36 protein-coding genes, 1 other RNA gene and 1 pseudogene (1 of these 38 cut by a window edge) are annotated in these 43,986 nt (G+C 62.7%); 25 read left to right on the top strand and 13 right to left on the bottom strand.

Features of this window, described 5'->3' with window-relative positions; genetic code table 11:
- The 7 genes from BPSG_RS08715 to leuA all read left to right on the top strand — a co-directional run.
- On the top strand, positions 1–227 hold a 227-nt coding region (locus BPSG_RS08715; RefSeq protein ID WP_034879083.1), incomplete at its 5' end, for a hypothetical protein.
- A 35-nt stretch (positions 228–262) separates the two neighbouring features.
- Positions 263–865 (top strand): recombination mediator RecR, encoded by a 603-nt coding sequence (recR, locus tag BPSG_RS05545; protein ID WP_026644140.1) that lies wholly within the window; start codon positions 263–265, stop codon positions 863–865.
- 132 nt (positions 866–997) lie between these two features.
- Positions 998–1,759, top strand: a complete 762-nt coding sequence (locus tag BPSG_RS08780; protein WP_022858112.1) for an aspartate kinase — start codon at positions 998–1,000, stop codon at positions 1,757–1,759.
- Between the two features lie 60 nt (positions 1,760–1,819).
- Positions 1,820–2,386 (top strand): ACT domain-containing protein, encoded by a 567-nt coding sequence (locus BPSG_RS08775; protein ID WP_026644141.1) that lies wholly within the window; start codon positions 1,820–1,822, stop codon positions 2,384–2,386.
- 54 nt (positions 2,387–2,440) lie between these two features.
- Entirely contained in the window at positions 2,441–3,511 is a 1,071-nt protein-coding gene (locus BPSG_RS05530) for an aspartate-semialdehyde dehydrogenase (protein WP_026644142.1), read from the top strand.
- Positions 3,512–3,796: 285 nt separating this feature from the next.
- On the top strand, positions 3,797–4,417 hold the full coding sequence (locus BPSG_RS05525) for a DUF5701 family protein (RefSeq protein ID WP_022858109.1): 621 nt from the start codon (positions 3,797–3,799) through the stop codon (positions 4,415–4,417).
- 204 nt (positions 4,418–4,621) lie between these two features.
- Positions 4,622–6,535, top strand: a complete 1,914-nt coding sequence (gene leuA / locus BPSG_RS05520) for a 2-isopropylmalate synthase (protein WP_026644143.1) — start codon at positions 4,622–4,624, stop codon at positions 6,533–6,535.
- A gap of 91 nt (positions 6,536–6,626) precedes the next feature.
- Here leuA and BPSG_RS05515 read toward each other — a convergent pair whose 3' ends face one another.
- Positions 6,627–8,966, bottom strand: coding sequence for a transglycosylase domain-containing protein (locus BPSG_RS05515; RefSeq protein WP_080699288.1), 2,340 nt, complete (start codon positions 8,964–8,966; stop codon positions 6,627–6,629).
- A gap of 216 nt (positions 8,967–9,182) precedes the next feature.
- Between BPSG_RS05515 and BPSG_RS05510 the strand changes: the two genes are divergently transcribed.
- The 6 genes from BPSG_RS05510 to BPSG_RS05490 all read left to right on the top strand — a co-directional run bounded on the left by BPSG_RS05510 (position 9,183) and on the right by BPSG_RS05490 (position 16,542).
- Positions 9,183–10,325, top strand: coding sequence for an inositol-3-phosphate synthase (locus BPSG_RS05510; RefSeq protein WP_026644144.1), 1,143 nt, complete (start codon positions 9,183–9,185; stop codon positions 10,323–10,325).
- A gap of 43 nt (positions 10,326–10,368) precedes the next feature.
- Positions 10,369–10,465, top strand: an RNA gene (ffs, locus tag BPSG_RS08450) — signal recognition particle sRNA small type.
- Positions 10,466–10,534: 69 nt separating this feature from the next.
- On the top strand, positions 10,535–11,686 hold the full coding sequence (locus tag BPSG_RS05505) for a phosphatase PAP2 family protein (protein WP_080699287.1): 1,152 nt from the start codon (positions 10,535–10,537) through the stop codon (positions 11,684–11,686).
- Between the two features lie 109 nt (positions 11,687–11,795).
- A complete protein-coding gene (topA, locus tag BPSG_RS05500; RefSeq protein WP_026644146.1) occupies positions 11,796–14,741 on the top strand; it encodes a type I DNA topoisomerase in 2,946 nt (981 codons plus the stop codon).
- A gap of 13 nt (positions 14,742–14,754) precedes the next feature.
- Positions 14,755–15,381 (top strand): dTMP kinase, encoded by a 627-nt coding sequence (tmk, locus tag BPSG_RS05495; protein WP_026644147.1) that lies wholly within the window; start codon positions 14,755–14,757, stop codon positions 15,379–15,381.
- Between the two features lie 6 nt (positions 15,382–15,387).
- Complete coding sequence (locus BPSG_RS05490) at positions 15,388–16,542, top strand: DNA polymerase III subunit delta' (protein WP_026644148.1); 1,155 nt, start codon at positions 15,388–15,390, stop codon at positions 16,540–16,542.
- An 86-nt stretch (positions 16,543–16,628) separates the two neighbouring features.
- Here BPSG_RS05490 and BPSG_RS05485 read toward each other — a convergent pair whose 3' ends face one another.
- The gene (locus tag BPSG_RS05485) at positions 16,629–16,892 is read right to left on the bottom strand and encodes an HPr family phosphocarrier protein (protein ID WP_022858101.1); all 264 of its coding nucleotides are present in this window, start codon (positions 16,890–16,892) and stop codon (positions 16,629–16,631) included.
- Positions 16,893–17,150: 258 nt separating this feature from the next.
- Between BPSG_RS05485 and ptsP the strand changes: the two genes are divergently transcribed.
- From ptsP to BPSG_RS05465, 4 genes are all read left to right on the top strand, one after another.
- Positions 17,151–18,818, top strand: coding sequence for a phosphoenolpyruvate--protein phosphotransferase (ptsP, locus tag BPSG_RS05480; protein WP_026644149.1), 1,668 nt, complete (start codon positions 17,151–17,153; stop codon positions 18,816–18,818).
- A gap of 79 nt (positions 18,819–18,897) precedes the next feature.
- Positions 18,898–19,452, top strand: a complete 555-nt coding sequence (locus tag BPSG_RS05475) for a YbhB/YbcL family Raf kinase inhibitor-like protein (protein WP_033502384.1) — start codon at positions 18,898–18,900, stop codon at positions 19,450–19,452.
- Between the two features lie 186 nt (positions 19,453–19,638).
- The gene (locus tag BPSG_RS05470) at positions 19,639–21,252 is read left to right on the top strand and encodes a C69 family dipeptidase (protein ID WP_026644150.1); all 1,614 of its coding nucleotides are present in this window, start codon (positions 19,639–19,641) and stop codon (positions 21,250–21,252) included.
- Positions 21,253–21,522: 270 nt separating this feature from the next.
- Entirely contained in the window at positions 21,523–23,040 is a 1,518-nt protein-coding gene (locus BPSG_RS05465; RefSeq protein WP_026644151.1) for a formate--tetrahydrofolate ligase, read from the top strand.
- 331 nt (positions 23,041–23,371) lie between these two features.
- On the opposite strand, the pseudogene BPSG_RS05460 reads toward BPSG_RS05465, so the two are convergent.
- Positions 23,372–23,734 (bottom strand): annotated as a pseudogene (locus BPSG_RS05460) (transposase); the annotation flags it as partial.
- A gap of 201 nt (positions 23,735–23,935) precedes the next feature.
- Between BPSG_RS05460 and istA the strand changes: the two are divergent.
- Entirely contained in the window at positions 23,936–25,405 is a 1,470-nt protein-coding gene (istA, locus tag BPSG_RS05455; protein WP_026644278.1) for an IS21 family transposase, read from the top strand.
- Positions 25,405–26,181, top strand: a complete 777-nt coding sequence (gene istB, locus BPSG_RS05450) for an IS21-like element helper ATPase IstB (RefSeq protein ID WP_033502426.1) — start codon at positions 25,405–25,407, stop codon at positions 26,179–26,181. Before istA ends, istB begins: the two co-directional genes overlap by 1 nt.
- A 186-nt stretch (positions 26,182–26,367) precedes the next feature.
- Here the strand turns inward: istB and BPSG_RS05445 are convergent, their stop codons facing one another.
- The 5 genes from BPSG_RS05445 to BPSG_RS05425 all read right to left on the bottom strand — a co-directional run bounded on the left by BPSG_RS05445 (position 26,368) and on the right by BPSG_RS05425 (position 32,162).
- Positions 26,368–26,580, bottom strand: a complete 213-nt coding sequence (locus tag BPSG_RS05445) for a hypothetical protein (protein ID WP_004218199.1) — start codon at positions 26,578–26,580, stop codon at positions 26,368–26,370.
- Between the two features lie 158 nt (positions 26,581–26,738).
- Positions 26,739–28,745, bottom strand: a complete 2,007-nt coding sequence (locus tag BPSG_RS05440; RefSeq protein WP_193345761.1) for an ABC transporter ATP-binding protein — start codon at positions 28,743–28,745, stop codon at positions 26,739–26,741.
- Positions 28,746–28,813: 68 nt separating this feature from the next.
- The gene (locus tag BPSG_RS05435; protein ID WP_026643605.1) at positions 28,814–30,787 is read right to left on the bottom strand and encodes an ABC transporter ATP-binding protein; all 1,974 of its coding nucleotides are present in this window, start codon (positions 30,785–30,787) and stop codon (positions 28,814–28,816) included.
- Entirely contained in the window at positions 30,784–31,335 is a 552-nt protein-coding gene (locus BPSG_RS05430; RefSeq protein WP_026643606.1) for a MarR family winged helix-turn-helix transcriptional regulator, read from the bottom strand. Before BPSG_RS05430 ends, BPSG_RS05435 begins: the two co-directional genes overlap by 4 nt.
- A 260-nt stretch (positions 31,336–31,595) precedes the next feature.
- Positions 31,596–32,162 (bottom strand): NADPH-dependent FMN reductase, encoded by a 567-nt coding sequence (locus tag BPSG_RS05425; protein WP_026643607.1) that lies wholly within the window; start codon positions 32,160–32,162, stop codon positions 31,596–31,598.
- 256 nt (positions 32,163–32,418) lie between these two features.
- Here BPSG_RS05425 and BPSG_RS05420 point away from each other — a divergent pair, with 256 nt between their 5' ends.
- Positions 32,419–32,802: a very short patch repair endonuclease gene (locus BPSG_RS05420; RefSeq protein ID WP_026643608.1), complete on the top strand. Its 384-nt coding sequence runs from the start codon at positions 32,419–32,421 to the stop codon at positions 32,800–32,802.
- Between the two features lie 763 nt (positions 32,803–33,565).
- On the opposite strand, the gene BPSG_RS05415 is transcribed toward BPSG_RS05420, so the two are convergent.
- Positions 33,566–33,853 carry a hypothetical protein gene (locus BPSG_RS05415; protein ID WP_026643609.1) on the bottom strand — a complete coding sequence of 96 codons (288 nt, stop codon included), beginning with the start codon at positions 33,851–33,853 and terminating at the stop codon, positions 33,566–33,568.
- A gap of 101 nt (positions 33,854–33,954) precedes the next feature.
- Between BPSG_RS05415 and BPSG_RS05410 the strand changes: the two genes are divergently transcribed.
- Positions 33,955–34,188 carry a hypothetical protein gene (locus tag BPSG_RS05410; protein WP_026643610.1) on the top strand — a complete coding sequence of 78 codons (234 nt, stop codon included), beginning with the start codon at positions 33,955–33,957 and terminating at the stop codon, positions 34,186–34,188.
- Positions 34,189–34,631: 443 nt separating this feature from the next.
- Here BPSG_RS05410 and BPSG_RS05405 read toward each other — a convergent pair whose 3' ends face one another.
- Positions 34,632–34,919, bottom strand: a complete 288-nt coding sequence (locus BPSG_RS05405; protein WP_026643611.1) for a hypothetical protein — start codon at positions 34,917–34,919, stop codon at positions 34,632–34,634.
- Positions 34,920–34,967: 48 nt separating this feature from the next.
- Here BPSG_RS05405 and BPSG_RS05400 point away from each other — a divergent pair, with 48 nt between their 5' ends.
- Complete coding sequence (locus BPSG_RS05400; protein ID WP_026643612.1) at positions 34,968–35,375, top strand: hypothetical protein; 408 nt, start codon at positions 34,968–34,970, stop codon at positions 35,373–35,375.
- Between the two features lie 26 nt (positions 35,376–35,401).
- Here BPSG_RS05400 and BPSG_RS08705 read toward each other — a convergent pair whose 3' ends face one another.
- Positions 35,402–35,689: a hypothetical protein gene (locus tag BPSG_RS08705; RefSeq protein WP_026643613.1), complete on the bottom strand. Its 288-nt coding sequence runs from the start codon at positions 35,687–35,689 to the stop codon at positions 35,402–35,404.
- A 315-nt stretch (positions 35,690–36,004) separates the two neighbouring features.
- Between BPSG_RS08705 and BPSG_RS08445 the strand changes: the two genes are divergently transcribed.
- The 3 genes from BPSG_RS08445 to BPSG_RS05375 all read left to right on the top strand — a co-directional run bounded on the left by BPSG_RS08445 (position 36,005) and on the right by BPSG_RS05375 (position 37,484).
- Entirely contained in the window at positions 36,005–36,784 is a 780-nt protein-coding gene (locus BPSG_RS08445) for a 3'-5' exonuclease (RefSeq protein ID WP_157928613.1), read from the top strand.
- 35 nt (positions 36,785–36,819) lie between these two features.
- The gene (locus BPSG_RS05380) at positions 36,820–37,095 is read left to right on the top strand and encodes a hypothetical protein (protein WP_026643616.1); all 276 of its coding nucleotides are present in this window, start codon (positions 36,820–36,822) and stop codon (positions 37,093–37,095) included.
- A gap of 206 nt (positions 37,096–37,301) precedes the next feature.
- Entirely contained in the window at positions 37,302–37,484 is a 183-nt protein-coding gene (locus BPSG_RS05375; RefSeq protein ID WP_026643617.1) for a hypothetical protein, read from the top strand.
- A 154-nt stretch (positions 37,485–37,638) separates the two neighbouring features.
- On the opposite strand, the gene BPSG_RS08770 is transcribed toward BPSG_RS05375, so the two are convergent.
- On the bottom strand, positions 37,639–42,705 hold the full coding sequence (locus BPSG_RS08770; RefSeq protein WP_033502332.1) for a type ISP restriction/modification enzyme: 5,067 nt from the start codon (positions 42,703–42,705) through the stop codon (positions 37,639–37,641).
- Positions 42,706–42,841: 136 nt separating this feature from the next.
- On the bottom strand, positions 42,842–43,986 hold the 3' portion of the coding sequence (locus BPSG_RS05365) for a glutamate-cysteine ligase family protein (RefSeq protein ID WP_026643618.1). It continues 127 nt past the right edge of the window; 1,145 of the gene's 1,272 nt are visible here — the last part of the coding sequence; its start codon lies beyond the right edge, outside the window; it ends in the stop codon at positions 42,842–42,844.

The raw sequence follows: 43,986 nt of genomic DNA, 5'->3' as shown, positions 1-43,986 counted from the left end.
CCGCGGCCGCCGCGCCCGCGCAGCCCGAGCCTGTGCGGCCTGCGCCGCAAGTGGATCCGGACGAGGACGAGTATTCGATGACCGACGAATCCATCAGCACGTCGATGATAATGGATCTGGACGCCGTCAAGGAATTATTCGACGTCAAGTCTGTTGAGGATTTCAGCGCCGATGACCCGAAGAACCCGCGCAACCTGCAGGCGCAGAAACACCATGACGAGCACTGACCGGCGCATACGATTAGGAGGATCAGGAGACGGCAATGGCCTTGGCTTATGACGGCGCGATCCAGCGCCTTATCGACTCGTTCGCGAGCCTGCCCGGCATTGGGCCCAAAGGCGCGCAGCGCATCGCGTTCTACCTGCTTGGCGCGCCCGACGACGAGGCGCAGCGCCTCACCGAGGCCATCGCCGAGGTCAAGGCGAAAGTGAAGTTCTGCGAGATCTGCGGCAACGTGTGCGAGACGAGCCCGTGCACGGTGTGCGCCGACCCGCGCAGGGACCACACGGTGATCTGCGTCGTCGAAGAGCCGAAAGACGTGATGAGCATCGAGCGCACGCGCGAATACCGCGGCCTCTACCATGTGCTCGGTGGTGCGATCAACCCGATGGCCAACATCGGCCCCAACGACCTCAACATCGCCCAACTGCTCAACCGCCTGCAGACCGACGAGGTCAGGGAGATCATTGTGGCGCTCAACCCGAACATCGAAGGCGAAGCCACCACAACGTACCTGAGCCGGCTGCTCACCCCGCTCGACGTGAAGGTCACGCGGCTCGCGAGCGGCCTGCCGGTGGGCGGCGACCTGGAATACGCCGATGAGATCACGCTCTCGCGCGCGCTGCAGGGGCGCCAATCCGTGTAACGTGACGCGATTTTCCGCATTATGGTCGGCGCCATGGAATCGCATGCACGGTTCCATATAATAATCACGCTTCCCGCGTACACTAAAACGCGTACCGAGGGACGGTTCACCAGACAAGAAGATTGGATAGCAGTGGCTCTTATCGTGCAGAAATACGGCGGTTCGTCTGTCGCCGACCCCGATTCGATCAAGCGTGTGGCACGGCGCATCATCGAAACCAAGAACGCCGGCAACGACGTGGCGGTAGTGGTTTCGGCGATGGGAGACACCACCGACGACCTCATCGACCAGGCGCTGAGCATCGATTCCGACCCGCCGGCGCGCGAAATGGACATGCTCATGACCGCGGGCGAGCGCATCTCGATGAGCCTGCTGGCCATGGCGATCCACGCGGCGGGCTCGCACGCCTATTCGTTCACCGGCTCGCAGGCCGGGTTCATGACCGACGCGCAGTTCGGCGCCGCGCATATCCGCGCCGTCAAGCCGGACCGTGTGCGCCGCGCGCTCGACAAGGGCAGTGTGGCGATTGTGGCCGGATTCCAAGGCGAGAACGAGCGCGGCGACGCCACGACGCTCGGCCGCGGCGGCTCCGACACCTCGGCGGTCGCGCTGGCTGTGGCGCTCGGCGCCGACGTCTGCGAGATCTACACCGACGTGGACGGCGTGTTCACCGCCGACCCGCGCATTGTGCCCACGGCCCGCCGCATCCCGGTGATCGGCTACGACGAGATTCTCGAAATGTCGTCGTGCGGTTCCAAGGTGCTCGCGCTGCGCTGCGTGGAATACGCCCAGCGCTTCAAGATGCCCCTGCACGTGCGCAGCTCCTTCTCCCACCGCAGCGGCACGCTCGTGGTGCCCGAAGGCGTGGACCCGCACACCCTGCCCAATCTCTGAGGGCCCCCGGATTTTCAACCAACTTTTGTACAGAACCAAGCAGAACCTACGGAGAGCAACATGAACGAGAACGAAGACAAGTCGATGGGCGATCTGTTCCCAGACCTGGGCCAGGAGACGCCGATCATCTCCGGCGTGGCGCACGACAGCAGCGAATCGCTCGCCACCGTGCGCGGCGTGACCGACGAGCCGGGCATGGCGGCGCGCGTGTTCACCCGCCTCGCGCAGATCGGCGTGAACATCGACATGATTGTACAGGCGGGCGCCTCGACCGGCACCGCCGACATCTCGTTCACCGTGCCGGGCGCCGACGCGGCGCGCGTGCGCGAGGTGCTGCTGCAGGAGCAGGACGCGCTTGGCTACGATTCGTTCGACGTCAATCCGAACGTGGGCAAGGTGGCTGTGGTCGGCGTCGGCATGAAGACGCATTCCGGCCTTGCCGCGCGCTTCTTCGAGGCGCTGAGCGACAAGGGCATCAACGTGCTGATGATCTCCACGTCGGAGATCCGCATCGCAGCGCTTGTGCCGCTCGACCAGCTCAATGAGGCGGTCAAGGCGCTGCACACCGCCTACGGCCTCGACGCGGATCAGGTGGAAGCGGTCGTCTACGGCGGCACGGGCCGCTGAACCAACAGCACAGTACACGGCACAACAGGGCAAACACGGTAAAGGAGTCCGGCAATGGTACAAATCAACGAACGCGGCGTCAATGTGGCGGTGCTCGGCGCGACCGGCCAGGTGGGCATGGTCATGCGCCGCGTGCTCGACGAGCGCGACTTCCCGATCAAGGACCTGCGTTTCCTCGCTTCGGCGCGTTCCGCGGGCCAGACGCTCAACTGGCGCGGCCACGACATCACCGTCGAAGACGTGGCCACGGCAGACCTGAGCGGCATCGACATCGCGATCTTCTCCGCGGGCGGCGGCACCTCGAAGCAGTGGGCGCCCAAGTTTGCCGAAGCCGGCGCCATCGTGATCGACAACTCCTCGCAGTGGCGTCTGCATGACGACGTGCCGCTCGTGGTGGCCGAAGTGAACCCGGACGACCTCGACGAGATCCCTGCCGGCATCGTGGCCAACCCGAACTGCACGACGATGGCGATCATGCCGGTATTGAAGCCGCTCGCCGACGCCTTCGGCCTCAAGCGCCTCATCGTCAGCTCGTACCAGGCGGTTTCCGGTGCGGGCCGCGCCGGCGTGGAGCAGCTCATGAACGAAGCGAAGGCCGCGGTCGAACAGGGCGCCGACAAGCTCGTGTTCGGCGGCGACGCGATCGACTTCCCGGAGCCGACGAAGGTCGCGCGCACGATCGCGTTCAACGAGGTGCCGATGATCGGCGACATCGTCGACGACGGCTCCGAAGAGACCGACGAAGAGCAGAAGCTGCGCAACGAAAGCCGCAAGATCCTGCACCTGCCCGACCTCAAGGCCTCGTGCACATGCGTGCGTGTGGGTGTGTTCACCTCGCATGGCATGAGCGTGAACGCCGAATTCGAGCAGGACGTGACGCCGGACCAGGCGCGCGAAGTGCTCGGTGAGGCGCCGGCCGTGGAGCTTGTGGACATTCCGACCGCGCAGCTCGCCGCAGGCAAGACGCCGAGCTTCGTGGGCCGCATCCGCCAGGACCAGGCCGTCGACGGCAACAAGGGCCTCGCGTTCTTTGTGACGAACGACAACCTGCGCAAGGGCGCCGCGCTTAACGCGGTCGAGCTCGCCGAGGTCGTGGCGCAGAAGCATTTCGCCGACCAGCTGTGACTTCCACGGCCTGAGTAGGCCGGATAGCCCCCTGCACAAGGCGCACGCCATCGTGGCGTGCGCCTTGTGCTATGTACGGTGGCGTTTGCGTGGCGCGTTCCCGCCATATGCACCAGCGCTGCATGCTAAGGAGTCTGGTTCCGTGGTGCGTTGGTGCGATGCGCACCGACGCACATCGCCAGGTGACTGGTTTGCGTCGTGCGTTGGTGCAGGATGCGACGGGGCTGGTCGCTAAGGGGGTTTGCGTCGTGCGTTGGTGCAGGGGCGGCGGCTATGCTGGGAACCATGTCATTGGCATCGATTGAAGCGACCAAACAACTGGACCGCATTGTGGCACTCGGCTACCCCGACGTGGCGGACATGAGCTCGGATTCGTTCCGCGCGCTCGCCCGCCCGCTCATCAGCGCGCTCGAAGACAGCGACCTCGGCACCGACATCCTGCTGGTTCCCACGCGCGAGCTCGTCACGCCCGAATCGCTGATCGCCCGCACGAGCATCAACCGCATGGCCGGCTTCACCACCATGCCGCCGCGCGACATCGCGAGCTTCCTGCCGACCGACGGCTTCGAGCCGCCGGAGGGTCCGTTCTACCTGGTCGTCGACCCGCACACGGGCACATGCTATGTGAACCGCGAGCCCGACGTGGCGCGCAAGCTCATCGAATCCGACGAGCGCATCCCGCTCACACTCGAAGAGGGGCTCGCCGTGGCCACGCAACACCCTGAATGGCTGCTCGAGAAGAACGGCTTCAATCTGCTCGGCTCGCGCAGCGCCGACGGGCGCGTGCCGAGCATCTGGATGAGCCAGAACGCGCCGCGCTTGGGCTCCGTGTGGCCGAATTCGCGGCACACGTGGCTCGGCAACGCGTACTGCGTGGCGCGCCGCGGTGTCAATCTGATCGGCTGACTGGGCGCCGCGCCGGCTTATACACGATAGTTGTAAATAAGATGCGGGGAAATGCCAGTATTCGGACGTTTCGTCGCCGGTTCTTCGCTACGCTGTATAACGTAGCGGTTGTGCGTGCTCGCGCGCACTCGCTATATGAACTATCATATTGATTATTTATATAGGGAACAACTATATCTACAATAACAGTAAAAAGGAGGAGTGATGGGTCAGGATCAATCGTCTGTGTTTGATCTCGCCGCAGTGGCTGCGGCATCCAACGGAGGGAACAACGACCCGCTGCTGCCTCCGGCGCGTTTTATCGGTGCCCCGCAGAAGCCGAGCGATATGCCCTATACGAAGTACGTGGCATACGACAAGCAGGTGCCGTTCGACTACCCGGAGCGCACGTGGCCGGGCAAGCGACTGCAGCGCGCACCGCGCTGGTGCTCCGTCGACCTTCGCGACGGCAACCAGGCGTTGGTGAACCCGATGGACTCCGAGCGCAAGCTGCGTTTCTGGAACATGCTTGTGGAGATGGGCTTCAAAGAGATCGAAGTCGGCTTCCCGAGCGCCTCAGAAACCGATTATGACTTCATCCGCATGCTCATCGAGCGTGAGCTGATCCCCGACGACGTGACGATCGTGGTGCTCACGCAGGCCCGCGAGCACCTGATTCGCAAGACCTATGAGTGCCTCAAGGGCTGCAAGCGCGCGATCGTGCACTTCTACAACTCGGTCTCGGTGCTGCAGCGCGAAGTGGTGTTCCGCAAGGACCGCGCCGGCATCAAGAAGCTCGCGACCGACGCCGCGGCGCTGTGCAAGGAGCTCGAGGGCGACGCCGAGGGCATCGACCTGTATTACGAGTATTCGCCCGAATCGTTCACCGGCACCGAACCGGAGTACGCGGTGGAGGTGTGCAACGCGGTGATCGGCGTAATCAAGCCGACGCCCGAGCACCCGATGATCATCAACCTGCCGGCCACGGTGGAGATGACCACGCCGAACGTGTTCGCCGACCAGGTGGAGTACGTCTCCAACAACCTCGACGACCGCGACGCCGTGGTGCTCTCGCTCCACCCGCACAACGACGAAGGCATGGGCGTGGCCGCGGCCGAGCTCGGCATCCTCGCCGGCGCGGACCGCATCGAAGGCTGCCTGCTCGGCAACGGCGAGCGCACCGGCAACGTGGACCTGGTGACGATCGGGCTCAACCTGCTCACGCAGGGCATCGACCCGCAGCTCGACCTGTCAGACATGCCCACGATCCGCCGCACGGTGGAGTACTGCAACCAGATCAAGATCTCGGAGCGCCACCCGTACGCGGGCAACTTCGTGTTCACCGCGTTCTCCGGCTCGCATCAGGACGCCATCAAGAAGGGCCTCGAAGCCCGTGAGCTGGCCGCGGAAATGGCCGGCAGCGAACTCGAGAACTTCGTGTGGCTCGTGCCGTACCTGCCAATCGACCCGAAGGACATCGGCCGGTCGTACGAGGCGATCATCCGCGTGAACTCGCAGTCGGGCAAGGGCGGCATGGCGTATCTGCTCAAGGCGAACCACAACCTCGACCTGCCGAAGAAACTGCAGGTGGAGTTCGAGCGCGTGGTGCAACAGCACGCCGACGAGACGAAGAAGGAAGTCAAGGACGAAGACATCTGGCGTCTGTTCAAGGACGAGTACCTGCCGGTCGAAGACGGCGGCGCCGTGGCGAGCGGCGACGCGCTGAGCGACAGCGGCGACGCCTCGCTCGAACAGTGGGGCCGCCTCAAGCTGCTCAAGGTCAGTGTGTCGTCCGGCGAAGACGGCTCCGACACCGTGCTGCACGCCACCGTGCTCGACCGCGGCATCAACGTGGGACACGAGCCCGAGGTGACGCGCGAGATCACCGGCACCGGCAACGGCCCAATCGCCGCGTTCCTCGACGCGCTGAAGTCCTTCGGTGTGGAGGCCTCCGTGCTCGATTACGCCGAGCACACGATGTCCGTCGGCACCGACGCGCTCGCCGCGTCGTACGTGGAATGCGAAGTCGGCATGGAAGACGAGGAGAAGTGCACCGTCTGGGGCGTCGGCATCGATTCGTCGATCATCACGAGCTCGCTCAAGGCGATCATCTCCGCGATTAACCGCTCCGGTCGCTGATCAGCGGGGACGCCGCGCATACATAAGTACTGCCCGCAGCAGAGGGATCTGCTGCGGGCAGTACTTATGTGAGGCTGTGCCGGCACGGAGACTATGGTTTGTTCTGCTGCGTGTTGGCGCCGGATTCACCGCCGCCCGGCGTCTCGGCCGGAGATTCGCTCGGCTGGGGCGCCGGCGTGCTTTGGCTCGGCTTTGGCTCCTGCTCGGGCGTATTGCCGCCGCTCGGCTCGGTGGGTGTCGTCTGTTCGGGCGTCTGCTGCTGCTCCGTCGAAGGCGACGGTGAATTCGACGGCGACAAGCTGCTCTCGCTCGGCGTGGGCTGCGTCTGCTGCAGGTTGTTGTAGCTGTTGCCGGACCCGCGCTTGCTGCCGCCCAGACCCCAATCGCCGTCCGGTCCGCCGATCACGCCGTTGTCAATGGCGTCGGGGAACTGCTCGACCGGCATGTCGGCGACCGCCGTCGACATGAATTCGGAGAACAGATGCGACGGATAACCGGTGGACGAGACGCCATAGCCGGCGAACTGCGGCACCACCTGGTTCTCGCCGTTCGGGCCCGGGTTCCAGATGGCCCACACGTTCATCAGCTGCGGTGTATAGCCCACGAACGAAGCCGCGGTCTCGTCGTTCGCCGTGCCCGACTTGCCGGCGACGGGGCGGCCGAGCGCGCTCGCCACGCCTGCGGCCGTGCCATACTGCGTGGTGCCGAGCATCGCGTGCTGCACGAGGGCGCAGTCGTTCTCGTCGAACACCTTGGTGGTGTCGAGTTTCGGCTGGTACATGTCTTTGTCGCCCTTGAGCACGCGGTCCACCACGTGCAGCGTGTTCTTCGTGCCGTTGTTGGCAATCGTCGAGTGGCCCTGTGCTAGATCCCACACGGTGAGCGAGTTGATGCCCAGGATGTTGTAGAGCGTGTCGGTCTGGATGTCTCCGCTGATGCCCGCGTCATGCGCGATCTGCGCGTACCGTTCCGGCGTCAGATGCTCGTTGACGTTCATGAACACCGTGTTCACCGAGTTCGCGGTGGCCTGATTGAGGTTGATGTTGCCCCAGCTGATGCCGAGCGCGTTCGGCACTTCGGCGAAGGTGCCGGGCGTGGTTTCGAATTCCTCGGGCGAATTGCCGTTGAACAGCGTCGCAAAGCTCACGTCGCTCTGCGCGGCGCCGATGAGGCCGAAGGGCTTCATGGTGGAACCGGGCTGGAACGTGGACTGCGTGGTGTTGTTGAGCTGCTGCTTGAGGTAGTCGGAGCCGGCGTACATCGCCTTGACCGAACCGGTTTTCTGGTCGACGGCTATGCCGCCCACCTGCAGTGTTTCCGGCATGCCCTCGGGGCGTTCGTCGCCCACCTCCTGGATGCGGTCCTGCAACGCCTTGTCAATCGTGGTCACCACCTTGTAGCCGCCCGTTTCGAGCTCGTCCTTGGTGAAGGCATTGGCGTTGATCAGCTCCGATTCCACGGTGGAGAGCAGGTAGCCGTTCGGCCCCGCGAAGTCGTTGCTGAGCGTGTACTCCTTGACCTGCGGGAACTGGGCGGCGGCCGCTTCGGCGTCGGTGATGTAGCCGTCCTCCTTCATGATGCGGATCACGCGGTCGAAGCGTTTCTTCGCCTGCTCGGGGTTCTCCTGCGGATCCCACGAGCTCGGCGCGGGGATGATGCCGGCGATCATGGCCGCTTCGGGCACGGTGAGGTCCTTGGCGTCCTTGCCGAAGTACGCCTGCGCCGCGGCCTGGATGCCGTACGCGCCACGCCCCAGGTAGATCGTGTTCATGTAATTGCACAGCACCTGGTCTTTGTCTTGCGAATTCGCGATCTTCATGGCCAGGATCGCCTCGCGGATCTTGCCCGCGTACGACGTGGTCTCGCCGAGGTAATACCGCTCCGCGTATTGCTGCGTGATCGTCGAGCCACCTTGGCGTGACCCGGTGGTCAGGTTGTTGTAGAGCGCGCGGGCCATGCCCATGATGTCGATGCCCTTGTTCGTGTGGAACGAACGGTCCTCCGACGCCACGATCGCATTGCCCACATACTCGGGCAGCACGGAACAGTCGATGATCTCGCGGTTCTGCGACGAGATCGAGCCGATCGGCGTGGTGCCGTCGCTGTAATAGATGTTCGTCTTTTCGGCGATCGCCACTTTTTCAGGCTGGGGGATGTCGGTTGTGGCATACAGGTAGATGAACAGGCCGATGCCGGCGAGCAGCAGGCCGCCGATCACGCCGAGCAGGATCTTCCACCACAACCCTTTCTTGTGGTTCTTCGGCTGCTTGTGGCCTTTGGACTGGTTGCGGCTGCCACTGGGCCGTTTGCCGCTCGAACGCGTGGCGCTGCGGCGCGTGGAGGGGCCGGCCTGCCTGGTGGAACCTGAGGCGGCGGTGCGCGGCTTGGCGCCATTCTGGCGTGAGCTTGCGGTGCGAGTTTGTGAAGCCATGAGCACCACGGTAATCGTTCCACCTGAAAAAAGGCGGGTTCGCCAATGGAAAATACGCGGCCGTGCACACGACCGCGACCTTTGTGCAGATGTGCGCAATTTGTTGTTTTCCAGCGCTTCCGCTATCGTCGAACCGCCCCGTGATGGCAATTGCGGGGGTGTAAAGGTATGCTTGAAGGTTGTATGAACGCACGCAACTTGGAGGAGTCGTTTCAGATGAGCATTCGCGTGGCTATCGTCGGTGTGGGCAATTGTGCCTCGTCGCTGGTGCAAGGTGTGACCTACTATAAAGACGCCAAAGACGAAGACAAGATCCCGGGCCTGATGCACAACAATTTCGGCGGGTACCGTGTCCGCGACATCGAGTTCGTCACGGCATTCGACGTGGACGCCGAAAAGGTGGGCAAGGATCTGTCTGAGGCGATTGGCGCTTCGCAGAACAACACGATTAAATTCGCGGACGTGCCGGAACTGGGCGTCGAAGTACTGCGCGGACCCACGTACGACGGTCTGGGCGAATACTACCGTGAGATGATCGAGGAATCCGACGCAGAGCCCGTGGATGTAGCCCAGGTGCTGCGCGACAAGAAGGTCGACGTCCTGATCTCGTACCTGCCGGTCGGCTCGGAAGAAGCGGACAAGGCGTATGCGCAGGCCGCGATGGACGCCGGCTGCGCGTTCGTCAACTGCCTGCCCGTGTTCATCGCGTCCGACCCGGAGTGGGCGCAGAAGTTCCGCGATGCCGGCGTGCCGATCGTTGGCGACGACATCAAGTCGCAGGTCGGCGCCACGATCACGCACCGCGTGATGGCCCGCCTGTTCGAGGACCGCGGTGTGCGCCTCGACCGCACCTACCAGCTCAACGTGGGCGGCAACATGGACTTCATGAACATGCTGCAGCGTTCGCGCCTTGAGTCGAAGAAGATTTCGAAGACCCGCGCCGTCACCTCCGTGGTGCCGCACGAGATGGATCCGTACAACGTGCACATCGGCCCGTCCGATTACGTGGCCTGGCTCGACGACCGCAAGTTCGCGTTCGTGCGCCTCGAAGGCACCACGTTCGGCGATGTGCCGCTCAATCTGGAATACAAGCTCGAAGTGTGGGATTCCCCGAACTCCGCCGGCATCGTGATCGACGCGCTGCGCGCCGCCAAAATCGCGCTCGACCGCGGCCTGGCCGGCCCGATCCTCGCGCCGTCGTCGTACTTCATGAAGTCCCCGGCCGTGCAGCATGAGGACAATGAGGCACGCCAGCTCGTTGAGGAGTTCATCGCCGGCACGGTCGAAGCGACCGAGGACCAGCTCAACGCCGACGTCGCCAAGGCGAAGGCCGACGGCAAGGACGTCTGGAAGGCCTGACGCCACAGCCGGTTCCGCTTGGTCCCGGCATGGTGTACACTAGTCAAAGCCTCCGCGTGGCACTACGTCACCCAATCCCCCCAGGGCAGGAATGCAGCAAGGGTAAGTGGCCTCTGGTGGGTGCGCGGAGGTTTTTCCATACCCTCTTCCAATTCGCGCACGCATTGGCGTCGGTGCCAAGGTTCACTCGTGCTCGTACAGTCGTAGCCATGACACAACACGAATCCGCCCCAGAAGACGAGCCGCGCGCCAACGGCTCCGCGAACGTCTCCGTCGGCAGTGCCCCCAGCGATAGTGTTGCCGCCGGCGATGCCACTACCCCCGCCGCGCAGTGGGCCCCACTCGAGGAACGCCGCGAGCCGCAGCCGACCGGTGCACCCACTGCCGCGCCTACCGCGGAAGACCCGCTGTCGGCGCAGATCGACGCCTCGCTCGCGCAGCCCGACCCGCTCGCCCTGCGCCCGCGCACATCGAGCGTCGTGCTGTGCGTGGTGTTCGGCGTGGTGTTCCTAGGCGTCGCCGCAGCGGTCTACTGGCTCGGTGTGCACACGGTGGACGGTCAGAGCTACGAAGACCTGGCCATCATGAACTTCGCCAACACGATGCCCGCATGGCTCAGCTTCGGCAATCTCAAATCGGGGCTCGTCATCGGCGTGAGCCTCGCGTTCGGCGCCGCGGCCATGCTCGTGGCGGCGGCACGCAAACGCTGGTGGCTGCTCGGCCAGCTCGCCGTGTTCGCGGCCGTCGCGTTCGCCGCGGCGAAGCTGCTCAAACCGCTTTTGCCGCGCCCGCTGCTCGTGCATGTGGAGTCGTCGGTCAACAATTCCGCCCCTTCGGGCCACACGATGCTCGCCGCGGCGGCCGGGCTCATGCTGCTCGCCGCGGTGCCGCGCGCATGGCGTGCGTGCGCGGCGGTGCTGTCCGCCGTGTTCACGTCGATCGTGGGCGTGAGCGTGATCTACGACCGCTGGCACCGGCCGGTGGACGTGGTGATGTCGGTGTGCATCGCCGGCGCGTGCATGATGTTCGCGCTCGCCTGCACGCGCGCCTCGGGCATGGACCGCACGGGCAGCCGTGCGTCGTCGCCGAGCGTGCAGATCGCCGCCACCGCGCTCATCACATTGGGATTGTGCGCGATCGCATACGGCACCTATGTGCTGTGGCAGATGTTCCCCGGACTGCAGTACGCGTCGGCGTGGGCGGCTCCGGGCGCCCGTGCCGCGGCCGCCGCGATGGTCGTCGGGTTCGCCGGGCTCGTCAACGGCATGGTGTTGATGATGCGGCAGATCACCGCGGCCCCGCTCACGCGCCTCGGCCTGATTGGCGAACCTCCCGCACCGCCGCGCAAGGGCGCCGCGTGACCGTCCGCCACGGCCGTGTTTTCAGCTGTGCGCCACACCTCGGCCGCACGCTGTGCACACGGCATGAGTAATATGACGTCTCGAAACGCGTAAGTGTAAGGAGAAGAGCATGACTACCGGTAGCAAGCTCGTCATCGTCGAGTCTCCCGCCAAGGCAAAGAAGATCGGCGGGTATCTGGGTGAGGGCTACACCGTGCTGGCGTCAGTGGGCCATATCCGCGACCTTGCGCAGCCCAGCCAGATCCCCGCCGACCAGAAGGCGCAGTACGGCAAGTTCGGTGTGGACGTGAACGACGGCTTCAAACCCTATTACATTGTGGGCGCCGACAAAAAGAAGACGGTCTCCGAACTGCGGTCCGCGCTCAAACACGCGAGCGAACTCTATCTGGCGACTGATGAGGACCGCGAAGGCGAGGCGATCGCATGGCACCTCGTGCAGACGCTCAAACCGAAGGTGCCGGTCAAGCGCATGGTGTTCCACGAGATCACGCCCGAGGCGATCCGCGCGTCGCTCGAACACACGCGCCAAGTGGACGACCACATGGTCGACGCACAGGAGACGCGCCGCATCCTCGACCGCCTGTACGGCTATGAGCTTTCGCCGGTGCTGTGGCGCAAGGTGGGGCCGGGCCTGTCCGCCGGCCGCGTGCAGTCGGTGGCCACGCGCCTGATCGTGGAGCGCGAGCGCGAGCGCATGGCGTTCGTGCGCGCCCCATACTGGGATGTGGTGGCCCAACTGCAGGCCCCCGATGCGCTCGGCGAACTCACCGGCTTCGACGCGCGCCTGACCACGCTCGACGGCCGTCGCGTGGCCGGCTCGAAGGACTTCACCGCCGCGGGCACGCTGACCGACGCGGCTGCGCACGACGATGTGCGCCAGCTGACCGAGGCCGATGCGACGGCGCTCGCCGACACGTTGCGCGACGCCGACTTCCTCGTCTCGTCGGTCGAGAAGAAGCCGTACCGCCGCCGTCCGCAGCCGCCGTTCACCACGTCGACGATGCAGCAGGCCGCCGGCAACCGCCTCGGCATGTCGTCGCGCCAGACGATGCGCGCGGCGCAGAGTCTGTACGAAAACGGCTATATCACATATATGCGTACCGATTCGGTCACATTGAGCCACGAGGCGATCGCCGCCGCGCGCGAGTCGGTGGCGCAGCAGTTCGGCGAGCAGTATCTGGCGCCGCAGCCCAAGCAGTACGCCACAAAGACGGCTGGCGCGCAGGAAGCGCACGAATGCATCCGCCCGGCGGGTTCGCGGTTCCGCGCGCCCGACGAGCTCGCGAGTACGCTGCCGCCGGACCAGCTCAAGCTCTATACACTCATCTGGCAGCGCACGCTCGCCTCGCAGATGGCCGACGCGACCGGCTTCACGGCCGTCGCGCGCTTCACCGCGCCTTCGCCGGACTTCGGCGAGGCGGTGTTCCAGGCGTCCGGCACCGTGATCGAGTTCCCCGGCTTCCTGCGCGTGCTCGGATCGGCGCGTGCGAAGGCGAGCGACGAGGCGTCGCTGCCGCCGATGAGCGAAGGCCAGGTGCTCACCGCCACCGGTGTGCAGGCCGACGGACATGAGACGCAGCCGCCGGCACGCTACACCGAGGCGTCGCTCGTCAAGACGCTTGAGGCGAAAGAGATCGGCCGTCCGTCCACGTACGCGAGCATCATCTCCACGATCATGGACCGCGGGTATGTGTATGAGCGCGGCCGCGCGCTGATCCCGTCGTGGCTCGCGTTCGCCGTCACCAAGCTGTTGGAGACGCGCTTCCCGACGTACGTGGACTACCAGTTCACCGCGGACATGGAAAACGGGCTCGACCAGATCGCGCACGGCAAGGAGACCGGGCGCGAATGGCTCACCGCGTTCTATTTCGGCACGGGGCGCGATGCCGCGCACACCGCGCACGACGTGCATGAGGGCCTGCAGCAGCAGGTCGCGCAGCTCGGCGAGATCGATGCGCGCGCGATCAACACGATCGAGATCGGCGACGGACTGGCCGTGCGCGTGGGGCGCTATGGCCCGTATCTGGAGGATTGTGCGCATCTGGACGCCGAGGGCAACCCCAAGCGCGCCACGATCCCCGACACGCTGGCCCCCGATGAGCTGACTGTGGCCGAGGCGCGCAAGCTGATCGACAGCAATGCGGGCGGCCCGCGCGTGCTCGGCACCGACCCGGCCACCGGCGGCACGGTGGAAGTGCGCAACGGGCGTTACGGCCCGTATGTGGCGCTTGTGCTGCCCGGCCAGGAGCAGGCCGCGCACGAGCACGATGCGAAGAAATCCAAGAAGGCGGAGGGCGAGCGCCCCAAGATGGCGTCGCTGTTCAAGTCGATGAGCCCTGAGACGGTCACGCTCGCGGACGCGCTGCGCCTGCTGAGCCTGCCGCGCGAGGTGTATGCGGCCGACGAGACGAACGCGAAGACCGGCGAGATCGAACATGTGACGGTGAACGCGAACAACGGCCGCTACGGCCCGTACCTGACGCGCGCCGTGGAGGGAGGGGCGAGCGAGACCCGTTCGCTCGAGAACGAGGACGCGATCTTCACCGTGACCGAACAGCAGGCGCGCGACCTGTTCGCGCAGCCCAAGTACGGCCGTGGGCGTGGGCGTGCGGCCAAGCCGCCGCTGCGCGAACTGGGCAACGACCCGGCCACGAACAAGCCGGTGACGATCAAAGAGGGCTTCTACGGCGCGTACATCACCGACGGCGAGACGAACCGGTCGCTGCCCAAGCAGTACGACCCCAAGACGATCTCGGCCGAGGACGCGTTCCGTCTGCTTGCCGAAAAGCGCGCCCACGGCCCCACCAAGCGCCGTGGGCGCAAGTCCGCCACGAAGGCGAAGGCCAAGGCCAAATCCACTGCCACATCGACCGGTTCCGCGCAGAAGGCGCGCGAGGAGCGCCGCCGCAAGGTGCGCGAACTCGCCGACAAGGGGTGGGCGAACTCGCGCATCGCCAAGGAGCTCGGCACCACCGCGGCCACCGTGAAGAGCGACGTCGAGTACATGACCGAACACGACGGCTACAGCCGCCCGCCGGTCGTGCCGAACCGCTGACGGGTGCAAACGCATGACCACGCAGACCCCACGCGGACTGTTCATCTCGTTCGAAGGCGTCGACGGCGCCGGCAAAACCACGCAGGTCGAACGTCTCGCCGAGTTCTGGCGTGCGCGCGGTCGTGAGGTCGTCGTCACGCGCGAACCGGGCGGCACCGAGCTCGGCACGCGGATTCGCCAGCTGCTGCTGCACGGGGCGGAGCCGATCGCGCCGCGCACCGAGGCGCTGCTGTTCGCCGCGGACCGCGCGCAGCATGTGGCGCAGGTCGTGCGCCCCGCGCTCGACCGCGGCGCGATCGTCATCACCGACCGCTACCTCGATTCGTCGCTCGCCTACCAGTCGGGCGGCCGCGAACTGACCGCCGACGACGTGCGCGCGTTGAGCCTGTGGGCCACTGGCGGCCTGCTGCCGGCGCGTACGTATCTACTTGACATCGACCCGGCGGTCTCGCTCGGCCGGCTCGAACACGAGCAGGACCGCATGGAGTCGGCCGGCGCGGCATTCGCCCGCCGCACGCGCGCCGCGTTCCTCACTCTCGCCGAGCGCGAACCGGAGCGGTTCCTTGTGCTCGACGCGCGCGAGCCAATCGGGCGCATCGCCGAGGTGATTTGCCAAGACAGTGCGAATCTGGTTGGGTGAATCCGTATGAGTGTATGGGATTCCATTGTGGGCCAGCCGCGCGTGGTGGAGCAGCTGCGCGCCGTCAGTAGCGGCGACGGGAGCGCGCTGGCGCAGTCGTGGCTCATCTGCGGGCCGCCCGGGTCGGGCCGGTCGCATGTGGCGCGCGCGTTCGCCGCGGCGCTCGAAAGCCCCGACCATGGGCTTTCCGAAACGCCGACGCGCGTGACCGAGCAGGTGTTCGCCGGAACGCACCCTGACGTGACGACGCTCACGACCGACAAAGTGACGATCGGCATCGACGACGTGCGCAGCCTCATCGGCACGGCCGAGCAGACGCCAAGCACGGTGCCGTGGCGCATCATCATTATCGAAGACGTGGACCGCATGCTCGAACGCACCACGAACGTGCTGCTCAAGGAGATCGAGGAGCCGAGCCCGCGCACCATCTGGCTGCTGTGTGCGCCGAGCGCGCAGGATGTGCTGCCCACGATCCGCTCGCGCACGCGCATCGTCAATCTGGGCGTGCCCGGCGACGCGGATGTGGCCGCGTATCTGGAACGCAGCTGCGGCGCGGACCGGGCCACGGCGGCGCGTGTGGCGCGCCTCGCCGAAGGGCATATCGGCATCGCCGCGCTCTATGCGCGCGATTCACAGGTGCTTGCCGACCGTGACGAACTCGTGGTGGGTGTGCTCGGCCTGGCGCGCGCCTCGCAGGCGGTGCTGCTCGCCGACACGCTCATCGCGAGCGCGAAGGCGCAGGCGCAGGCGGACGTGGACCGGCAGGCCGAGCGCGCGCAGCAGGAGTTCCGGCGCATCAACGGGCTGGGGGAGGACGACCGCGTGCCGCCGGGCCTGCGCGGCATGTACAACGCGCTGACGAAGAAGGACGAGCTCAAACGGCAGGCCACGCGCCGCCAGCGCGACGTGCTCGACCGCGCGCTCAACTCGGTGGCGAGCGTCTACCGCGATGTGGCGGTGCTGCAGAACGACGCTGAAGGCTCGGTGGGGCTCGTGAACGTGGAGAACCGCAAGGCGATCGTGGACCTGTCGGTCGCGTTGCGCCGCGAACAGGTGATTGAACGGCTCGACCGCATCGCCGTGGCGCGCCGCCGCCTGATCGGCAACGTCAACCCGCAGTTGGTGTTCGAAGCCCTGTTCTGCGAGCTGTTGCCGCAGTGACCGGCGCGCATAAAGGCGCATACGAAGAGGCCCGCGGTGCGCCAGTGCGCATCGCGGGCCTTGGTGTAGGCGGTGTGTGCCGCGGATCAGACAGCGAGCAGCGTGTTGATGAGCTCGTCGGCCACAGCTTCGGCATTGTCGCCTTCCACGGTGATCTCCACCGTGTCGCCCTGCTTGACGCCCAGACCCATCACCGAGAGGATCGAATCGGCCTGCACCGGTGCGCCGTCGCCCTTCGCGATGGTCACGGTGCAGCCGCTCGCGCCGGCGGCCTGCGCGAACTGTGCGGCCGGGCGGGCGTGGATGCCCACGGGATCGTTGATCACAGTACTACGAGTAGCGGTTGCCATAGTGTGCTCCTTCTGATAAGCAAAAACATGCAGCGGATATACCGCAGACAGTGCACACGTTACCATGCCCACCTTGGGCGGACACACGGTCAGCTGAGACCGGAAAAACGACCACACACAGCTGTGCGCGAGTAAAATTGCTGACGATTGATTCACTGGATTCCCGTGCCGTCGCGCCGGGGCCGCGCGCTGGCGTGCGTGGGGCCCCGGTGTGTGCGACGCGCGTAGGGGAATGGGTGGGATGGAAGGAGTCCCTAAATGATTCTCAAAGGTGTGGGCATTGGCCGTGGTGTGGCCGTGGGCCCGGTGCTTCGTATGGCTGAGCCGCTGCCGGAGCCGAAGGACGAGCCGCGCGCCGCGTCGGTGAGCGCCGAAGCGGAGAACGCGCGCGTCACCAAGGCGCTGGCCGCGGTGAACGCCGACCTCAACCGCCGCGCGCAGGAAGCCGCGAACGGCGATGAAGGCACCAAGCAGGCCGCCGAGATCCTGCAGGCCGTGGCCATGTTCGCCTCCGATCCCGCGCTCGCCGCGAACATCGCAAAAATGGTCGACGAAGGCAAGACCGGCGAACGTGCCGTGCTCGATGGCTTCGGCCAGGTCGAGGAGATGTTCCGCCAGATCGGCGGCTACCAGGGTGAACGCGCCGCCGACCTGCACGACGTGGGCCAGCGCGTGATCGCCGAGCTCATGGGGCGCCCGGCCCCCGGCGTGCCGCAGAGCGAGACACCGTTCGTGCTCGTGGCCAAGGACCTTTCGCCCGCAGACACCGCGAGCCTCGACCTGGACAAGACGCTCGCGATCATCACGTCGGAAGGCGGCCCCACCTCGCACACGGCCATCCTGTGCCGTGCGCGCGGCATCGTGGCCGTCGTCTCGGCCGCCGAAGCCGTGGACCTGGCCGACGGCGAGACCGTGATCGTCAACGCCGCCAAGAGCGAAGTGACGACCGACCCGACCGACGAGCAGCTCGCCGCCGCACACGACGCGAAGCTGCGCGCCGACAAGGCCAAGGAACTGCGCGGCCAGCCCGGCCAGCTCAAGGACGGCCACCGCATTCCGCTGCTCGCGAATGTCGGCAAGCCGTCGGACGCCAAGACCGCGCTCGAATACGGCGCGGAAGGCGTCGGCCTGTTCCGCACCGAGTTTCTGTTCATCGGCAACGAAGAGCCGCCGACGGTGGAAGAGCAGACGAAAGCCTACGCCGAACTGCTCGCGCAATTCCCCGGCAAGAAAGTCGTGATTCGCCTGCTCGACGCCGGCGCCGACAAGCCGCTGCCGTTCCTGACGCCCGAAGACGAGCCGAACCCGGCGCTCGGCCTGCGCGGCCTGCGCACGCTCGCGCAGCACAAGGCCGTGCTCGAAGGCCAACTTAAGGCGCTCGCCGAAGCCGACGCGCAGACCGACGCCGACCTGTGGGTCATGGCGCCGATGGTGGCCGACGAGTGGGAAGCCGAATACTTCACGAAGCTCGGCAAGAGCTTCGGCCTGAAGTTCGTGGGGTCGATGGCCGAAGTGCCGTCGATCGCCGTGATGGCGGACAAGGTCTCGCAGGTCACCGACTTTGTCTCGATCGGCACGAACGACCTGACGCAGTACACGCTCGCCGCGGACCGCACGCTCGGCTCCGTCTCGAACTACCAGACCGCATGGCACCCGGCCGTGCTGCGCGTCATCAAGATGATCTGCGAAGCCGGCAACAAGAACGGCATGCCGGTCGGCGTGTGCGGCGAGGCGGCGGCCGACCCGGATTTGGCCGTCGTGCTCGCGGGCCTCGGCGTCAACTCGCTGTCGATGACCCCGGTCGCCCTCGACGACGTGCGCGCGGAACTCGCGCAGCACACGCTCGAAGAGGCGCAGCAAATCGCCGCGAAGGCGCTCAACGGCGATTTCTACAACCCACCGCAGTGGTGCGAACTGGGCGAATGACGCCGCTGACACGCCCATGGGGCGCGCCGGAAACGCCGGTGCGCCCCCGGGTGGCCAGCCCATACGCCATACTGGGAACATGCTGATCACCGCAGATTTTTCCATCATCCCCAGCGCGTACGCAAAAGACGCGCCTGAAGACGCACGCGTCGACTCCGTGCCGTGCGTGTCGTTCCCCTTCTACATCGACCAACTCAACCCGCGTGCGAAGTACCTGCACTGGGAGTTCAGCGATCCGGATTCCATCCCCGTGTGCGGGTTCGAATGGATCCACTGGACCGTGGCGAACCTGCCGGTTGAGGCGATTATGTTCGACCCGAGCGACGCGCACGCGTTGTCGATTCCGGCCGATTTCTCGCGCTCGCTGCCCGCGATGATCCCCGAGGCGCTGCAGGGCCGCAATTCCTCCGCCTCGCCGTTCCTGAACCGCGGCTCCGACCCGGCGCTCATCGAACGCTACAACGGGCCGCAGCCGCCGGACAAGAACCATCAGTACGCGCTGCAGGTGTGGGGCACGAGCGAGCCGGTCGAAGGACTCGAACAGGGCTTCTGGCTCAACGAGCTGCTGCACGGGCTCGAACGCGGCAAGTCCGTGTGCGACGCCGGCGGTGTGATGCTCGTAGGCAAAGCCTGACGGCACTGGCGCACGGATCTGTGTGCGCTCTTGCGGGATGATGCCATGACGGTGCTGTGCTGTGGCGCCAAGGCCATCATCCCGCATGATGGCTTGCTCTGGGCGTATCAGTACGGAATGCTCTAAGGTGTCTGCGTATACTGCGCCCCGCCCGGGGTGCGACCGCTGTACCTATGAGGAGCATCAATGAGCTGCACAACGATTCTGGTTGGCAGGGACGCCAGCTACGACGGATCGACGATCATCGCGCGCAATGAGGATTCCTGCTTCGGGGAGTTCGACCCGAAGCGCTTCGTCGTGGTCAAGCCGGCCGACCAGCCGCGCACCTACACGACCGTGCAGAGCCATCTGACGGTGGCGTTGCCGGACAATCCACTGCAATACACGGCGGTGCCGAACGCGGACCTGCACATCGGCGAATGGGGCGAGGCCGGCGTCAACGAAGCGAACGTCGCGATGAGCGCGACCGAGACGATCACCACGAACGAGCGCGTGCTCGGCGCCGATCCGCTCGTCGAATATGTGGCGGCGAAGGGCACGGAAGGCGAGGACGGCTATGAGCCGGCCGTGCCCGGCGGCCTGGGCGAAGAGGATTTCGTGACCGTCGTGCTGCCGTACATCAAGACGGCGCGCGAAGGCGTGGAGCGCCTCGGCGCGCTGCTCGAGGAATACGGCACATACGAATCCAACGGTGTCGCGTTCAGTGACGCGAGCGAGATCTGGTGGTTCGAATCGGTCGGCGGCCACCATTGGATTGCCAAGCGCGTGCCGGACGACTGCTATGTGACGATGCCGAACCAGCTGGGCATCGACGAGTTCGACCTCGACGACGCCTTCGGCGAGCAGCAGGACTGCATGTGCTCCGCCGACCTGCGCGAGTTCATCGCACGCAACCACCTCGACCTTTCCGTCGAAGGACTGTCCGCGTTCGACCCGCGGTCGGCCTTCGGCTCGCATTCCGACGCCGACCATGTGTACAACACGCCGCGCGCATGGTACATGCAGCGGTGCCTCAACCCGTACGACGAGGTCTGGGACGGTCCGGACGCTGACCACAAGCCGACGAGCGACGACATTCCGTGGGCGCGCCAACCGGAACGCAAGATCACGATCGAAGACATCAAATATGTGCTTAGCTCCCACTACCAGGGCACCGAGTTCGACCCCTACGGCACGCTCGGCACCGAGGAGACGCGCCACCTGTACCGTCCGATCGGCATCAACCGGCAGAACCATCTGGCCGTCATGCAAATCCGCCCGTACCGCCCGCAGGCGAACCGCGCCGTGCAGTGGCTCACCTACGCGTCCAACCCCTTCAACGCGCTCGTGCCGTTCTTCCCGAACGTGAACGACACGCCCGCGTATCTGCGCGACACCACGACGCGCGTCACCACCGAGAACATGTATTGGGAAAACCGCATCATCGCCGCGTTGTGCGACGCGCGCTTCGCCGAGACGAGCGCCGCGGTCGAGCGGTTCCAACAGAAGATGGGCGCGCTCGGCAACCGCATGGTCGCCGCCGCGGACGCACAGGTCGACCGCCTCGGCGGCGCCGATGTGTTCGATGCCGCGCAGCTCGAGGAACGGTATGAGGCCGACGACATCTCCGAAGACGTCGAGCCAATGGCCCCGGAGGCCATCGTCGCCGCCGTGCGCAACCCCGAGGTGCGCGACGTGCTCGAGGCGGCGAACGAGACGATGGCGCAGCAGCTCAAAGAGAACACCGACGAACTGCTCAACAGCGTGCTCTACACGGTGAGCATGAAGATGCGCAACGGCTACAACCGTTCCGACAACTGACGGTTGCCGTGCCGTATGGCGGCTGTCCGTGGCTGGCTGGTAGCCACGGACAGCTGTTTTTTCGTAGGAATACATACGGTTGTGGCTGACCGTAGCCATGAACGTACATCGCAGTGCCATCGCATAGCTGTCTGTGGCTAGTTGGTAGCTATGGGCAGTCGCCTCAGAGGATGCTTGGATACTGTTCGCACAGTGACACGCATCTATACACGGCCGTGGTGTGCTGATATGTTGAAAAGGCAGCACAACATCCGCGGAAAGGAACGTGTAGTGACGCTCATCGAGCAATTCACCAAGCCTTACGGGCTGGTAGAGAAAATCGACGCCTTCGGTTATCTGGACTATCTCAAGAATCATCCTGACGCTCCGCGCAAGCACGGCAAAGTCGTGCTCGTCACCGCGGACACGCCGCTCAAGGCGTCGCGTGGCGAAGGCAAGACCACCACAACCATCGCGCTCATCGACGCGCTCAACGCGCGCGGTGTCGACGCCGCCGCCGTGCTGCGCCAGCCGAGCATGGGCATCACCGCCGCCGGGTCGAAGGGCGGCGCGTCGGGCGGTGGCAGTGCGTCGCTGACCCACCCCGAGCTCATCGACTGGGGCCTGTGCGGTGAGATGGGCGCGATCGAAGCCGCGCAGAACCTGCTTGTTTCGTTCGCGGAGAAAGCCGTGGACGACGGGCTGCTCGAGGACGTGCTCGTGCCGCGCGTCTCCGAGGTGCCGTCGCGCTCGCTGCGCTCGATCGTGGTGGACGCGGGCAAGAACGACGTGCACGAAAAGGTCGTGCTCACGCCGACGTGCGAACTCATGCAGATCGTCGTGCTCTCGCGGTCGATGGACGAGATCGCCGAGCGCGTGGCGAAGATGATCGCCGGCACCAAGGACGGCAAGGCCGTGACGTTCGGCGAATTCATCGACCTGTGGCGCATCACCGACATCCTCGGCGACGCCGTCAAGCCTGCCAAGACCGAGACCGTCAACGGCTCGCCGGTGTATGTGCACGGCGGCCCGTTCGCCAACGTGTCGATCGGCATCCCCTCGCTCGTCTCCGTGGAGATGGCGTGCGCGGAGCACGATGTCGTGATCGTCGAGGCCGGGTACGGCGCCGACGCCGGCGCGCAGAAGTGGCTCGACATCGCGTGCCGCGAGTACGGCGCGCAGTGGCCGAGCGCGGCGGTTGTGGTGACGCGCGCCTCCACGTGGCGCGACGACCCGGCGCTGCAGTGGCGTTATCCGTTCCACGTGAAACGCCTTGAGGAACTCAACATCCCCACGTTCCCGCTCATCAATCTGTGGGCCGGCGAGGACGATCAGGTGCCGGCGCTGCGCGAGACGGCGAGCGAGCTCGGGTTCCGCGCGCCGATCGTCGGCAACCTGTTCCGCGACGGCGGCGACGCGCTCGTGCCGCAGCTCGACGAGTTCGTGAGCGCGGTGACTGGCGGAGAGTCGCTCGAGACGCCGGCGAGCCACAAGGGCATGGGTCTGATCGACAACCTGCACTGGGTGTGCGAGAACGCGTACGGCGTGCCCGAGGCGCGTGTGTTCGAGAAGGCCGGGTTCGCGCAGTCGCTCGAGGCGGCGCGTGAGCTGTGCGCGAGCGCGGGCATCGCGTTCGACGACCTCGCGCTCGTCGCGGTCAAGTCGCCGGCGACGATGACCGACGACGACACCGCGCCGGCCGACGAACGCACCGTGACGCTGAAGAAGGTGGATGTGCATTCGGGTGCGGGGCTTGTGCATGTGAACCTGACGACGTCGCTCACCACGCCGATGCCGAAGATCGTGTGAGCGCGGTGGCGCCGCTGTAGTGGCGGGGGGAGCCGCTGGGCTGCAGGGCTGCAACCGTTTGGATGGTTGCGGCCCTTTTGTCGTATTACAAGAAGGGTTGGGTTGGCTCGGGCTGCCGGGAGGGCTTTTCTGTGGGGTGTCTGTAAGGGCCTTGTCTCAATGCAAATGGTTGCATTGTTCGCGTAGTGGATGGCGTTGCGTGGGTATAGGAGCTTAAGCGCAGGGCGATACCGTGGAAGTGCGGGAAATCGGCGATTTTCTTGTGAGGGATACATGGAGGGAGGATGACGGTGTCTCTTGGGTATGACAGCTTAAAGGGGCTCTTCTCAGGTTAGTGTGTAAGGATGTCTTTGAGTTGGCTGCTGTGGATGAGGCATCGTTGGATGTAGCTGGTGGTGTTGGCGAAGCCCATGGCGTTGCCGCGCAGGGTCTCGAGCCTGCCGTTGATGGCTTCGGTGGGTCCGTTGCTTGAGTGGGGGTGGCGGAAGAGGGCGAGGATGTCGCGCATGCGTCTTTTGAGCACGCGGCCGAGGGAGGCGAGTTCCCGGCAGCCTTTGTAGCGCCCCGGTCCGGTCAGGTCGTCGATCAGCTCGCGCATCATGCGTTCGCCGCGCCGCCGGTCGTCGCACCGGTAGGCGTGTATGACCCTTTGGTAGGCGTCGTGGGCGAGCATGAGGTCGTGGTTGGTCTGGATTGTTTTGCTTCAATGTCTTTTCAGCAGGCTCATCAGTATTTTTCCGCAGTGTGGGCGGATGGTTTTCCCCGGTCTCGTCATCATGCAGTCAGTGATGTGAGATGAGGAAAGGCACCGGTTCGCACTGCCTGTAGATTCCCGGGTTGCAACGACGTTTTCCGGTCCGGTGGCTGCCGGACCCTTCTCGGGAAGGAAAGGACAGTGGCGATTCCGATGCCCATCCAGCAAGATATCAGAAGACTCGACCGTCAGGGAGTGTCCCGAACCCGGATCGCGAAGCGTCTGGGCGTGGACCGCGCCACGGTCGCCAAGTACGCGGATATGGAGGATCTGAGCCCGGCGGCGCCCAAGGATCGTCGCCGGGGCACGAAGATGGACCGTTTCGCCGCCATCGTGGACGCGTGGCTCGAGGCGGACCTGCGCATGCCGGCCAAGCAGCGGCATACCGCCAGGCGCGTGTTCGACCGGCTGGTCGACGAGCACGGGTTCGACGGCTCGTATTCGGGAGTGCAGCGCTACGTGAAGCGGTGGAGGGAGGAGCACCGCGCCGATTCGGAAGGATTCCTGGACCTTGCCTGGCATGCCGGCGAGATGCAGGTCGATTTCGGCCAGGCGCTCGTCATGCTCGCGGGCCGTGAGACGCTGGCGCATGTGCTGGTGGTCTCGCTGCCGTTCTCGAACATGCGCCTGTGCGTGCCGATGCCGGCCGAGAACGCCGAATGCCTGTGCGCCGGGCTGCTCGCGGTGTTCGGGCGGATCGGCGGCGTGCCGCCGGTGCTGGTCATGGACAACGCCACCGGCGCCGGCCATAGGAGGAGCGATGGTTCGGTCACGCTCACGGACGTGTTCGCCTCGTTCATCGCGCACCACAGGATCGAGGTGCGTTTCTGCAACCCGTATTCGGGCCATGAGAAGGGATCGGTGGAGAACGCGGTCGGGTTCCTGCGCCGTAATCTGCTCGTGCCGATCCAGTCCGGCGAGAGCTGGGAGCAGCTGGGCCGGGTCATGCTCGACCGGTGCGAACGGGTCGCCGCGGAGGCGGCATGCCCGAACCGGCCCGGCAGCAGCGTGGCGGACGTGTTCGCCGAGGAGCGCGGCGAGCTGCTCGCGCTGCCGTCCGTGCGCTTCGACGCGGTGCGGTGGGAGAACCGGCGCACCGACAAATACGGGCGCGCCGAACTCGACGGGCACCGCTATCTGGCCGGCGGCGGCTGGTGCCGGCGCACGGTCACGATGGCCGTGCGGTGGAACATGGTCACGCTCATGGATCCCGCCACCGGCCGGATCGCCGCCGAATACCCACGCGCCTACGGAGACGGCGGCAGCGTGATGGCGGACCCGGCGCTCGTCATGCCCATGCTCGCCAAAAAGCCGCGCGCCTGGAGGAACAGTCCGGTGCGCGGGCAGATGCCGGCGGACGTCATCGAATGGCTCGATGCCATGGACGAGACCGACCTGAAGACCAGCCTCGGCGCGATCGCCGAATCATGCCGCACGGCCGGATTCGCGCCGGCCATGGACGCATGCAGACGCCTGCGGCAGACCGCGGGGACGCGACCGCCCCGCGCGGACGAGCTCACGCCCGTCGCGATGCGCATCCGCGACGGCGAGGCCGCCCCGTCCGGACCCGACCTGAGCGCCTACGACCTGTTCCTCGGCAAGGAGGCGTGATGACGGAAACGACGATGGCCCGTCCCGCCAGACGCCGTGCCACCACGCAGGCGACCGCCGACAGGATCCTCGAGATGAACCGGCAGCTGTCGCTGACCCGAAGCGTGCTCGCCGCCACGCTCGAGACCGCGACCGCATCCCAGCTCGAGTTCATGCAGCGATGGTTCGAGGCCGAACTCGCCTCACGCGAGCAGTCACGACGACTGCGCCTTAGGAAACAGGCCGCGTTCCCCGCCGACAAGACCCTCGACGGCTATGACTGGTCCAACCTCGCCATGCCCGCCGACTGGGGACGCGCCCAGCTCGAGACCCTCGAATTCATCGACAACGCCGAGGACCTCGTGCTCTACGGGTCGGTCGGCACCGGCAAGTCCCACCTCGCCATAGCACTGGGCAGGCTCGCGACCGACCGAGGCATCCCCGTACGGTTCTTCACCGCGTCAAGCCTGGTCATGCGCCTGCGCCGCGCCCAGCACGAGAACCGTCTCGACCGCGAGCTCGCCTCCATAGGCAAGGCGCGCCTGCTGATCATCGACGAGTTCGGCTACCTGCCCATCGACGAGGAAGGCAGCCGACTGCTCTTCCAGATCATCTCCGACAGCTACGAAAGACGCAGCATCATCTACACCAGCAACATCGAGTTCAGCGGTTGGGGACGTGTCCTGGGCGACGCGAACATGGCCGCCGCCCTCATCGACCGCACCGTCCACCACGGCCGCATCATCAGATTCCAAGGAGGCTCATACCGAAGCGAACACGCACTCATGACCAAATAACCCAAAAACCAGCGCGCAGCGGCAATACCGCCGACCATGCGGAAAAGCCGCTGCTCACCCTGCTGAAAAACACTGCTCACAATGCGGAACGCAAATTGCTAAAACACAGGCTTCGTACGTACGCCGGTATCGATTCGCCCGGCGTGCACTCCCCTGCTGGGGCGCATGCGCGGGCGGTTCGGCGGATCAGTGGGTCTGGTGGGTCTCTTCGTGCTCGGCGACTTCCTTCTTGTCGCCCTTTTCCGCACGGGAGGTCTCCCAGCCTTCCTTGACGTCCTTGAGCTTGTCGGTCAAATCGCCGACACTCTTCTTGATGTCTTCGAAATCATCCTTGTGCTCGTCGATGCGGGCCTTGATCTCTTCGAAGTTCTCCTTCATCTTGTCGCTCATATCAACCATGGTGACCTTCCTTTACTGGTAAACGGGTTGCCTGCTATCCATTACAGCACGTCGGCGCCGGTTGCGCAGATAGGGAAATCCCCACGCGCGGCGTCCCGCACATACCAAAGCGCGGCCGTGCATTGCACACGGCCGCGCTTTCGCTTTACCGGGGCCCGCTACTCGAGTTCGAGCGAGCCAGTGTACAGCTGGTAGTATTCGCCCTTTTCCTCCATGAGCTCGTCGTGCGAGCCGCGTTCGATGATGCGGCCGTGGTCGAGCACCATGATGACATCCGAGTTCCTGACCGTGGACAGGCGGTGGGCGATGACGAACACCGTGCGTCCCTTCATCAGGTTGTCCATGCCGGCCTGGACCACTTCCTCGGTGCGCGTGTCGATCGACGATGTCGCCTCGTCGAGGATGAGCGCCGGCGGATCGGCGACTGCAGCGCGCGCGATCGAGATGAGCTGACGCTGGCCTTGCGACAGGCCGGAGCCATCGCCGGAGAGCACCGTCTGGTAGCCGTCGGGCAGCATGCGGATGAACGAGTCCGCATTGACGAGCTTCGCCGCGGCGATGCATTCGTCATCGGTCGCGTCGAGCTTGCCATAGCGGATGTTGTCCATCACCGTGCCGGTGAACAGGTTGACGTCCTGCAGCACGATGCCGAGCGAACGCCTCAGGTCCGGCTTCCTGATGCCCTTGACGTTGATGCCGTCGTAGAGGATCATGCCTTCCTGGATGTCGTAGAAGCGGTTGATGAGGTTCGTGATCGTCGTCTTGCCGGCGCCGGTCGCGCCCACAAGCGCGATCTTCTGGCCAGGCTTCGCGAACCACGTGATGTCATGCAGCACTGGCTTGTCCGGGTTGTATCCGAAGGTCACGTCGGTGAAGCGCACGTCGCCGCGCAGCAGCGTAAGCCTGCCGTCGGCCGACGTGACCGCCTCTTCATGCGCTTCCTCGGCCACTTCGGCCGCGCGCTTGCTGAGCCTCTTCGCGGCTTCGCGCGAACGCGTGCCGTCGTCGCTCGCCTCGCGCTTCCACGCCCAGTGACCGGTCTTCTTCGGCGTCTCCGTCATCGTGCGGCAGTCCGAAGCGAGCTCGACGTTGACGAGCGTGACCGTGCCATTGTCTTTCTCGGACAGCTCGTCCATCAGCGCGAAGATGCGCGACGCGCCCGCGAGCGCCATCATGACCATCGTCATCTGCTGCGAGACCTGGCCGATCGGGTTGACGAAGGATCTGGACAGCGTGAGCAGCGAGATGATCGTGCCGATGGTGAACGTGGCGCCGGAGAAGCTGAGGTTGCCCCAGTTGCCGAGCGCGGCGAGGCCACCGAAGATCGCGGAGAGCACATAGAGCAGATAGCCCATGTTGCCGACGACCGGCATCAGCACGTTGCCGTAGGTGTTCGCGCGCGCGCTGGCGTGGTACAGGCGCTCGTTGCGGTCGTCGAACGACGCCTGTGTGGCGTCCTCGTGGTTGAAGACCTTGATGACCTTCTGCCCGTTGACCGACTCCTCGACGAACGCGTTCACGTCGCCGAGCTCCTGCTGCTGCACCACGAAGTAACGGCCCGAACGGCTCACGATCACGCGGATGAGCAGCAGGAGCAGGCCGGTGAACACAAGGACGAAGACCGTGTAGGGAATCGACAGGTAGAGCATCGCGATGAGCGCCGCAAGCGCGGACACACCGGACGCGAACATCTGCGGCAACGACTGGCTGATCGCTTGGCGCAGCGTGTCGGTGTCGTTCGTGTACCGGCTCATCACGTCGCCATGCTCATGTGTGTCGAAGTACGAGATCGGCAATGTCTGCATGTGTTCGAACATCTCGTCTCGAATCTCCTTCATGACGCCCTGTTCGACGCCGACGAGCAGATACGAGTACAGCCACGCGCTGAATGTGCCGAGCGCGTAGAGGATGCCCATGAAGATGAGCGCTTGGATGAGCGGCGCCCAGTCCGGGACGCTCTCCCCTACAAGCGGCATGATATACCGGTCGATCAACGCCTGCAGGAACAATGCCGACCCCGCCTGCGCGACTGCGGACACGATGATCGCGATGATGATGACCACCATGCGCATCTTGTATGCGAACACGTATTTGAGCAGTCGCTTGAGGGTGCCCTTCTTCGCCTTCTCACGCGGCATGCCTTGCGCGCCGTTCGTCTCGGGCATGCGCGCGCCATCATTGAGGGTCTCTTTGTCGGTGGCAGAAGTCTGTGCCACCGTTGCCGCCGCTGCGCTCATCGTTGTTCACCTCCCTTGATTGCTTCGATGTCTTGCGCCATATGCGCTGGTTGCTCGCGTTCGCACTCCTTCTGCCGCGCGATGACGTCGCTTGTGCGCATGTCTTCGTTGTAGTCGGTCGCGAAACCGCTCGCCTCGGCCTCTTCCTCGTGCAGGTCCTGCGATTCCTTGTCGAGGTCCTGCTGGCTGTGCTGCTGCGTCTGCGATTCGTAGATGCTGCGGTATTCCTCGCAACGCTCGAGCAATTCCGCGTTCGTGCCCTGGTCGAGGATGCGGCCTTCGTGCATGACGACGATCTTGTCCGACTCCTCGACGGACGCGACGCGCTGCGCGATGATGATCTTCGTGGTGTTCGGGATCTCGTGGTGGAACGCTTCGCGGATGAGCTTGTCCGTCTTGGTGTCCACCGCCGACGTCGAATCGTCGAGGATCAGGATCTTCGGCTTCTTGAGCAGTGCGCGCGCGATGCACAGGCGCTGCCGCTGGCCGCCGGAGACATTGGTGCCGCCCTGCTCGATGTACGTGTTGTACTTGTCGGGGAATTCCTGGATGAATCCGTCGGCCTGTGCGAGCTCGCACGCGTGGCGTATCTCCTCGTCGGTCGCGTACGGATTGCCCCAGCGCAGATTTTCCGCGATTGTGCCCGCGAACAGCACGTTCTTCTGCAACACCATCGCGACCTCGTCGCGCAACGCTTCGAGTTCGTAGTCACGCACGTCGACGCCGCCCACTTTGAGCGCGCCGGAGGAGACATCGTACAGGCGCGGGATGAGCTGCACGAGCGACGTCTTCGCGGAACCGGTGCCGCCGACGATGCCGATTGTCTGCCCCGAACGGATGTGCAGGTCGATGTCATCGAGCACCGGGCGTTCAGAGTGTTCGGAATAGCGGAACGACACATGGTCGAAGTCGATCGAGCCGTCGGCCACGGTCGTGATGGGCTCGTCCGCCTCACGGATCGTGCTCTCCTCGGTGAGCACGCCGCAGATGCGTTCCGCGGATGCGCGCGAGATGATGACCATGACGAAAATCATCGAGAGCATCATCATCGCCATCATGATCTGCATCGCGTACGTCACGAGCGCGGTCAGGTCGCCCGTCGTCAAGCCGAGCGCGGCGTTGTTGCCGGACGCGACGATCTGGCGCGCGCCGACCCATGCGATCGTGATGAGCGACGCGTACATGCACAGGTTGAACAGCGGCGAGTTGATCGACAACAGCTTCTCCGCCTTGCAGAACTGCTCGTAGATCTTCAGTGAGATGCGGCCGAACTTCTTGTCTTCGAAATCCTCACGGTTGAAGGATTTGACGACGCGCACGCCCTGCAGGTTCTCGTCGACGACGTTGTTGAGCTCATCATACGTGTGGAAGACACGCTCGAAGATCGGATGGACCACGATGATCAGGCCGAACAGGCCGACCGCGAGCACCGGGATGCAGGCGAGGAACACCATCGAGACCTGCGGGCTGATGCGGAACGCGAAGATCCATGCGACGATGAGCATGATCGGCGCGCGCATGCCGACGCGGATGAGCATCTGGTACGCGTTCTGCACATTCGTCACGTCGGTCGTGAGCCTGGTGATGATCGAGCCCGTCGAAAAACGGTCGATGTTCGCGAAGCTGAACTGCTGCACCTTCTCGAACTCGTCATGGCGCAGGTTCTTGGCAAAACCGGAGGAACCGATGGCCGCGAACCGACCGGACAGGAAGCCCGCGCACAACGACACGACCGCACAGGCGATCAGGATGCCGCCGTACTTCCAGATGTCCGGCATGGATTTGCCGCTGATGCCCTTATCGATAAGAATCGCGATGACGGTGGGGATGGCGATCTCTATGACCGCCTCAACAATGACGAATAGCGGCGAAAGCAGGCTCGCCGTGCGGTATTCCCGAAGGGACTTCGCCAATGTCCTGATGACATGCGCCTTGGAGGGCGTGGTGTCGGTTGCCGTGGTAGTGCTCATGCTGCCTCATCTCCTTTCTGCTGCTGGTGTGTGGTGTCTTGCCTAGTACGTGTGGCCGGCTCATCCGCCGTGCGCTCGGAGCCGACAAGCCCGGTCTCCACCAAATTGGCACGCATGCGGGCAAGGTCGTCCATGAACCGTTCCTGCTCGTCCGGGGGGAATCCAGTGAACAGCGTCGTCTCCAACTGGTGCGCGGCGCGCATGATCTCCACAACAAGGTCGGACGCGGTGGGCGTGAGCTCGATCTTGCGCACGCGCGCATCCCAATCGACGGCGGAACGCGTGATCAGACCCTTCTTTTCCATGAGTCCGAGCACGCGGGACGCGGTGGAGCGAGTGATGGAAAACGCCCGTTCGATGTCGTATTGGAACACATCCGAATCGCGATGTTCGTGCAGATACTGCACGATGGGCATGTTGGCGCCCGACATCATGGAGTCCGGGGGCACAATGCCGTTCCAATACCGGCCGATGAGATTGTGGAGCGCCTTGATTTCGAGGCTCGGGCGCAGCATGCCCGGCGAATCCACACCTTGCACCTGGTCCATGCGCGCTCTCCTCTTTCCGTGATATTTCGACGCGGGCATATTGCGATGCCACAACGTCGCTACTGCAACAGAACACTATAGATTGTTCTGTATACAACAGTTGCAGATACAACTAGACTATGCCGACAGTGAACCGCGTGCAACAATCACGCGCGCCAGCGCCTCCACATATGCAAGCGATCCGCGCCCTGCAGCACGCAGGTCGCGGATCGCGCACATGATGGGCCAGCGGCTACTGCCGACCCGTCACATCAGTGGATTCACTTGACTTCGTTTTCGGAAACGAAGGTCAGGAAGTCATCAGCCTGCGTGCGCAGCGCCTCTTGATCGGCACCGGTCATCGCCCAGTCGCCGGTCTGAACAGCCTCGTCCGGAACGGACAGGCCGACCTCGACCGGGAAGAGGCGCATGCCAGCGTCCTCCAGCAGATCGCCGACCATGATGCGCGGATGCAGCTCCTCGAAACCGCCGACACCGGAAATCGCGACCGGCTTCTGGTCGAGGACGTTCTTGCCCTCTTCATCCTTCGTGGACGGCAGCGACAGCCAGTCGAACAGGTTGCGCAGCGAATCCGGGATCTCCTTCTTGTACTCGGAGACGACGACCCACACGGCATCCGCATTGCCCAGCTTGTCGCGTACGGCGAGCGCGGCTTCCGGAAGCGGATACTCCGGGGCTTCGCCGGCGAGCGGCAGGTCCTCGTAGCCAATGGTGATCGCTTCAGCGCGGTCACCGACAATGTTCATGATCTCCTTCGCGAGGTCCGCTTCGAACGAACCGTCGGTGAGCGAAGTCTCAACAAATGCAATAGTCGGCTTGTCTGCCATGTTTCCTCCTTGCGCCCCGGCCGGCGGCATGGTGGTCATGCACGGTCCGCGGAGCTGTGAACTGGTATCCATCATGGTGCGTCCGCGCTCGCGGCGCACCGGGAAATAGCCACAAGTGAGCAAAGCGCGGAAGGGCGCGCAATGGTATGCGCGGGGTGTGCACGGGCGATCCGCTGCCCGGGCGATACTGGTGGGCGTGGCACAATCCCCCTCACACCCAGAGTCCCCGTACGCGCGCGGCACGCGCAGCTACACCATGTCGCGCATCCGCGGCAAAGACACGTCGATCGAGAAGACGGTGCGCTCCTATCTGTTCGCGCGCGGGTTCAGATTCCGCAAAAACGACAAACGGTACCCCGGGCACCCCGACATCGTGCTGCCCAAGTACCGCACGATCGTGTTTGTGAACGGCTGTTTCTGGCACATGCACGAGGGGTGCGAATCGTTCCACATGCCGAAGTCGAATGTGGAGTTCTGGACGGCGAAGCTCACGCGCAACCGAGACCGCGACCGCCGGCAGCACGAACAGCTGCGGCAGATGGGGTGGCGCGTGATCGACGTGTGGGAATGCGAGCTGCGCGGCGATGCACGCGAACCGCGGCTCGAGCGGCTTGCACGGCAGATTGCGGAAGGGGTGTAGATTTGTGGGGGCTGCGCGCAGGTGCTAACATCTAGGCGGCAGGCGCGGATTGCTGCAGTGTCACTTCCACGCTTGAGGCTATGCGCCAATATGCATGTTCGGTTACTCGATTGCCCTCTCTAGAGCGTTGTCGTGCAATCTGCCCCGTCACGAAGTTCAGTGATGGCTGTTGGCGTCTGAGCTCACCCATGAAAACCCGTAGGAGTCGCCGGAGATGGTAGTTGATGGCTGAGGTCAGTCACGGGAGTCCAATAATCGCGTCCCGCATGGCTGTCGATGTCTGACCATCGACACCAACAGCCGTGCGGGTGACATAAACAGCGAATTCGACATGGCCGTGGTCCTGCCACCGCTACGGGTAGTACCTTCTTCGCTACGGGTAGTGCTCCTCCCGCTACGGGTAGTGGTTCCTCGCGTAACCTCCACCTACAATCGTTGAAATATGGCGGATCATAGTGACGAGTGCGCCAGAAAAGCACTACCCGTAGCAGAAAGAACACTACCCGTAGCAAAACAGAAACTGCTGCCATCCCAGAAGGCGGTAACAGACGATAAGAGTGGTAGGTGCATTTTGACCCGGACCAGCCAATTATGGCATTACGCGAAAAGCGGCGAAAGAAGCGGTTCCCAAGAGCCAATAACGGGTTCGGAGGAAACCGCTCAATACGACTCTACCTCAATCAATGGGACCTAAACCAGCAAAAGAGCGCAACCGTTAATCATATGGTTTTCGAATCAACCAATCCAATCCGTTAGTCCCATGTCATGCTATGGCACGGCTTTTCTTCATGAGATCGCGGTATGTCTCAAGCGCATAGCCGTCTTCTGGATCAAGTTCTCTACCGGTCTGAGCGAGCATATCAGGCGGCACGTCAATGCCATCTTCCCTCGCATAAAAGATGCCGGTACCCAATGCAATCATCGGCTCGCCTGAATCCAAATCCTGCAATACATCAACTGCATGTTCATGATTGATGCGGTCTATACGACGCGCATATTCCCTCACGAGCTCCGCTAACGATGAGGTGGAATCATGATAATAGTTTGTCATCGAGCCTCCTCACTAGATACGCATTCAGAAACATGTCACGGAAATCTATTGATGGACCAACAATCAATCATGCGTGGTCGTACTGAGAATAGAATAAACACATGGACACAATGCGCGAGGATCGATTCACGTTCATGCCTGAAGAGGGGCGGGCAATTACGGACCCAGACGAACTCGATTTGATATACAACAAGACCGGAGTATATCCATTGCCACCCCAAGAACAGGTTTGGATCAGCGAGGAGGGCTGCCGTCGATGGGCTGACGGCGACTTTGTGTCGACCGACGAGTTGAGAGCCGAATATCACAGACTCAAGGCACCGGGGAAAATCTGAACATCGACACTCGTACTGCGCCCTGAAAAGCCGGCTATAGGCCTATTGATCGGTTTGCGCTGATTTAGCGCTAGCAGGTGTTGCGTGGACAGTAATAAGTGCGCAGGTGGCGTTCACAAGGGATTTCGGACAGTTGCCATGCCCAAATGTCGCAAATATCGATGCTGCCACGTTATTTCGGACAGTTACGGGTCGCATCTGTCTCAAATATCACTGTGGCCACGTGATTTTGGACAATTACAGACAGTCGTCATGCTCAGCGGCTCCGGACATGACTTTCGTCAGGAGCACTCAGGGATTCGTCATGCAGCAGCGCGAAACGCGGCTATGGACTGGGAACCTAAATAACACCCCGACACACTTACTGGCGCAACACCAAACACGCAACATAATCAACACATTTTGACTATATGCCGGATTCCTAAAGTTGATAGCTGGACGCATCACGACGCAACGGACGTCTCCGCTTTTGCGAGTAGTTCATGACCAATCACATCGGCATAGGAGTCTTCCTCACACCACGGCGAATCCAGCACGGCGTGAATCAACCCTGCGTCTGGAATCAGACCACGATCCTTGAACGCTAGCATCGCGTAGTCGAAACCACCAGCATATTCACCGGCATCAGCTGCACTTCGCAGCATGTCAGCATCTGCATGGGCCTTCCCATCCAAGAGGACCCGGATGAGATCCTGCAGAAGCAGATCAGTCGAATTTGGTTGACTACTCATTGCTCGATTGTACGACGGCGGATTACTCCAGATTGATAGGATGACCTTATGTCGATCAGCGAGGAACGATCAAGCCGATACACGTTTAAACCCGGCCAGCTCACACCGGTCACAAATCCGGAAAAACTCAAGCGCATCCATGAGAAAACCGGTGTACACCCACTGCCAGATGACGAGCAGGCATGGAACATCACCATCGATGATTTACTGGAATACTATCTCAAACTCCTCACCGTGGAGGGCGGGGGCAAGTGGTCGGACGAACTGCTCGATGCATGCCATGCCGGGGAATACACAGCCGGACTAATCATTGCTCTGGCAGCCTGTGAAGACCAAGGTTTGAAACCGGACCGGCAGATATTGCGCGCCACCCTCGCATCCCCGTGGTGTGAGGAAGGCTGTGACGCCGATGTAATCGCACGTCACATGCTCGATGCGGCCGCCTATCCCCCATGACGAGGATATGCTGAATCAGGCCCATGTCACGGCGTAACGGAGGATCCGCCCCTCTTCAAGAACTCTCGGCAAATATCATCGGCGTACGAATCCTTTTCAAACCATGGTGAGCTCATAATCTCATGGATCAAATGAGTGGGAGGCACTATGCCAGAAGCTTTGCATGCCAACATCGCAAAGTCGAATCCCGCGGCGAACTCACCGGCGATAGCCGTGGCATCCAACAGTTCTGCTTCCTTGTACCGTTTGTGATCTTCAAGGATTTTCACGAACTTATTCAGCAACAGGTCATCGGGCGTTGTCCCTCTGTGCATGATAATCCCCTCGTTCCATGGATAGATGCTAGCAGCGTGTTTCTTTTCCCGAATGCGATAATGATATCGCTCCCGTCAACAGTTGTCCTCTCGCATGCGGGGCAAATCGTTCGAGGTAAGAAAGCGCTTGCAAATTTCCATGCCATCATCATCGGGATCCAATAATTCGCATGATCGCTTGATGATATGACGTTCGGGAATGATGTTCAACTGTTTTGACCGGATTACGGCCATATCCAAGGCGACTGTCGGCTCACCGCATGCAAAAGCATTCCTGATGATCTCCGCGTTTTCCGCATCCCCATAAAGAACGAGTTGTCTGACATACCAATCGACAAGGTCCTCAAACGTCATTTTTTCCGCGACACACATGTCAATCACCTCCGTTCATCAACATGCATACGAATCATCCCCGCGCATGCGGGGCAAACACAAACGCGTTCCCACGCAACCCGGAACACTGCGGAATATCTTGCCCATGGCCTCCCCGATGAACGCATAGTCGTATTCGACACCGAAACCACCGGCCTCGACAATGATGATGAGGTCCTGCAGGTTTCTGCAGTGGATGGCGCCAGGCGTCCGCTCCTCAATGAGTACATCCACCCCACACGCAAGACAAGCTGGGAAGGTGCATATGCAATCCATGGGATATCACCACGTGACGTCGAACACGCGCCGATACTTAAACAGATCAAAACAAAGTTAGACAAGATATTCTCCTCCGCATCACTCAACATCGCTTACAACATCGAATTCGATGACAGGATGCTCAGACAGTCGGGCTACTCCATCAGGGACGTGGCTCCACAAACCCCATGCATCGATGTAATGCTTGACTATGCCGCCATGGTCAGGCAATCCTATGGGAATGAATATAAGTGGCAACCCTTGCAAGGTTGCGCAGCCCATTATGGCGTCGATTTCGAAGCCCATGATTCAGCACAGGACGCAAAAGCCACGGCAAAATGCTTCAAATGCATGACATACGACGCTGAATACCAACTTCACGCCGTTGTCCCCCGGTCATCAGCGAGATCAAGAAGAAAAAGCCCGCTCCACACGAAGACATCCCACACGTACGAACCTATGTGAAAGAGCGCGACAAACCACACGATCGAATATCAAGCATGGCCCTTCGATTCGCATCCACCCGCGCGTTCAAAAAGACCATGGCCGCGTATCCGAAAATCGATGGAAGAACCATACGCACCACAGCGCTAATCAGAGCCTGGGAAAGCGGATGCGCGATCATCACCGATGAAAACTACATCATCGCCAAGTTCAACAAGGACACGGAGGAATTCCAAAACCTCAAAGACTGGGATGGCCAAGCCGTGGAAATTAACGGCTGGGAAGTGAGCCATGGAACCGTGGCACGGCTCCATTTGAAATTCCTCCAGTGAGGGATCCAGCATGCTCATCACTGTATCGATCGAAATGATACCTCGTATGCCTCGCCTATGTCAGCGCGCACCAACGCGCAAACCAGACCAACGACGTACAGCAGCTCACACTAAACAGGGTTGAGCGTCTGCGCGAACAAGCCGCCGCAGACGCAGACGCCCCGATTCCCGCAATTCTATTCGGCCGCATCCTAGACGACGGAAAGATGGTCAAAGTAGCCATGCTCACCCTCGATGGATACGAAACATTCAAGGAAAGCAACGGTCTGACGAACATCACCGACAACGCTTACACCATCAACTTCTCCCACTGGGACAATGCGCACGGGCGGCCGGGGAACATGGTTCTGGCATTCACCTCCGAACTATCCGTTGATATGGTGAGATAACCTCTGCGATCATCGAACCACTCTGTCGACCAAATTACAGCATCGCGACGCTGCAGAGCACATGAGTGACCCATGGCACTGCATTCGTCACGCTATGAAAAGTGGTGTTCGCGGCACATCGCCGCGAACACCACTTCTGTTTAACTTTCTTCCACTAGTTCCATTCCTCAGGCCAGTTGTCCGGCTTCGGCAGTTCCTCCAGTGGGGGCAGGGAGTCCACGATGTCCAGCGTGCGCAGGCTCACCGTAATGACCTTGCGCACAAGATCGACGATGTAGCGCGGATCGTCGGAGTATGTATTGGGATCATTGACGATGCCGGTCTTCTTATCAGTACGTACCTGATAGCGGTCGATGATCCAATCAAGCGCGCTCTTGCCGTTCACAACATACTGGTACGCCCGCGCGGGGATCTCCTGGAAGGTCAGTCGTTCCGCGACCTGCAAGACCGTCGGATCCTTGATACTCTTTCCGGACTGTGGATCCTTGATTTTGTTCGGATACCGCATCTTCTCCGTATGACCTGGATTCACGCTGTCACCGACCTCGACGACCGGATAGGGTTCCACATGCTCATAGTCCAAATGCAGTTGGGCCAGTTCCCTGCCAGCCTTCATGAACGCCTTGAAATCCTTCGCCAACGGGATACGCGGCAATTCCCTGTCCAGGTTATTCTCGAAGCGCGTGCGGTATTCCGGCGAATGCAGGACGCCATACACGTAATAGAAGATGTCCTCCTTGCTGATGCGCATGCCCGGATACGCTTCACGGAACACCTGCAGCCCAGTATCGGTGATCGCGTCGTGACGTACATACTGCGTCTTCTTCCGCGTCATCTTATCACCCAGATCGAGCAACGACTGCTTGGCTTCCGGAGCGTTGGGATCCTCAAACAACGCACCTTGCGCATCATCTGCCGGAACGTCGACCTCGATCCGCTCATACCAGTACAGAGGGAAACACTGGCCGTGGTGATTCAGTTCCAAATCTGGAAGTAAATCCGAAATGATTACACCGCGCTCACCAATAGTTATCACCTTGTTTTCAAAGCAAGGAGTACAACTTTGCTGGTACGTCATTTCGTTCGCCGAATTTTCAGTCTCTTCGTTTTCAGGCAAAGAGGATGAACTAGGGGTTGCTGGTACGTCCTTTCGCCCGCTCGCATCCTCGAGCGGGAAAATTCGGGGTTGCTGGAGCGTCATTTCGTTCATGTATTTATCAAAGTACACATATTCCTTACAGAACGGGCGATACATATATAACGTAAAACCATTGGGATTGAAGGGAATCTCCACACCACGTTCCGCATAATTCTGCACGCGTCGAGTCCAACTATATCGTGCAAAATCTTGGGGCAAAGGCTGACGATCATCCTTGTACGCCTTGGAAGCTGCATTGATGTCCTCAACAAGCGCGCTCATCCTGTCCTTGAGTCGCGCGACAGAGAAATCAGTAACCCAAGCATCACGGTTAGTCGCCACCCCCATTGACCACATCGTGAATAATCCGGTTCCGAGTTTTTTGCCACCCTTCAAAACACCCATTGGGATAAAGTTTTGGTAGGAGTCATCACGTTGGTTCAACCAGTCTCCATGCTCATCTGGCGTGAGTATCTCCCATTCGGGATCCTCGACTACTGCGTTTTTGAGGATGTCGAGTTTCTCCTCGCGGCTGAGGTAATCGCCGATGTCCTTGTAGTGGATCACGCCGTGCTCTTCGGAGGCTGGGTTCTTCACCAGCATCGTGATGGCAATGGTTGCACGGGATCCGGAATCGAATATTTTTCCGCCTTCCTTCCGTGACTCCTCACCTTGCGTACGTTGGTTGCCTCGTAGGTTGTAGACGTAAATGGAATTGAATTCTTCAACGAAGGAGCGCCGCACGCCAGCTCCGGAGGCGCTGGTAAGCCATCCTCCGTTGGAGACGAAGCAAATGATGCCCTTTTCCTTGATTCGGTCCGAAGCCCATCGGAAAGCCCGGATGTAACTATCGTACAAAGACCTTTTATAGTTCGCATCCGCTTTTGCCGTATACGTTTGTTCGATGTGTTCATCCAAAGTCTCGTACTTGACATTTTGATTGCCTAGACGTTCCTTGTCTCCCGCGCGATAGGGTGGATTCCCGACAATGATACGAATAGGTGTATCTAATTGTTCCTGTATTCGCGTCGTATTCTCGTCAAGGGCCTCTAATGTAGGTTGGTCGTCATCGGTTTCACTCATTTGGAAGGTGTCGGTGAGTACGGCGCCGGGAAAGTTGACGTACTCGCCCCCGTGCCGCAGGTGGTAGGACTGTTCGATGTTGATGTCCATGATCGTGGCGGCCAGGGGCACGATCTCGTTGGAGTGCAGGTCGTGCATGTATTTGTATTCGAGTTGCCCGTCGGGGATCAGGCTCGTATCCTCGATCAGGCGGCAGATGTAGGTGCCGGTGCCGGCGAATCCGTCGAGCACGTGCACGCCGTGGTCGCCGAGGCTTTGGCCGAACTCGCGGGTGAGGGCGCGTTGGACCATATGCAGCTGCGCGTCCACGACCTCGACGGGCGTGTAGACGATGCCGAGCTCGTTGGCGGTGTCCTTGAACACCTTCGTGAAGAACTCGTTGTAGATCTCCTTGATCAGGTTCTGCTTGGCCGTGTCGGTGGTCAGTTGCATCGCGGCGATCTTGACGGACGAGTACAGGTCCCGCAAGGTCGGGTCGTCGATGCTTTTGGGCAGTCCGGCCGTGTAGAGTTCGTCCATCACGGTGTCGAGGGCGTGCATGACGGGGTTGTTGTCAATGACGGCGCGGTCGGTGAACAGGGTCTCGAAGATCGGTTTGGTGATTTCGTGCTGGGCGAGCACGGTGATCGCCTGTGTCTCCTCATAGCCGGGGTTGAGGCTGTCGCGCAGGCCTTGCAGGTACCGGTCGAACGCGTCGCGTGCGGGGCCGTTCTGCACGATTTGGGCGATCTGTTCGGCGCGGGCTGCGGCGATGTGGGCGATGTCGTCGGTCCATTCGCCCCAGTAGATCTTCGTGCCGCACTTGCGCACGATCTGCGCGTTGATGGCCTTGGCCATCTCGGCGAGCTCGTAATCCAATTCGCCCTGCACATCCTCCACGGCGTCGGTTCCGAGTTCTATCGGTTCCTGCCCGGCGTCGCCGATATGGTCCGCTGCGCCGATGCGGGAGGTGGCGCGGGTCTTCCTGCGGTTGAGTCGCAAACGGTTCTCGTCGAGGACCTCGACCTCGACGATGCGGCGCAACGCTTCGGTGTCGCCCAGCGAGGCGGCGTTGATGATGGCTTCGAGGCGTTCGTCGTGGCTGCGCAACGCGCGCACGACCTGCCAGACGGTCTCGTAGGCTCCCGAGGACAAGATCTTGTCGGGGTCGCCGCCGAGGGGCACGACCACGGGGATGATGATGTACCCGTATTGTTTGCCCGGCGCGCGGCGCATGACACGTCCGACGGACTGGATGATGTCCACCTTGCTTTTGCGCGCGCTCAGATAGATGACCGCGTCCAAATCGGGCACGTCGATGCCTTCGGCCAGACAACGCGCGTTCGACAGAATCCGGCACTCGTTGGCCGGTGTGTCCGCGGACAGCCAGTCAAGCCTGTCGGCACGCGTCTGCGCATCCATCGTGCCATCCACATGTTTGATGTCCACGGTCACGACGTTGTTCGCATGGATCGTTGCCGCGTTTTCGCTGGTGTCCTCCAGTGATTCGGTGTAGTCGTCGATGACGGTCTGGAACTTATCGGTCAGTCGTTTGGAGTCCTTGATGGACGCGGCGAACGCGATCGCGTGGTGCAGCACACGGTTGGACTCGTCGTCGCCCACGGTGGTCTCGGCGTGCCGGCCGCGTGTGGCGAGATCGGCGACGGAGGTGGAGTGGCGGCGGTCGAACATCGCTTTCCAACAGCCGACGAACTTGGCCGCGTCCGACAGGGGGATGGGCGCGTTCTCCCGGCTGTACGCCTCCTGCATCGCGCGGCCCATCTGGTCCTCACCGACCTGCATGATGACGATCTTGTAGTCCGTGAGCAGTCCAGCCGCGACGGCCTTGCCGAACGTGAGCCGGTACGCGACCCGGCCGTAGACCCTCTCGTCATCCATGCTGGCGATCTCCACGGCACCGTCGGCGGCCTTGTTCTTCGCGCCTTCGCCGTAGATGCGTGGTGTGGCCGTCATGTACAGGCGTTTGGCGCCATGGATGAAATCATTGTCGTGCACGCGTTGGAAGGCGCCTTCGCCGTCCATGACCCCCGTCGTGCGGTGTGCCTCGTCGCATATGATCAGATCGAAACCGGACAGCCCCAGTTCCTGGGCTTGATGGATCACATCGATGGACTGGTAGGTGGAGAACACCACGTTCAACGCGTCCGCTTTGGGACGGAACCGGTTGGCCACGGTCTGCGCGTTCGTGGTGGCGGGGAACGGGATGTCGGACAATTGGCCGTAGGCTTCCTCGGAGACCTTGCTTGCCTTGGCGTCCGAGCACACCACGTACACGTTGATGCGGCCGCGCGTCTGGTTGACCCAGTCGCGCATCGACTGGCTCACCAGCGAGATCGATGGCGCGAGGAACAATACCGTGCCGCCAGTGCCGGGGTATTGCTCGCACAGGCGCAGCGCGGTCAGTGTCTTGCCGGTGCCGCAGGCCATGACCAGTGAGCAGCGGTCATGGTCCGCCAGTTCACGTTTGACGGCATCGATCGCCTCGACCTGGTGTGGTCGTGGATCGTAGGTGCGGCGCGCGCCGGAGCGGGATCCGGCCTCGAACGCGTCCCAGTCGAGGTTGGCGTGCCTCATGGTATCGAGGTCCAATCGGACGATGTCCCGGTCGGGGTAGTCGTTCATGTAGTTCTCGAACGTCTTGGTGACCGATGGCGCGGTGTCCGCGATCATGTAATGCCCGTAGTGCCTATCGGCCAACGCGTTCATGAAGAACGTGGACACGTCCCTCTCGGACAGTTTCTTCCCCGTGTAGCATTTCGCTTGGATGGCCCAATACGACCCGTCCTCGTCCAACGCGACCAGGTCGATGCCGGTGTCCGCGTGCCCCTTGCGCAGTTCCTCGGGCGCGTCATCCCATAGCCATACGCGGCTGACGCGTTCGAGCCATGAGGGATCGTTGCTCAGGAACCATTGCACCAACCGTTCGAAACGCGTCCCCTGCTCGCGTTTATCCACCGACTCCGCCACGATACGGGCGAACAACTCCTCCACGTTTGACATGGGTCCTCCAACACGGTCATCCAAATGCAGCCATTGTAAGCAGGCGAGCACAGAACATGCCAACGGCAACACCATGATATGGCAATGCGAGAGCAAGAAGCGAACTACGCTGAAAAGAATTAGCAGCGTTGCATCTCTACCCCTGCCGCACCTCCGGCCACTTCGCGTCGCCCGGCACATCGGCGAGCGCATCCCCGACGCCCAGCACTTCGGCCCAGTAGTCCATCGGCTGGTCGTAGGGCTTCGCGTCTCCCCCGCGCGCCTGCAGCACGGCCTTTGCGGCGTGCACGTCTTCGCCGGTCAGTCCGCTGAAGTACGATTCGAGGCTGGTTCGGCGCTCAACATCGTAGAACAGGTTGCTCACGATCTGCGTGAGCAGTTCCGCGCGTTCGATCGGCAGTGAGTCCCAGTGCCGCATTTCGATGAAGTTCTTCAGGCGCACGTCGTTGAAGTGCGTGGAGAGCACGTGGTTGATTTCGTACGCGTTGAGTTCGCGGTCCGGGTACAGGTCGGCTGCTGTTGTATAGAACGCCGCGAATTCGACGCCGTGCGAGGACCGTCCTTCCGCTTCCGGCGTGTGGGTCAGGTCGGCGAACATGAGCGGGGTGCTCAGCACGTCGGCCGCGTAATCCTCCCAGCTGAACCGCTCGTCGTACAGGCCCGGCGTCACGTTGGTGCGCTGCACGTCGAGGTAATCCCACATGCGCTGGCGGCACAACGGCCACGGGTTCGGCGCGCCTTCGAAATACGGCGTATTGCGGAAGAACCATGCGAGGATCGGGCCGATCGCGGTGCCGAGGCGCATCTTGTCGATCGCGTCGCGCTCGCTCGTATAGTCGATGCTCACCTGCGTGGAGGCGGATGCGCGCATCATGCACGGTCCGAACTGCCCGATGCGCCCCAAGTACTCGTTCATCGCGGCGTAGCGCAGTTTGGGGTTGAGTGGAATGTCCGCGTACGAGCTCTTCGGCTGATAGCCGTAGTTCACCAAGCGAAAATCGAGTTCGTCGAGGATCGGCGCGGCTTCGCGCATGAACTGCCCGTGCAGTTCGAGCAGATCCTCGGGTTTGCACAAAATGCCGATCGACGTCTCAATCTGCCCGCCCGGTTCGAGCGAGATGGCGATGCCTTCGCGCGCGAGCCCGACGAGATGATCGTCCTGCCAGTACTCCTGCGCGGGGTCGTAGTACGGGCGCAGACGGCGCAGCAGTTCCTCCACGCCGTTCGGCTCGCCGTACGTGACCGCCGTGTCGTCGGCGTTGTGCACGGGCAGATGTTCGA

This window comes from Bifidobacterium pseudolongum subsp. globosum, assembly GCF_000741295.1.
Classification (GTDB): domain Bacteria; phylum Actinomycetota; class Actinomycetes; order Actinomycetales; family Bifidobacteriaceae; genus Bifidobacterium; species Bifidobacterium globosum.
Note: the sequence above shows the minus strand (reverse complement) of the source record. Positions and strands in the feature narration are given on the sequence as shown.

Coding starts and splice junctions, on each gene's coding strand:
- recR (WP_026644140.1), top strand. CDS start 263: ATGGCCTTGGCTTATGACGGCGCGATCCAGCGCCTTATCGACTCGTTC.
- BPSG_RS08775 (WP_026644141.1), top strand. CDS start 1,820: ATGAACGAGAACGAAGACAAGTCGATGGGCGATCTGTTCCCAGACCTG.
- BPSG_RS05530 (WP_026644142.1), top strand. CDS start 2,441: ATGGTACAAATCAACGAACGCGGCGTCAATGTGGCGGTGCTCGGCGCG.
- BPSG_RS05525 (WP_022858109.1), top strand. CDS start 3,797: ATGTCATTGGCATCGATTGAAGCGACCAAACAACTGGACCGCATTGTG.
- leuA (WP_026644143.1), top strand. CDS start 4,622: ATGGGTCAGGATCAATCGTCTGTGTTTGATCTCGCCGCAGTGGCTGCG.
- BPSG_RS05515 (WP_080699288.1), bottom strand. CDS start 8,966: ATGGCTTCACAAACTCGCACCGCAAGCTCACGCCAGAATGGCGCCAAG.
- BPSG_RS05510 (WP_026644144.1), top strand. CDS start 9,183: ATGAGCATTCGCGTGGCTATCGTCGGTGTGGGCAATTGTGCCTCGTCG.
- BPSG_RS05505 (WP_080699287.1), top strand. CDS start 10,535: ATGACACAACACGAATCCGCCCCAGAAGACGAGCCGCGCGCCAACGGC.
- topA (WP_026644146.1), top strand. CDS start 11,796: ATGACTACCGGTAGCAAGCTCGTCATCGTCGAGTCTCCCGCCAAGGCA.
- tmk (WP_026644147.1), top strand. CDS start 14,755: ATGACCACGCAGACCCCACGCGGACTGTTCATCTCGTTCGAAGGCGTC.
- BPSG_RS05490 (WP_026644148.1), top strand. CDS start 15,388: ATGAGTGTATGGGATTCCATTGTGGGCCAGCCGCGCGTGGTGGAGCAG.
- BPSG_RS05485 (WP_022858101.1), bottom strand. CDS start 16,892: ATGGCAACCGCTACTCGTAGTACTGTGATCAACGATCCCGTGGGCATC.
- ptsP (WP_026644149.1), top strand. CDS start 17,151: ATGATTCTCAAAGGTGTGGGCATTGGCCGTGGTGTGGCCGTGGGCCCG.
- BPSG_RS05475 (WP_033502384.1), top strand. CDS start 18,898: ATGCTGATCACCGCAGATTTTTCCATCATCCCCAGCGCGTACGCAAAA.
- BPSG_RS05470 (WP_026644150.1), top strand. CDS start 19,639: ATGAGCTGCACAACGATTCTGGTTGGCAGGGACGCCAGCTACGACGGA.
- istB (WP_033502426.1), top strand. CDS start 25,405: ATGACGGAAACGACGATGGCCCGTCCCGCCAGACGCCGTGCCACCACG.
- BPSG_RS05445 (WP_004218199.1), bottom strand. CDS start 26,580: ATGGTTGATATGAGCGACAAGATGAAGGAGAACTTCGAAGAGATCAAG.
- BPSG_RS05440 (WP_193345761.1), bottom strand. CDS start 28,745: ATGCCCGAGACGAACGGCGCGCAAGGCATGCCGCGTGAGAAGGCGAAG.
- BPSG_RS05435 (WP_026643605.1), bottom strand. CDS start 30,787: ATGAGCACTACCACGGCAACCGACACCACGCCCTCCAAGGCGCATGTC.
- BPSG_RS05430 (WP_026643606.1), bottom strand. CDS start 31,335: ATGGACCAGGTGCAAGGTGTGGATTCGCCGGGCATGCTGCGCCCGAGC.
- BPSG_RS05425 (WP_026643607.1), bottom strand. CDS start 32,162: ATGGCAGACAAGCCGACTATTGCATTTGTTGAGACTTCGCTCACCGAC.
- BPSG_RS05420 (WP_026643608.1), top strand. CDS start 32,419: ATGTCGCGCATCCGCGGCAAAGACACGTCGATCGAGAAGACGGTGCGC.
- BPSG_RS05415 (WP_026643609.1), bottom strand. CDS start 33,853: ATGACAAACTATTATCATGATTCCACCTCATCGTTAGCGGAGCTCGTG.
- BPSG_RS05410 (WP_026643610.1), top strand. CDS start 33,955: ATGGACACAATGCGCGAGGATCGATTCACGTTCATGCCTGAAGAGGGG.
- BPSG_RS05405 (WP_026643611.1), bottom strand. CDS start 34,919: ATGAGTAGTCAACCAAATTCGACTGATCTGCTTCTGCAGGATCTCATC.
- BPSG_RS05400 (WP_026643612.1), top strand. CDS start 34,968: ATGTCGATCAGCGAGGAACGATCAAGCCGATACACGTTTAAACCCGGC.
- BPSG_RS08705 (WP_026643613.1), bottom strand. CDS start 35,689: ATGCACAGAGGGACAACGCCCGATGACCTGTTGCTGAATAAGTTCGTG.
- BPSG_RS05380 (WP_026643616.1), top strand. CDS start 36,820: ATGGCCCTTCGATTCGCATCCACCCGCGCGTTCAAAAAGACCATGGCC.
- BPSG_RS05375 (WP_026643617.1), top strand. CDS start 37,302: ATGGTCAAAGTAGCCATGCTCACCCTCGATGGATACGAAACATTCAAG.
- BPSG_RS08770 (WP_033502332.1), bottom strand. CDS start 42,705: ATGTCAAACGTGGAGGAGTTGTTCGCCCGTATCGTGGCGGAGTCGGTG.